Here is a 56,425-nt window from a genome sequence, read left to right as displayed (position 1 = left end):
TTTCCGGGGGCGAAATTTCGGTCTCGGTCAACGTGTCGATGGAATTTCTGATTTCCGACTAGGATGTGTCGCTGGTTCGGGCCATCAGGGATTGCCGCTGCTGGCCCGACTGATCAAAATTATCTGGTGAAAGCCAGGCATTGAAAGCAGAGCGGATGCGCGGCCATTCTGTATCGAGGATCGAGTACCAGGCCGTATCGCGGTTGCGCCCCTTATAATGGGTGGCCTGCCGAAAGATGCCCTCGAAGGTAAAGCCCAGCCTTTGGGCCGCGCTGCAGGACGGGGCATTCAGCGCGTCACATTTCCATTCATAACGGCGATAACCCAGTTCATCGAACACGCGGCGCATCATCAAGTACATCGTCTCGGTGGATTTCGGGCTGCGCTGCAGCAGCGGTGAGAAATGGATGTGCCCAACCTCGACCACACCGGCCGCAGGTTCTATCCGCAGGAACGAGGCCATGCCAATCGGGGTGCCATCACCGTCTAGTACTGTGTGGAACATGGGATCGGCATCCATACAGGACGCGCGGGTCCAGGCGGCGAAATCTTCTTCGCTGTCGAATGGGCCATAGGGCAGATAAGTCCAGTTCCGCCCATCAGTGTCATTGGCAAACGCCCGGTACAGACCGGGCGCATGCCTGTTCACATCAAGGGGCACGACCGAGCAATAGTGACCTTCCATCGGCGTATAAGGCGGCGTCGGGCGCGGAAAACTGCCCGAAACCGGCCGGCCGATGGGCTGGCCTAGATCGTTGGTATCGTGCCTAGCCATTTGTCAGGCCGTTGCCTTGGCCAGCGCCTGATCCAGATCGGCAATCAGATCGTTGGCGTCTTCGATGCCGATGGACACCCGAACAACGCCGGGACCGGCGCCTGCGGCCTCTTGCTGTTCCGGGGTCAGCTGACGGTGGGTGGTCGAGGCCGAATGAATGATCAACGACCGCGCGTCGCCCAGGTTGGCCACATGGCTGAAGATCTCCAGCGCGTTCACCAGTTTGACACAGGCGTCATAGCCGCCCTTGACCGCGAAGGTGAACAGCGCACCGGCCCCTTTGGGGTAATGCGTCTTGACCCGGTCGTGATAGGGCGACGACGGCAAGCCCGCATAGGTCACATATTCCACGCGGTCATCGGCCTCTAGCCAGGCTGCGATCTTTTGCGCGTTCTCTACATGACGCTCCATTCGCAAAGACAGGGTCTCGATTCCCATCAGCGTGTAATGCGCCGCCTGTGGGTTCATCGTCATGCCCAGATCACGCAGGCCGATGGCGATGCCGTGGAATGTGAAGGCCAGCGGACCGAATGTCTCGTGGAATTTCAGCCCGTGATAGGCCGGTTCCGGCTGGCTGAGCGAGGAAAATTTGTCATTCGCGGACCAGTCGAACTTGCCCGAATCCACGATACAGCCGCCGGTGACAGTGCCGTTGCCGGTCAGGTATTTGGTGGTTGAATGCACAACCAGCGTCGCGCCGTGCTCAATCGGGCGGCACAGATAGGGTGTGGCCGAGGTGTTGTCGACGATCAGCGGAATGCCGGCGCCATCTGTCACATCCGCCAGTGCGCGTATATCGGTGACATAGCCGCCAGGGTTGGCGATGGATTCGCAGAACACCGCTCGTGTATTTTCGTCGATCGCGTCCTTCACAGCATCCAGATCGTCAGTATCCACAAACTTGGCAGACCAGCCGAACCGTTTGATCGTCTGGCTAAACTGAGTGATCGTGCCGCCATACAGCCGGGTCGAGGCCACCACGTTGCAGCCAGGTCCCATCAGCGGGAACAGTGCCATGATTTGGGCGGCATGACCGGACGAGCAGCAAACTGCTCCAACGCCACCCTCAAGCGTTGCCACGCGTTCCTGCAGAACCGCCACGGTGGGATTGGTCAGGCGGGAATAGATAAAGCCGACTTCCTGCAGGTTGAACAGAGCCGCCGCGTGGTCTGCATCGCGAAACACATATGCCGTTGTTTGATAAATCGGCGTCTGACGGGCACCTGTTGCCGGATCAGGGCGCGCGCCTGCGTGAATTTGAAGCGTGTCGAAACCGTAGGTGGGGCCGTCAGACATGGTGGAAATCTCCTGTTGGACTATGTGTTGCAGAATCTCTAGGCGATTGGACGCGTGCGCACAACATTGCTGTCAGCGCATCCATAGACCTTTGCTTTTGATCTTGTTGCGAATGACCTGCTCGCGCTGAGGCAGGTTTTCGCGATCGAACATCTCGCGTATTTTGTGCCCTTTGCGCTGGAGCACCAGTTTCTTTATTGGGTCATAGCCCTTGAGCACTTTCTTGAACTTGTTGGGCGCAACCACAGTTTCCAGAACCTCGATCACATGGTCGCTTTCGCGTGCATACAGCAGAGGAAACAGACGGTAGTGGCACGTGACCGACCCGTCCAGCAGGCCAGTGGGCAGTGCGTCGCGGCCGCCGCCAAGGGCATGGATAACCAGCGGCAATGCGACCTGATCCAGCCATGGGTCCAGTGTTTGGCCCGCGAGTTCCGGGATATCCTCATCCCGGATGGTGCAGGCATATTCCAGGAACCGTTCGCCGAACTGGCGTGGGCATCTGTAAAAGAAATAACCCGCATTGAAATACAGGTAGCGCCGCCAGTATTCGGCTGGTTGGGCCTTGTCCAAGGAGCTGTCGAAATCCAGTTCGAACCGCTCATACAGGGCGCGCCAGATACCGTCATACCCCGGACCATACAGGGTCGGGCGCGGCCATGTCCCCTCAACTTTCAGCGAGGCACCGGGGCGGTCAAAATCGAAGGGCACACTATTCAGGTCTCCGGTGACAAGCGTATCGCTGTCGAAAAAGACAAACGGTTCCCCCTTGGGCAAGGACAAGAGCGCCTCGATCTTGTTTCCATAGGGATAGCTTCCACCGAAAGCCCGGTTTTCAAACGGTAGAATTTCGGCCCCAAGCTGGTGTAACGCTTTCAGGACATCCTCATCCTGAATGCTGGGGTCCTGTGACCATCGGGCCCCCGGTTGAGGAACGGCTACAAACAGGCGGCCAGCGAAATCGGGACAGCTGTGTCGTAACGAGGCTGCAAACAGCAGTGCCTCGTATTGCAGCCGGTTGTTTTGGCCGATGACCACGATATTGAATTTATTGTTTGCGGTCTGCATCGGGCGTCTCTCGGGTTCGTGGCGTTGGGCCAGCACTGCTCGAATTTTGGTTGGGCGTACACTAGGTAGAGACGTGGCACAAAACCAGATGTGATCATAGATCATGCATCTGAATTTTGAATTCAGGACTTGCGCAACCATCTAGAGACCAGACCCAACAGGAGAAGCCGCATGAGAGTTAACGCAGATTTCACAAAACGTGTTGCTGTGCATTTCGACCGGAATGACTGGATTGCGTCACCTGCCGCAGGGGTCGAGCGCAAGATGTTGGACCGGATCGGGGAAGAGGTCGCCCGCGCCACCACGATTGTCCGCTTTGCCCCAGGAAGCGCCTTTGCCGCCCATACGCATGATGGAGGAGAGGAGTATCTGGTGCTGGATGGGGTGTTCCAGGACGAGACAGGTGATTTCCCCGCAGGCAGCTATGTGCGCAACCCTCCGACCACGTCACACACGCCATCGGCAAAAGAGGGTGCTACGATTCTGGTCAAGCTGCACCAGTTTGACCCCGACGACAGGACGGAAATTCGTCGGTCGATAACCAGCGATAAGACCCTTCAGCTTTTTAAGGACGCACGCGAGGATGTGCGCGTATTGAACATCTCGCCCGGCGAGAGGCTGGATCTGGATGCAACCGACGGGCTGGAGCTGTTTGTCATCGAAGGATCAGTACAAGAATCTGACGAAGAGTTTTCGGTCTGGGATTGGTTGAGATTGCCGCCCGATACGCGCTCCACTGCTTTGGCAGGACCAGAGGGCGCGCGAATTTGGATCAAATCCGGGCACCTGTCACAGATGATCTGAGCGATTCCAGCCTAAAAAACGTGCAGTTTTCGGCGAAAAATCGAGTTTTTTGGCTCGGTTGTGAAATTTTTGACCATTTGGCAAAATTTACCATTTGATAAAAAATTAGATTGTGCCAAGCTGAAGCCATAACAACATATCTACAGGGAGTAGAGCGATGGCACAGGGCCAGATGGTCCCCGGCATAGTCTCCGGGAGGCTTTCCAGCGATGAGCTGACCTCGAATTTCACGGATCTGCATCCACCACTTGCCCCGCATGAGGCCGCAGTGGCCGCGGATCGGTGCTATTTCTGCTATGACGCGCCGTGTGTGACGGCCTGTCCGACCGACATCGATATTCCGTTGTTCATGCGCCAAATCCAGGCCGGACAACCCGAAGCGGCGGGTGAGACCATCCTTGCCCAGAACATTCTGGGGGGCATGTGCGCCCGCGTATGCCCGACCGAAACTCTGTGTGAGGAAGTCTGCGTACGCGAAACCGCCGAGGGCGCGCCAGTCGAGATCGGGCGCTTGCAGCGCTATGCGACCGACAGCGTTATGGCCTCGGGCGATCATCCGTTCCAGCGCGCTGCAGTCACCGGCAAAACGGTGGCCGTGATCGGGGCAGGGCCCGCAGGTCTGGCCTGTGCGCATCGGCTGGCGATGCTGGGGCATGATGTGGTCATTCACGAAAGCCGCCCAAAACCCGGCGGTCTGAATGAATATGGAATTGCCGCCTATAAATCGACCAATGATTTCGCTCAGGCTGAGATCGATTGGTTGCTGAGGATCGGCGGCATCACCATCGAGACCGGATCGGTGCTGGGCGAGGGCCTGTCGCTGGATGGCCTTGTTGACAACTATGATGCGGTTTTCCTGTCCATCGGTCTGACAGGTGTGAATGCATTGCGGGCGGGCGGCGAGGATCTGACCGGCGTGCGCGACGCGGTCGACTTTATCTCGGATGTACGTCAGGCGGCCGATCTGGCTGAGCTGCCCGTTGGGCGGAATGTCGTCGTCATCGGAGGCGGCATGACCGCGGTTGACGCAGCTGTAAAGTCGAAATTGCTGGGCGCGGAAAACGTCACCATCGCCTACCGGCGCGGACGCGAGGCGATGGGTGCCAGCCGCTATGAGCAGGATCTGGCCGCATCGCACGGCGTCAGGATCATGACCAATGTTCAGCCCGTAGCCGTACACGGCAACGGGGCAGCCGCCGAGATCGAATTGGAGTATACTGCCAGCCATGACGGTCAGTTGAAGGGCACCGGCGAGAAAACCCGCCTGCCTGCCGATCAGGTGCTGAAGGCAATAGGTCAGACGCTGGAAGGAGCGCCCGAAGGGCTGACGTTGGACGGGAACAAGATCGCCGTCACGGGCGCCGGGCGCACATCGGTACAAGCGGTCTGGGCCGGAGGCGACTGCGCCGCAGGCGGGGATGACCTGACCGTGACCGCAGTGGCCGAGGGGCGCGATGCCGCGATGGATATCCACGCAAGTCTGATTGCGTGAAACTCAATGATCAAGATGCCTGCAAGCATCAGGGAGGCCGGATAAATGGCTGATTTGAAATCGAACTTTCTGGGAATTGAAAGCCCCAACCCATATTGGCTGGCATCTGCGCCGCCGACGGACAAGGAATATAACGTCCGCCGTGCCTTTGAGGCCGGATGGGGGGGGGTCGTGTGGAAAACACTCGGGTCCGAAGGTCCACCGGTCGTCAATGTTAATGGCCCGCGGTATGGGGCGATCTACGGCGCAGACCGTCGGTTGTTGGGTCTGAACAACATCGAGCTGATTACAGACCGCCCATTAGAGGTAAACCTTGAAGAAATGGCGCGGGTTAAGTCTGATTATCCAGATCGCGCCCTGATCGCCTCGATCATGGTGCCGTGCGAGGAAGAAGCCTGGAAGGCTATCCTGCCGCGTGTTGCCGAAACCGGTGCCGACGGGATCGAACTGAACTTTGGCTGTCCACACGGAATGAGCGAGCGCGGGATGGGGGCGGCCGTAGGGCAGGTGCCGGAATATATCGAGATGGTGACGCGCTGGTGCAAGAAATACTATGACCGACCGGTCATCGTGAAACTGACGCCGAATATCACTGATATCCGCAAGCCGGCAGAAGCCGCAAAGAATGGTGGTGCGGATGCGGTATCGCTGATCAACACGATTAACTCGATTACCAGTGTCAATCTGGATAGCTTCAGCCCTGAACCCTCGATTGACGGCAAAGGCAGCCACGGCGGCTATTGTGGCCCTGCGGTGAAACCGATTGCCCTGTCGATGGTGTCCGAGATTTCGCGTGGACAGGCAACGAACGGAATGCCGATCTCGGGTATTGGCGGTGTGACTACCTGGCGCGATGCAGCAGAGTTTATGGCATTGGGTTGCGGCAATGTTCAGGTCTGCACGGCGGCGATGACCTATGGGTTCAAGATCATTGACGAACTGACGGCGGGTCTGTCGAAATGGATGGATGAAAAAGGGTATCAGGACGTCTCGGAAATTGTCGGTCTTGCGGTTCCGAACGTGACCGACTGGCAATATCTGAACCTGAATTATGTCGCCAAAGCCAAGATTGATCAGGATCAGTGCATCAAGTGTGGTCGTTGCTATGCCGCCTGCGAAGACACCAGCCACCAGGCCATTTCAATGTCCGAAGAGCGCGTGTTCGAGGTTATGGATGACGAATGTGTGGCCTGTAACCTGTGCGTGGATGTGTGCCCGGTCGAGGGATGTATTTCCATGGTGCCGATGGACGCTGGCGAAATCGACCCGCGCACGGGACAGGAAGTGCAGCCCGAATATAGCAACTGGACAACCCATCCCAACAATCCAATGGCGAAAGCCGCCGAGTAGTCCAAGAAAATTCGTCGAATCTTCTTAGAACAGGATGTCGATGGGGGGCGTTGTGGCAGTTTGCGACATATTGGGTGGCGGTGCGGATCAGATGATATCCGCGCCTCCTCACTTAGTCTTGGAACGCCTTATGTCCCACTTCTCGCTCTACCCACCCAACGAAAGCCTTACCACGGCACCTGTGTGTGGACAGGGAAGAAAAGAGTAGCGTCATCCTAGGCTCAGGGTGAGCGGGTTCCGGCTAACGAAAACCTAAGGCGCCAGCAATTTGCGGTAGAGCGTGTCGATAAACGGTTCAGCACCTTCATACGGGTCTTCGTCGCCAAGAATGGCCCGAACCTGGACATCGAAATCCGCATAATGCTGTGTCAAAGCCCAGATGGAGAAAATAAGATGGTAGGGATGGAGGCGCGCGATTTTACCCTGTTCCATCCAGGCCGTAAGGATTGCGGTCTTCTCATCCATCAAAGTTTTGAGATCATTGGACAATGCATCGTGTATGCGTGGTGCACCCTGGACCAGTTCATTGGCAAACAGACGGCTTTCGCGCGGAAGTTCCCGGCTCATTTGCAGTTTGCGATGGATATAAGCGCGTATCTCTTCCAAAGGGTCCCCGTCGGCGTCGAGATCATGGAGGGGGGCCAGCCAAATCTCGAGAAGGCCAGATAGAAGGGCCGTGTGAATCGCTTCTTTTGAGGGGAAATAGTACAGAAGATTCGGCTTGCTCAACCCGGCCTCGGCAGCAATCTGGTCGACGGTGGCACCGCGGAAACCGTAGGCAGAAAACACGTTCAAAGCGGCTTCTAGAATTGCAGCGCGGTTTTTTTTCTGAATTCGTGTTGGTGCGCGGTCTTTGGACATGTCTTTGCCTGTCTGATTTTTGGGCTCGCAAGTGCGGAATGTGCCAAAAATTCCCACCGAGCTCTGCTATTTCTTGACTGATGTCGAACCCGTGATAGCGTGAGTTTGACCAGATGGTCAAATCAAGACACCAAAAGCGAGCAAATCGCAAGCAACAGGGAAGACTAGGATGGCAGCTCCGGCGCAGAACCTCAGGATCAATGGCGACAGGTTGTGGGACAGCCTGATGGAGATGGCCAAGATTGGCCCGGGTGTTGCGGGGGGCAATAATCGTCAGACCCTGACGGATGAAGATGCGGCAGGCCGCGCGCTGTTTCAGAAATGGTGCAAAGAGGCCGGGTGCACCATGGGGCTGGACCAAATGGGCAATATGTTTGCGCATCGAGAGGGCACGGACCCCGAGGCATTGCCGGTCTATGTGGGTTCACATCTGGATACGCAGCCGACAGGCGGCAAATATGACGGTGTTCTGGGTGTATTGGGCGGGTTGGAAATCATCCGCACGCTCAATGATTTGGGGATCAAGACCAAACATCCAATCGTCGCGACCAACTGGACGAATGAAGAAGGCACGCGCTATGCACCTGCGATGCTGTCCTCGGGGGTTTTTGCCGGGATGCATACGCAGGATTGGGCTTATGACCGTGAGGATGCCGAAGCTAAGAAGTTCGGAGATGAGCTGAGCCGCATTGGCTGGCGCGGTGACGAAGAGGTTGGCGCCCGAAAGATGCACGCCTTTTTTGAGCTGCATATCGAACAGGGCCCCATTCTTGAGGCCGAGGGGAAGGATATCGGCGTTGTCACCCATGGTCAGGGTCTCAGCTGGACCCAGATTACAGTTACCGGAAAGGACGCCCATACCGGGTCTACGCCGATGCCGATGCGCAAGAATGCCGGATTGGCGATGGCGCGTATCCTTGAAAAGGTTGACGAGATTGCTTGGTCCCATGCGCCCCACGCGGTGGGTGCGGCGGGGCATATTGATGTGTTTCCGAATTCGCGTAACGTGATCCCGGGGAAAGTTGTGTTTACTGTCGATCTCCGTTCGCCCGATCTGGACGTGATCACCGATATGGAAAATCGTCTGCGCGTAGCGGCCGAAGATATCGTGGATGAGATGGGCCTACAGATCGAGTTTGAGAAGGTCGGCGGATTTGATCCGGTGCAATTTGATGAAGGCTGCGTGGCAGCCGTGCGCGATGCGGCTGAACGGTTGGGTTATTCTCATACAGATATCATTTCGGGCGCCGGTCATGATGCCTGCTGGATCAACCGGGTTGCACCAACAGCGATGGTGATGTGCCCTTGTGTGGATGGGCTAAGCCATAACGAAGCTGAAGAAATCAGCAAGGATTGGGCTGCCGCCGGGGCGGATGTTCTGTTTCATGCGGTCGTAGAGACGGCTGGAATTGTGGAATAGGGGGCTCTGCCCCGTCGCCCGTTGGGCGACTCCCCCCGAGGTATTTGTAGCCAGATGAAGCAAGCGGCGCAGACCGCATCAGGGAGATTGATATGAGCACTGTTATCAAGAACGGGACCGTCGTAACCGCGGATTTGTCTTACCATGCGGATGTGAGGGTCGAGCATGGGGTGATCACCGAGATTGGGCCGGGCCTGAAAGGTGACACGGAACTGGATGCGACAGGCTGCTATGTGATGCCTGGCGGGATCGACCCGCATACGCATTTGGAAATGCCGTTCATGGGCACCTATTCCAGCGATGATTTTGAGAGCGGAACCCGGGCGGCATTGGCCGGAGGAACCACGATGGTGGTTGATTTCGCTCTGCCCAACCCAGGTGAAAGCCTGTTGGATGCGCTCAAGCGCTGGGATAACAAGTCGACACGTGCAAATTGCGACTATTCTTTCCACATGGCGGTGACCTGGTGGGGCGAGCAGGTGTTTGATGACCTCAAGACGGTGATCGAGACACGCGGTATCAACACGTTCAAGCATTTCATGGCCTATAAGGGCGCGTTGATGGTCAATGACGATGAAATGTATGCTTCGTTCAAGCGTCTTGCCGAGCTGGGTGGAACGGCCATGGTGCATGCCGAGAATGGCGATGTTGTTGCCGAGCTCAGCGCCAAGCTGTTGGCCGAAGGCAATACAGGCCCCGAGGCACATGCCTATTCCCGTCCGCCGCAGGTCGAGGGCGAAGCGACCAACCGCGCGATCATGATCGCGGATATGGCCGGAGTGCCGCTGTATGTGGTGCACACATCGTGCGAAGAGGCGCATGAGGCCATTCGGCGTGCCAAGATGCAGGGCAAGCGGGTGTGGGGGGAACCTTTGATCCAGCATCTGACCTTGGATGAGAGCGAGTATTTCAACCAGGATTGGGACCACGCTGCGCGGCGGGTTATGAGCCCTCCGTTCCGAAACAAGCAGCATCAGGATAGCCTGTGGAACGGATTACAATCTGGTTCGTTGAGTGTCGTGGCCACCGACCATTGCGCCTTTACGACGGATCAGAAACGCTTTGGCGTGGGGGATTTCACCAAGATCCCGAACGGTACCGGAGGGTTGGAAGACCGGATGCCGATGCTGTGGACTCATGGGGTGAACACTGGTCGGCTGACGCCAAATGAATTTGTGGCAGTCACTTCAACAAACATCTCCAAGATATTGAATTGTTATCCAAAAAAAGGCGCAATTCTTGTAGGTGCCGATGCCGATTTGGTGGTGTGGGATCCTGAGAAAGGCAAGACGATCAGCGCGAAATCGCAGCAATCTTCGATCGACTACAACGTGTTTGAGGGCAAAGAGGTCAAAGGCTTGCCGCGCTTTACTCTGACCCGTGGGCAGGTTGCAGTGCATGACGGAGAGATCAGGACTCAGGAAGGCCATGGCCAATTTGTTGAACGCGAGGCCAATACAACTGTCAACAAGGCGCTGAGTACTTGGAAAGAGCTGACAGCGCCGCGACCGGTGGTACGCACGGGTATTCCAGCAACCGGTGTATGACAGAATATGTGGCAGATATCACGTCTTATTACGGTTTAAGTTCAAGGGGATGGAATGAATATTGAAACCGCTGCACCGCCTGTAATCGAGGCGCGGCAACTGGATCTGACCTTTCAGACCAATGACGGGCCGGTCCACGCTCTGAAGGATGTGAACCTGACCATCGAAAAGGGAGAATTCGTCAGCTTCATCGGACCCTCCGGCTGTGGTAAGACCACCTTTTTGCGGTGCATCGCTGCGTTGGAAACACCGACTGGCGGGACATTGACCGTCAACGGTATGACCCCGGATGAGGCGCGGCGGAATCGGGCCTATGGCTATGTATTTCAGGCCGCGGGTCTGTACCCTTGGCGCACCATTTCCAAGAACATCAAGCTCCCGCTTGAAATCATGGGGTTTACAGCTGCCGAGCAGGAAGAACGCGTAAACAAGGTTTTGGAACTTGTTGATCTTGAAGGGTTTGGCGGAAAGTTTCCTTGGCAGTTATCGGGTGGAATGCAGCAACGGGCCAGCATTGCACGGGCGCTGGCCTTTGATGCAGATATCCTGCTTATGGACGAACCTTTTGGCGCGTTGGATGAGATTGTCCGCGATCACCTGAACGAACAGCTTCTGGCACTTTGGGCGCGGACTGAAAAGACCATTGGGTTTGTCACCCATTCCATCCCTGAGGCCGTCTATCTGAGCACCAAGATCGTTGTAATGAGCCCTCGGCCCGGACGGATCACTGACGTGATCGACAGTCCGTTGCCGAAAGAGCGGCCGCTCGATATTCGCGACACGCCGGAATTCATCGAAGTTGCCCATAGGGTGCGAGAAGGGTTGCGCGCGGGGCATTCGGATGAATAGCAGCGGGTTCAAGGCATTCTGGGCTGTATTGACGGTACTGGCCGTCATAGTAGCCTTTTGGTACGCCGCTTGTATTCCGATGAATATCAAAGGCGTTCTGACCGAACAGGAACGGGCCGGCGCCACAGTTCAGCCACCCTCGGCAAAAGATCGTCGCGATCTGTCCGAATTCAGCCTGGTTCTGGACAATAGCTTTGCCATTCCAGCCACGTGGGAACAGGATCGTCCACGGTTGCCCGCTCCGCATCAGGTGGCCGTTGAGATATGGAAGACAACGGTCCAGAAGAAAATCACCTCAAAGCGCTCGCTGGTTTATCACGGCTGGGTGACGCTGAGTGCGACGATACTGGGTTTTGCCATTGGCACCGGCCTGGGAATTCTGCTGGCTGTTGGGATCGTACATAGCCGGGTCATGGACCTGTCGGTCATGCCCTGGGCGATAGTCAGCCAGACCATCCCGATCATCGCTCTGGCCCCGATGATCATTGTGGTCCTTTATTCTGTTGGCGTGCAGGGGATCATCCCCAAGGCAGTCATATCGGCCTATCTCAGCTTTTTTCCTGTCGTGGTGGGCATGGTCAAAGGTTTGCGCAGCCCGGATGCGATGCAACTGGATTTGCTGCGTACCTATAGCGCGAGCCACGCGCAGGGGTTCTGGAAACTGCGTTTGCCGGCCTCGATGCCGTATCTGTTCACATCGCTGAAGATAGGCATTGCGGCTTCATTGGTAGGGGCCATCGTGGGGGAATTGCCCACCGGGGCAGTTGCGGGACTGGGCGCGCGCCTGCTGGCAGGCAGCTATTATGGTCAGACCGTGCAAATCTGGTCGGCCCTGTTTGCGGCGGCGATTCTGGCGGCCTGTCTTGTGGGGCTTCTGGGGCTGATTGAAAAGTCGGTCCTGAAACGGATGGGGATTGCGCAATGATACCAATTCTGGGCGCACTCGGTGTGTGGCTGTTAGGATGGTGGTTGAACAGCCGCTTGGCCAGCGGGCCCTATGCTGATACGCGGATGGTCCGGTTTCTGGCTCCGCTGATCTTTGGTCTGACTATCATCATCATCTGGGAGCTTTTGGTGCGTGGCCTTGAGGTGTCTTTGGTCATTCTGCCCGCTCCATCGGTTATCTGGATTCGGTTCTGGGACAGTTTGCCCACGCTTTGGATGGATTTCGTGCAAACCATCATTAAGGGCGCGCTAAGTGGTTACATCATCGGCTGTGGAGCCGCCTTCCTGATGGCGATTGCAGTGGACCGATGGGATTTTCTGCGCCTTGGGCTTTTGCCCGTGGGCAACTTCGTGGCTGCTCTGCCGATTGTTGGCACCGCGCCGATTCTGGTCATGTGGTTCGGGTTCGACTGGCATTCCAAAGCGGCGGTGGTTGTCGTGATGGTCTTTTTCCCAATGCTGGTGAACACCGTCGCCGGGCTGCGCGAGGCGACAGCAATGCAGCGCGACCTGATGGAGACCTATGCCGCCACCTATTGGCAAAGCTTTCTGAAGCTGCGCTTGCCTGCCGCGATGCCATTTGTTTTCAATGGTCTCAAGATATCCACCACCCTTGCATTGATCGGCGCTATCGTGGCCGAGTTCTTTGGCTCACCGACGCTTGGCATGGGGTTTCGGATATCAACCAGCGTGGGGCAGCTCTCACTGGATATGGTCTGGGCCGAGATCGTAGTGGCGGCTTTGGCCGGGACATCGTTTTATGGTCTGGTGGCCATGATCGAAAAGGCGGTGACCTTCTGGCACCCATCGCAGCGCGGATAAAAATTCAACAGACCCCAAAAACGAAAAATGGGGCGCCAACTGAAACTAGGAGATGTGAAGATGAAAAAGATACTCAGCGGGGCGGTTGCCGCCTTTAGCCTGGCCGCCAGTGCAGCCTGGTCGGCGGATGAGGTGACATTGCAGTTGAAATGGGTCACGCAAGCTCAGTTCGCAGGTTATTACGTGGCCAAAGACAAAGGGTTCTACGAAGAAGAAGGTCTTGATGTCACCATTCTGCCAGGCGGCCCGGACATAGCGCCGACACAGGTCATTGCCGGTGGCGGCGCTGACGTGACGGTCGAGTGGATGCCAGCTGCGTTGGCCGCGCGCGAAAAGGGCCTGCCGCTGGTGAATATTGCCCAGCCTTTCAAAAGCTCGGGTATGATGCTGACCTGCTGGAAAGATGCCGGTATTTCCGCACCAGAAGACCTTAAGAACCGGACACTGGGCGTCTGGTTCTTTGGCAACGAATTCCCCTTCATGAGCTGGATGAGCCAGCTGGGCATTGATACCGGTGGCAAGAGCGAAAATGGCGTCGAGGTTTTGAAGCAGGGCTTTAATGTCGACCCGCTGCTGCAGCGTCAGGCTGATTGCATCAGCACCATGACCTATAACGAATACTGGCAGGTCATAGATTCCGGCGTCAGCCCCGACGAACTGGTCACATTCAAATACGAAGATCAGGGCGTCGCGACGCTGGAAGACGGCCTGTACGTTCTTGAAGAGAACCTGAGCGACGCGGCATTTGTCGACAAGATGGAACGTTTCGTGCGGGCTTCGATGAAGGGGTGGAAATATGCCGAAGAGAACCCAGATGAAGCGGCCGATATCGTGCTTGAAAATGACGCGACTGGCGCCCAAACCGAAGCGCATCAGAAACGTATGATGGGTGAGATTGCCAAGCTGACTGCGGGCTCAAACGGATCGCTTGATCCGGCGGATTTTGAGCGCACTGTAGGGACGCTGCTTGCCGGTGGTTCTGATCCCGTTATCACCAAACAACCCGAAGGTGCCTGGACGCATCAGATTTCGGATGCAGCACTGAACTGAGTCAGGTTCACGATGGAATATGGCGCGGTCCCAAACGGGGCCGCGTTTTTTGTTGGAAGCGTCGAAAATGTGACTGCACTTGTAGGGCGTTTGTCATAGTAATTACCTGTAAATTATAGCAAACTGTTCAACATGGAGGATATTAGGTAGATAATGCAAGATTTTACAACAGAATTCAGGTCGGCGCTTGCTTTGATCCTTCATTGGGATCCGGAGCTGTGGGCGATTGTTCTGTTGTCCCTGAAAGTCTCTGTTTTTGCCGTTCTGATTTCTGCCGTTATCGGGATGCCCATGGGCGCGGCTTTGGCCGTTGCGCGTTTTCCAGGGCGGCGGATTCTGATCGTCTTGATGAATGCCTTGATGGGCTTGCCCCCGGTTGTGGTTGGTTTGCTAGTCTATCTGATGCTGTCGCGTTCCGGCCCGTTGGGGGTCCTTGAATTGCTCTACACACCGACGGCGATGATTATTGCTCAGGTCGTTCTGGTGACCCCGATCGTTGCCGCACTGACACGTCAAGTGGTCGAAATGCTGGCCGAGGAATATTCCGAGCAACTCCGCTCACTCGGCCTGTCGCGGATGGCATCGATTCCGGTGCTATTGTGGGATGCGCGGCTGTCTCTTGTTACGGCATTGCTGGCGGGGTTTGGCCGTGCGATTGCCGAAGTTGGAGCGGTTATTATCGTTGGCGGCAATATCAACCACGTCACGCGGGTGATGACGACGACGATCGCCCTTGAAACGTCCAAGGGTAATTTGGCCTTGGCGCTTGCGCTTGGGGCGATCCTGATTGCCATAGCCATCGCAGTAAACGCCATGGTCAGCACGCTTAGCCTGCGGGCCGAGAAGGAAGGGTTGCGCCATGCGTGATCTGGTGCCCGAGATGGTGAAATGTCTTTCTGTTCACAGTTTACAGATTTCCCGCAAGGGAAAGACACTGCTTCAAGTGCCAGAGCTATCCCTGATGGGGCTGGGACCAACTTTGATCCTTGGGCCGAACGGAGCGGGCAAGAGCCTGCTTTTGCGCTGTTTGCACGGGCTTATCGTCCCGGATAGCGGCAGGGTTCAGCAGGACGGGATTGCCCTGAATGCGTATCACAAATCACGACAGGCGATGGTGTTTCAAAGACCGGTTCTGTTGCGCCGGTCCGTGTCAGCCAATCTTGATTTTGTGCTAAAGCGTCAGGGCATGTCCCGTGCAACTCGCAAATCCCGGATCGACGAATTGCTGGCCGAAGGTGGGCTAGAGGGTAAGGCGCGCCAGTCCGCCAGATCGCTGTCCGGGGGCGAAGCGCAACGGTTGGCCATCCTGCGCGCGCTGGCGCTGGACCCGGAAACTTTGTTCCTGGACGAACCAACCAGTTCGCTTGATCCCGGTGCTACGCAGATGATCGAACGGATGATCTTGCGCGCTTCGAACCGAGGGGTGCGCATTGTCATGGTATCCCACGATATCGGTCAGGCACGCCGTCTGGCAGCGGATATCGTCATGATGCAGGCCGGACACGTGGTCGAACACGGTGCTGCCAAACAAGTGCTGGATGCCCCGACAAGTGACGCCGCGCGCCGGTTTGTTGCCGGTGGTCTGGTAACCTAATCAGAATATGGAGTTCAAATGATCCGCGAATTCGTCGGGGCTGCAGTAATAGCGCTTGGCCTGAACACTACAGCCGCATTGGCCGAAACGCCATTTATTGTAGTCCAATCAACCACGTCGACGCAGAATTCGGGCTTGTTCGACCATATCCTGCCAGGCTTTGAAGCCGAAAGCGGGATTGATGTCCGCGTGGTGGCTGTTGGTACAGGGCAGGCGATCCGCAATGCGATCAACGGTGACGGGGACGTCTTGCTGGTTCACGCCAAACCTGCCGAAGAGAAGTTTGTGGCAGATGGTTGGGGTGTTGAGCGGTCGGACGTGATGTACAATGATTTTGTCCTTGTAGGGCCAAAATCCGATCCCGCCAAAGTGAAAGGTGGGACTGACATTATCGCGGCGCTGACCGCCGTGGCTAAGGCGAAGGCGCCCTTCGCCTCGCGCGGGGATGACAGTGGGACGCATAAGGCAGAATTGGGCCATTGGGCCTCGTCCGGTATCGACCCGACCGACGCTTCGGGCACTTGGTACCGGGAAACTGGATCCGGGATGGGGGCGACACTGAACGTGGCTAGTGGGATGGGTGCTTATGCGCTGACGGATCGCGCGACTTGGCAGAGCTTTGGCAACAAGGGAAACCTTGAGGTCATGGTTGATGGCGATCCACTCCTGTTCAATCAATATGGGATTATTCTTGTGAACCCTGACAAGCATCCCAAAGTGCGGGCGGCCTCGGGGCAGCGCTTTATTGACTGGTTGACCGGGCCCGAAGGGCAGGCGGCCATCGCATCTTACACGCTGGACGGCCAGCAGCTGTTCTTTCCCAACGCCCAATAGGGTCAGCCGCTGGCTCCATTGTGATGGATGGTTCCCAGATCCGACAAGTCATACCCGCCGAATTCTTCTGCCCGGGTGGCAAAGCGGTCGGATTGCACAAAGCCGAGCAACCGAAGCATCGGGCCATCGAAATAGGCGCGCCTCCAGATAGCAAGGTCCAGGCGTTCGGTATGGGTCGGGGCAAAGCCCAGATTGTACAGCCCTGCTAGCGCACCCAGGCCGAATCCGGCATCGGCTTTATTGTCATGCAGGGCTATGGCCAGCTCTTCTTCGGTACGTGCGCAGGTCGGCAGGGTATCCAGATCGTCTCGGTTCAGGCCGTGCGCCTGCAGTTGCGTGTCGAACAACCGTTGACTGGCGGCACTGTCCTGACGAAGAAGAATGCGACGGCCCCTGAGGTCAGAAAAGTCCGATATCCCAGTCACACCGGGGGCCATCAGTAGCCCACGCTGGCGTTTTGCTAGTTCGAACAGAATGACGGGTGCCTCTCCCAGATGGTCCTGCAGAGATTGCGTGTTGAATCCGTCTGTCTCGTGGATATGCAGCGCCGCAGCCTGCGCTGATCGTTCTTTCAGACGATTCAAGCCGTCAAATGAGCCGTCATAATAAGTTGCCAGGCCCGACCCGCTTTCCCGCAGAGCCCAATCCAACAGCGGATCATGACTGCCCGCCACGATCGGCGGCAGCGACGGTTCTGCGACCTGCGGTCCGCTACGTGATGCGTTCAGCCAGGCAATGACTTCAGCCCTTGGAAACAAGAGTTTGCCCATGGCACGGACACAGGGGACCTCGCCGGATGAGGCAAGGTCATAGGCTTTACGCTCGCCAATGCGCAGCAGGTCCGCCAGTTCTTTGGTGGTCAGGTATTCTGACATTCAGTCGAGGCGCACGGCCGAACCCGCGCTGACATTCGCCGCGCTGAATCCGAATTGGCCTAAGGCAAACGGCGCAGCGACGGCAATTACAGCCATCGTGGCAACTGCGGCTAGAAAGGCTTTCATATTTACCTCCGGTTCAGTTTTCCGGTGCCGTGACGCGGCGCAGAAAGGCGATCAAATCTTTGCGGTCATCCGCTTGTGTAATCCGTTGCATGGGCATCTTCGATCCCGGAATGTAATGGTCTGGTCCTTGGTCGAAAAGGGCATTTATCGTCTCGTCATTCCAAATGATATCAGAGTCTTGCAGCGTGTCCGAGTAGAAATATCCCGGTAAGCTGCCCGCCCGGCGACCAAACACACCAGAGAGCGTAGGTCCAGCACGTCTGTGCCCGTCCGCCGTCAGACTGTGACAGATCGAGCATTTGCGCACGAATTGGCGTTCGCCATTATTCATCTGGTCAGGGTTCTTCAGAAAACTTGGTTCAGTCGCGGCCATCTGTTGTTGGTCGCCAAGGTCAGATACCGGCCAGCTATACATCGCCTCATCTATACCACCTGCATAGATGTTTTTACCATCGGTTGAGAAGGCCAGCGCCCAGACCGGGCCGCGCAATGTGGCCCGGAAATCCTGTGCGATGCGCCAGTCGATGGTATCGACCAACATGATATGACCCTCACCATCCCCCACCGCCAGCAAGCTGCGGTCCGGGCTGAGAGCCAGCGCAAGGATTGGACGGCGGTCCAGGGTGAAATCATGCTCGTCGCCTGTAGTCAGATCACGAATGCGCGTGACGCCATCGACGGCCCCATAGGCAATCCAGTTTTCATGGGGGTTCAGGACCAGTTCGTTGATGCCGAACCCGTTATCAACCAGTCGCAGTTTTTCCTGACCGGTTGCGACATCCCAAAGACGAACCGCCCCATCAACCCCGCCGGTATACAGCGCATCTCCGTTTGGTGTGAACACAACAGCATTCACACCGCTGCCTGTGGGCCCCAATATCCTTGGCTTTGACCCGTCAAGCGGCCAAACCCCTATCGTGCCGTCCCAACTGGCAGTGGCGATGTGGGAGTTTGAAACAGCAATATCGACGATCTTGCCCTTGTGCCGCCCGAGGATTTGGCCATCCGGCCACCGGCGCAGGGTAAAGTCGTCACCAGCAGAATAGATCGCTGTGTCGCCAAAGGCGACGCTGTTCACGGCAGCCTCGTGCCCTTCAAGCCATTGCGGCGTGCGGTCTGACCACAGGCCGACGGAGTTGTCGAAGCTGGCCGTCGCAATCCGGCCGTCCCGCGCGGAGGCAATCCCCATGATCGGACCGCCATGACCTTTGAGTGTAAAGAACTCGGCCATTGCGGGCAGGGGGGTCAATACCAGTGCAAGGATTAGACCGCGCATCTATTCCGCAGGCGAGGCCACTGCCTTATTGGCCTCTTTTTCCTGGACCTCTTCCAGCCAAAGCGAGTGGTGCTCACGCGCCCATTGTTCCTCGACCTCGCCGGTGCCCATCGCGTCGAAAGCGCCCTCCATGCCCACCGAGCCCAGGTAGATATGCGCGATGATGATGGCGATGAAGACATAGGCGACCATCACGTGCCAAACCTGCGCATATTGCATCTCTTCTTGGGGGGACATCTGCACCGGAAGGTTCAGACCCAACATCTGCGGTATGCTGGTGGCATTTGCGATTGAGAAGGTCTTAGCAAACAGCGGCATCTCAAACGGGAACAGCAGAGACAGGCCCGACAGGCTGATCGATACGCCCAGCAGGATACAGGCCCAGAAGATGATCTTTTGACCCGCGTTGAATTTTTTGGCCGGAGGATGGCTGCCTTTCGTGAACAACCCGCCGCCGGCGGCCAGCCATTTCAGGTCGGTGCGGTTGGGGATGTTGTGGGCGATCCAGTTCACAGTGACCATGATCAAACCCAGCATGAAGGCCCAGGCGAGGTTGTTATGCAGCCATTTGCAGCCCTGCGCTATGGCCGCAAAGCCTTCTTTCCCGAAGATTGGGATCAGAAAGTCTCGACCATAAAGGGTCAGCAAACCGGTCAGGCCAAGGATCAGGAAAGAGCCCGCGAACAGCCAATGTCCGAACCGCTCAAAGCCCGAGAAACGCGTAACTGTGCGTCCCGTCTTTTCACCATCAATGCGGATTTTACCCCGGATCAAGAAGAACAGCAGCAGAATGCCAAGCATCCCGGCCAGAATATACGTGCCGTAATCGCGCAATGGGCCTGTTCGGAAATTCAACCACCACATGCCACCGTCCTGTATCAAGACGCTGGCCGCAGGACCGTTCGACGAAACGGTCACATCCGCGGAGCCATACCGCAAAGCGCGATAGACGTCGCTGTCAGACGCCACGCCACGTGTGCCCAACTGGCCCATCAGACCTTCGGCGTTGCCCTGACCGGTGTTACCTGAGCGATAACCGTTATCGACCGTCTCGCCACGCTGCCGGGCCAAGATATCCTCGAGCGTGGTCGCACCACCCGTCGAATTGCGATCCGGAGCATCCTGAGCAAGGGCAGGAACAGTCAAAACAATGAGACAGAACAGAAGTCGCAGGAAAGTCATATGAACCTCGTGACGCGGTCATTGGCGTAGGCCCTTTTCTGGGCGGGCAAAGATTTTTCGTCGAAAAATCTTAGTGCTCCCCGGCACACGGTTTGCGCGCCGGGGAAGGTTTGGCCAAGGATCAGCCGTCTTTTTGGTCGTAGGCTGTGCCCCACCCCCAGGCGCCAGACCCGAAACCGCGCGCCACGACGCGTTCGCGGTAGATGGCCGACACCACATCGCCGTCACCGGCAAGCAGGGCCTTGGTGGAACACATCTCGGCGCAGATGGGCAGTTTGCCTTCTGCGATCCGGTTGCGACCGTATTTGGCGAACTCTGCGGTCGAATGCGTTTCCTCGGGGCCACCGGCGCAGAAGGTACATTTGTCCATCTTGCCACGTGATCCGAAGTTGCCTGCCTGTGGGTATTGCGGCGCGCCGAACGGGCACGCATAGAAGCAATAGCCGCAGCCAATGCACAGGTCCTTGGAGTGCAGGACGACCCCTTCTTCGTTCTGATAGAAGCAGTCAACCGGGCACACCGCCATACAGGGCGCATCCGAGCAATGCATACAGGCAACCGATATCGAGCGTTCGCCCGGGTCGCCGTCATTGATCGTCACCACTCTGCGGCGGTTGATGCCCCAGGGCACCTCGTGCTCGTTCTTACACGCGGTTACGCAGGCGTTGCATTCGATGCAGCGTTCAGCGTCGCAGAGAAACTTTGCTCTAGCCATTGTCGTCCTCCTTACGCTGCTGAGATCTTGCAGAGAGTCGCTTTGGTCTCCTGCATCTGGGTTACTGAATCATAGCCATAGGTCTGGGCGGTGTTCGAACTTTCTCCCAGCACATAGGGATCAGCGCCTGAGGGGTATTTGTCCCGCAGATCCTGACCCTGGAAATGGCCGCCAAAGTGGAATGGCATAAAGGCCACGCCGGCACCGACCCTGTTGGTCAGCATCGCCATCACCTTGACCTTGCCGCCCTCAGGCCCTTCGACCCAGACCTGAGCCCCGTCGCGAATGCCCAGGTTGTTGGCATCACGGGGGTTGATCTCGACGAACATGTCCTGTTGCAGTTCGGCCAGCCACGGGTTCGACCGGGATTCCTCACCTCCGCCCTCATACTCGACCAAACGACCTGACGTCAGGATTATCGGGTAATCCTTTGAAAAATCGTTCTTCTGGATCGAGGCATACAGGGTTGGCAGGCGATAGGACTGACGATCCTCATAGGTCGGATAGTCTTCTACCAGATCGCGCCGGTTGGTATAGAGCGGCTCGCGATGCAGTGGGATCGGGTCCGGGAAAGTCCAGACCACGGTGCGGGCCTTGGCGTTGCCAAAGGGCGCACAGCCATGTGCAATCGCAACCCGCTGGATGCCGCCCGACAGGTCGGTTTTCCAGTTGGTCTTTGGCCCCGCAACGGCGTCAATGGCCGCACGTTCTTCGGCCGTCAGATCGCCGTCCCAACCAAGATCCATCAGCATCTGCATCGTGAATTCGGGATAACCGTCCTGAATTTCCGATCCAACGCTATAGACCCCTTCGGCCAGAAGGTTGTCACCATCACGTTCCACGCCAAAGCGCGCGCGGAAGGTCAGGCCACCTTCGGCCACCGGTTTGGACATGTCATAGAGGTTTGGTGTCCCCGTATGACCCATCTCTGGCGTTCCCCAGCACGGCCAGGGCAGACCGTAGTATTCGCCGTCGTTTGGTCCACCAATAGCTTGCAGCGTGGTTCTGTCGAACGTGTGCTGATTGGCCATGTGGCTTTTCAAACGCTCTGGCGACTGGCCGGTATAGCCGATGGTCCAGAGGCCCGAGTTGAACTCACGCGTGATGCTTTCAACATTCGGGGTTTCGGCATCCTCCATCTCGATATTGCGGAAGAACCGATCCGCCCAGCCGAATTTGTTGGCGAACTTGGCCATGATGACCTCGTCCGGCAGGCTTTCGAACAGCGGATCCACCACCTTGTCGCGCCACTGCAACGACCGGTTCGAGGCCGTGACCGAGCCACGGGTTTCGAACTGCGTACAGGCCGGCAGTAGGTAAACGCCATCGGTCCGATCATGCAGAACGGCGGAAACGGTGGGATACGGGTCGATCACGACCAGCATGTCCAGCTTTTCCATCGCCGTCTTCATTTCCGGCCCACGGGTTTGCGAGTTCGGAGCGTGCCCCCACAGAACCATGGCGCGGACATTGTTGTCCTGATCCATGTTGGCGGGGTCTTCCAGAACACCGTCGATCCAACGAGAGACCGGGATGCCGCGCTCGTTCTGCAGCGGTTTATCCTTGCCCTCCTTGTCCTTGATCGAGGCGAACTGGCCGGACAGCCATTCAGGGTCTTCACCCCAAACGCGCGCCCAATGGCCCCATGCCCCTGCGGACAGGCCATAATAGCCGGGCAGGGTATGGGACAGAACACCAAGGTCCGTCGCACCCTGCACGTTGTCGTGGCCACGGAAGATGTTGGTGCCACCGCCCGACGTTCCCATGTTGCCCAAAGCCAGCTGCAACACGCAATAGGCGCGTGTGTTGTTGTTGCCATTGGTATGCTGGGTGCCGCCCATGCACCAGATCACCGTGCCAGGACGGTTGTTGGCCATGGTGCGCGCCACGCGCTTAAGCTGCGATCCGGGTACGCCGGTCACACGCTCGGTTTCTTCCGGGTTCCAGTTGGCGACCTCTTCACGGATCTGATCCATGCCCCAGACACGGGTGCGGATGAACTCCTTATCCTCCCAGCCGTTGTCGAAGATGTGCCAGAGGATACCCCAGATCAGTGCGACGTCAGAGCCGGGGCGGAAGCGGACATATTCATCCGCATGCGCGGCGGTGCGCGTAAAGCGCGGGTCGCAAACGATCAGCGGCGCGTTATTCTGTTCTTTTGCGCGCAGAACATGCAGCAGAGAGACAGGGTGTGCCTCAGCCGGGTTGCCACCGATGATGAAGATAGCCTTGGAGTTGTGGATGTCGTTATAGCTGTTGGTCATGGCGCCGTAGCCCCATGTATTCGCAACACCAGCAACAGTGGTCGAGTGGCAGATACGGGCCTGATGGTCCACGTTGTTCGTGCCCCAATAGGCGGCGAACTTGCGGAACAGATAGGCCTGTTCGTTGTTATGTTTCGCGGAACCAAGCCAGTACACACTGTCCGGTCCGGATTCTTCGCGGATGTTCATCATGCCGTCGCCGATCTCGTTGATCGCCTCTTCCCAGCTGATGCGCTTCCACTCGCCGCCTTCCTTTTTCATCGGATATTTCAGGCGGCGTTCACCATGGGCGTGCTCACGGACCGAGGCCCCCTTGGCGCAGTGCGCACCCAGGTTGAAAGGGCTGTCCCAGCCGGGTTCTTGCCCGATCCAGACGCCGTTCTGCACCTCGGCCACTACGGTACAGCCGACCGAGCAATGCGTGCATATGGATTTGATGTTTTCAACGGCTTGATTGGCCGCTGACTGGGCACTGGCTGGCGTCACGGTTCCACCCGTGGCGCTGATCGCGGCCAACCCGCCGATCGTCAGGCCCGATCCGCGCAGGAATGCGCGGCGATCGACGGTTTTCTCGCCGACCTGGGACAGGATACTTGTCCGCTGGGAGCGTCTCGCAACCCCGTTGGTCTTTTTCCTAAGCATTTCTTTCCTCCCTTGCTGGCCATGTTTTCCATGGCTGGCTTGGTCCTGTTGGTGCCGACGTCAGGGCCAATCGCAACCGTCAGTCGGGTGGTGACAACGTCCGGGGTTCAGAACCGGGCGCTGTCCAGATATGCGCGCGTATGCGCGGTGTCCTGAATGCGGGTTTCATCCGTCGGTAGCTCGGCTGCTTCGGCTTGTCCGCTCAGGCTGGCGGCGGCGACTGCAGCGGGCGCTGCGGTTCCGGCCAGTTTCAAGAAGTCACGGCGCGTGGCGCCTTCTTCCTTGGTTTTGCTCATGGGATCCTCCTTTCCCAATTGCGATCTAGCGCCTTTTGGGGCGCTGGCGAATGGCGGGATCATCCCGCCGTCATTCGAAAGGCTTCACGCTCGATTTCCATGAAAACCCGACCGGCGGTGCCGACCGAGGCATAGAAAACCGAGTTTTCCGCAGCTTCCAAATCTGAATAGAAATGTGCGGCCCAGGGGCCGATGTGTTTGTTCCAGAACGCTTTTTGATCTTCCAATGAGGCGGGCGCGCCAAAGCGACCGACGATCATGCCCGCCATCATCTCCATCAACGAGGCGATATTGTCTTCGGGTTCAAACACGTTCTGCGCCCGTGTGATCTGACGAACCGCCATGTCGTTGCGCAGTTGCGCCAGCGGTTTTTCGTTCAGGAAACCAGTCAGGTAGAAACTGGCATAGGGCAGCAGTTCTCCGCGTCCTAGCCCGATGAACAGGGCATTGAATTCGCGTTCGGCAGCCGCGGGTTTGGTCACCTTGGCGACCCGCGACATGGCCTTGATAGCCTGACCCAGATCGGTTTCATTGCCGGTCAGACCAGTAACCTGAGAAAGCAGCATCTGATCCGGAGGCGCCGCAAGCAGCAGCCCAAGGAAGTTATAGAAATCCGCGCGCAGACGATCCTCGGCTGAGACGTCCAGGTTTTGCGCGTTGCTTGCGGTCATACGGTTATCCTTCGTATTCAAACTTCATGCGGCGTGGGGCAGGCGTAAGCTCTGCCTCTTCCGGGTCGTCGATTTCAGAAATCATTACAGGTTCTGCCGAGTGTACCTCGGGCGTTTCGGGCAACTCAGGCTCAGGCTCTGGTGTTGGGTCTTCAACCTCAGGCGCTGCGTCTTCCTCTTCGGTCTGAGCGGCCAAAGCCTCGATATGGGCCAGCATTCCCTTGCCGACCTGATAGGCGGTCTGGATATTTTCGATCACGCAGGCGGCGTCGGTATAGTCCTCGCCGTAATCCACCAGCCCATCGACATTGGCCAGAACCGGGTTTAGGCGCCAGAGCTGCCGAAGGGCGCGGCGGCGCAATCGGTCAGGCACTGCCTTGGCCATAAAACCCGAGACGTCGTCACCAACTTGCAACTGATCAGGGTCGGGCAAATTGAATTCCGCCAGAATTTCAGCGTCAGTCTTTTCTTCCAGCTCGCCCCGCTGTTCAGCGAAAGCCTGTTCTTGTGCTGCTACAACCTCAGCTTTGGCCTCAGCCTGAACGGCGGCCTTGCGGCGCGACCAGAAATCGCGGGTTTCGGTCATTGCACGATCCTCCGCGGGGCGCGGAAAACATCCGAGTCCTGCCGGATGCGTACATCCCCTTTGCCGTCCTCAACCAGATCGGTGCGTTTCTTATCACGGCGGCGCTTGACGAAGACTTCGTTGCGATGATGCTCCATTGCGAAATCACGTACCCAAGCGATCAGCCCATCAGTCATTGGGATTTTCTCGACAAGCTCTTCGCCGGTATCGGCGTAGTCCTGTCCTTCGAAGGGTGAGGCGGTCACCAGCACAGCGTCCATCGGTTGTGTTCCATCCAGCGCATCGCGCAGGACCAGATAGATCGAGGGTTGCCCGTCCGACAGGTTGACCATGTAGGCTTCGGCCTCATCTGACCACAGGGTCAGGGGCAGGGTGGCCGCGTGGTATTCGACCGCTTCACCCTCGCGCCGCATCTCCAACCAATCGGCCGGTCCAGCGCCGGGCAGCACGGCGACGGCGCGCCAGTTCCATTGCGCCCAGCGTGTAACCCCGGGTGTTTTGCGCACGACGACGCCGATTGGCATTTCAATCTGGCTGGCGGCCTTGGCCACTAAGTCCTCCCTGGAAAGCTCTCCCCTGCCTTCCTCAGGGTCTACTATGGTACACAAAGTAGCTTCCTGCCAAGTCCTTGGGTGGTCGAATATGCACCCTTCACCGATTGTTTACGGTCCTCGCGGCTCTTATCGGGCTTTGTTCCGGCGATCCGGCCCCCACGGGCATTGCTACTTTCTTCAGAGGTTCTAAGCTGACCTTGGACTGGGGAGGACATCCGGGGGAGGTTATGGGTACGAGATTGCTGCTATGTGACTGTGCGGGAACGCAAACCATTGACGCTGAGAAGCTATCGTCAGCTTGCGATGTCGCCTGCTCCAGAATTCACACCGCATTATGTACGAAAGAACTGGAATCCGCCGCCAAGCCGCTGCAAGAGGGCAACGTCGTAATTGCCTGTATGCAAGAGCAGGATGTTTTCCTGGCATTGGCCGATGAGTTAGGTGTCGAAGTGCCAGGGTTTGTCGATCTTCGCGATCGTGCCGGGTGGTCTGATCAAGGGCAGGATGCTGCCCCCAAAATGGCCGCGCTGGCTGCTGAGGCGGTGTTGCCTCAGCCGATCACACCCAGTGTCGATGTGGTCAGCGAAGGGACGTGTTTCATAGTCGGGCCCGGCGCAGTAAGTTTGGAGTTGGCTGAACGCCTCTCGGACATATTGGCCGTGACAGTTTTGACCACTGATGACACCGAGCCCATGTCGCGCCGCTTTGATGTGATACGCGGGCGCGTTCGTTTGGTGACCGGTGCGCTGGGCGGGTTTTCGATAAAGCTGGATGCGTTGCAGCAGCTTGAACCCGGAGGACGCGGGGCCTTTGGTTGGACCGAACCACGCGACGGGGCGAACTCCTCATGCGATATAGTTGTGGATCTAACGGGCGGCATGCCTCTGGTGCAGGCCCCGTCCAAGCGCGAAGGGTATTTGCGGGCAGATCCCAAAGATGCGGTGGCCGTGGAGCGTCTGTCGTTCGAGGCCATGCAACTGGTCGGGACATTTGAAAAACCTCTCTATGTCCGGCTGGAAGAATCTCTATGTGCGCATTCCCGTGCCGAACAGGTCGGGTGTACGAATTGTCTGGATATCTGCCCGACCGGGGCGATCACCCCTGCGGGCGAGCATGTAGCCATCGACCCTATGGTTTGCGCGGGATGCGGAGAATGCGCGGCGGTTTGCCCATCTACCGCGATAACTTACGAGGATCCGCCCGTTTCTGCGCTGCTGTCACGGATGCACATTCTGTCGCGAACCTACCGGCGTGCAGGCGGGCAAGCACCCCGACTGTTGGTGCATGACGCGCATGGGGCCGAAATGATCCGTCTGTCCGCCCGTTTCGGACGCGGGATTCCAGCGGATGTGATCCCGCTAGAACTGAACGTGATCTCGGGCTTTGGCCATGCCGAGATGCTGGCCGCGCTGGCGCATGGGTTTGCGCGGGTTGATGTGCTGCTGGCCCCAACAACCGAAAGGGATGCCTTGGACCGCGAACTGGCGCTGGCGCAGGCTATCGCTGGGACTGCAGGGATGGCACTGATCGACCAGGCTGATCCCGATGCGCTGTCCGACCTGCTATATGCGCAGGACGTGCCGCCCCCCTTGGCCGACCCGGTTCTGCCGCTGGGAAATCGCAGGCAGATTACGCGACTGGCCGCACAGGCGCTGAACCCGCAGGCCGCAGCCCCGTTGCCCTTGCCCGAGAATGCACCCTATGGGGCCATCGCGGTGGATACGGATGCCTGTACATTGTGCCTCAGCTGCGTGTCCCTTTGTCCGTCAGGCGCTTTGGCCGACAACCCGGATATGCCGCAGTTGAATTTCCAGCAGGACGCCTGTCTGCAATGTGGTCTGTGCCGGACAATCTGTCCCGAGAATGCAATAACTCTGGTTCCGCAACTGGATTTAGGTGATGCGGCCCTGTCTCAGGACGTGTTGAACGAAGAAGACCCTTTTGCATGTGTGGAATGCGGTGCCCTCTTTGGTGTCAAATCGACCGTCGAACGTATCATGGAAAAGCTGTCTGGTACGCATCCGATGTTTGCGACATCCGAGCAGGCGCGCATGATCCAGATGTGTGACAACTGTCGTGTGAACGCGCAGTTCCAGCACAAGGACAACCCGTTTCAGTCAAACCCGAAACCCAAAGTCGTCACGACCGAGGACTATTTCTCGAAAAGAAAGGATCATTGAAGCTGTAGCGGCGCGCCCAGATCTGCTGCCTTGATGGCCGAGACAAAGGCCATAATCGCCTCTAACTCCTCCAGCGTCATCTCGACCGGGTGGATTGGAGGGGGACGCAGAGGATCGAAGGGTGGGGTTATGTCCTCAATCTGCGTGAAAGCGGGATGAGGGTTCAGGGCAAAGAAGGCCTCGAACCGTTCGGACCAGTCCGGCATAGCCCGCAGCACGGCGAAAGAGGGGGTGGAGCCAAGCCCGTTCATTTGGTTCTCTGGACCGATCACATGGCACCGCCCGCAATGGGTCATCGACATTTCCGCACCCAGGACAGCGTCGCCTTCGATCTTCGGACCCTCTGTTGCGGCTTCGACAGTGAAACTGGCCGAATAGGACGGGCCGCTATCGGGGCTAAAGCTTTCAACGGTGCGTTTGCCGATGTCAGAAAGCAGCCACTCCCGAAACCGAATCTGCCTTGGGTCGTCCACAATGCGCAGGTGATAGGTGACGCCATGACGCTCGAATACCGGATCACCTGGCGGTGAACCGCCCAAAGCCATAGCGCCGGAATCGTCTGCAACGACGCGTATCCCGGTCTTGAGAGAAAAACGCGGAAGAATATGTTGCAACAGACCAGAGTCTGTAACCTCATCCGGGGCGGCAAGCCCCAGCGCCTCTTGCGACCAAGAGGGGGTAGCAGAGAGCAGCAAGCTCAGGCAAAAGAAGGTAACCCGCATAAAGGCAGCTTATCGGCCTGCGCCCGAATGCGTCAAATGAACGAAAAAAAGACGGAGACACATGCAATGAAACGTATCCCAACGACCGGGCAAACCAAAAGGGTAATGGCATGAGTGTTCGTGACGCGGTTCTGGCGAACCTGAAGAAAATCACCGATCCGGTTTCAGGCCAGGATATCGTCAGCGCCGGAGTTGTCCGCGCGTTGAATGTCGATGGCGATACAGTGCGGTTTGTGCTTGAGATTGATCCGAAACAGGCAGAGCGGATGGAGCCGGTGCGCGCCGCCGCCGAGCAGGCTGCGCAGTTAGTGGAGGGGGTCGACAAGGTTTCCGCCATGATGACCGCGCATTCCGAAAAGGCCCCGCCCGAGCTTAAGCCCAAGCCGAAACCGTCGGAGACCGGGCCGCAGGCGGTTCCGGGCGTGGATCGGATCATCGCTGTGGCCTCCGGTAAGGGCGGCGTTGGCAAATCTACCGTATCCGCAAATCTGGCCTGTGCTCTGGCAGCGGAAGGGCGTCGTGTTGGTCTGTTGGACGCGGATGTCTATGGCCCCTCACAGCCCCGGATGCTGGGTGTGTCGGGCCGTCCGGCCAGCCCAGATGGCAAGACGATCCTGCCGCTGCGCAATCACGGCGTCACGATGATGTCGATGGGGCTGATGACCAACGAAGGTCAGGCGGTCGTCTGGCGCGGCCCGATGTTGATGGGGGCGCTGCAGCAGATGATGGGGCAGGTGCAATGGGGCGCATTGGATGTTTTGATTGTCGACCTACCGCCGGGCACCGGCGATGTGCAACTGACGCTCAGCCAGAAGTTCAAGGTGGACGGGGCCATCGTGGTGTCGACCCCGCAGGACGTGGCCCTGATCGACGCGCGCAAAGGGATCGATATGTTCAATCAGCTCAAGACGCCGATTATTGGGATGATCGAGAATATGTCGACCCATATCTGTTCCAACTGCGGGCATGAGGAACATGTGTTCGGACATGGAGGCGTCGCCGCTGAGGCCGAGGCGCTGGGCATTCCGCTGCTTGGTGAGATTCCGCTGCATCTGGATATCCGGGTTGCGGCGGATGGGGGAGCGCCCATCGTTGTCAGCAAGCCGGACAGTGCACAGGCCGAAGCTTTCCGCAAGATTGCCCGCGACATGATCACCAAGGGCAATGCATGACCCAGCCGGTCTTTCCTCCGTTGCTGACTGGACATGCCGTTCAGGGCGGGGAAGACCCGTTCGAACGCGCCCAGGCGATGGCAGCGCTGGGCTGTGATGCGGGAACGGTGGTCTACAACATTCAGGCAAACCGTTTGCGCGTTGCCATTGTATTTGCACCTGAGGTTTCATTGCAGGACGCCATGGTGATGTTGCCGCTTTGCGGAGTTGGGTTTCAGAATGCGCTGGGCGCTCTGGCCCCGCCCGAGGTTGCCGTTCATCTGGACTGGGGCGGCCCTATCTGTGTGAATGGTGCGACCTGCGGCAAGTTTCAGGTTGCTGCGTCGACTTCAGACCCTCAGATTGAGCCTGACTGGTTGATTGTCGGCTGGGAGCTGGCCTTGCTACAGACCAGCACCGCGCCAGGCCAGACCCCGGATATCACAGCGCTCTACGATGAAGGGTGTGCCGAGGTCCAGCCTGTCCAACTGATCGAAAGCTGGTCGCGCCATATGCTGACATGGCTCAACCGCTGGCAAGAAGACGGCAACGCGCCGTTGCACAGCGAATGGTTGGGTTTGTTGCGTGGTGTTGGCGAACCCTTTGGCGAGATCGGGGTCTTTTTGGGCACTGATGAACGGTTTGGTATGCTTATCCGCAATGGTGCGGACACCCGCCTGCACCCGCTGACTAACTTACTGGAGAACGGATAATGAAATTGGCCCGTGCGATCCATTTCGATGAAAGCGACATGAATGTGTTTCATTCTCCGGCGAGAACGGGTGAGTGGTGCATTTCCGGCGGGTTCGAGTTTTCGAATTGGGGCGAAGGCGATTTGGAGGGTAAAGCCCGCCAGGCCTTTGCGAATGGTTGGTTAGGGGTTGAGACATTCGGCCGGGTGACCTTTGTAGCGGTGACGCAGGTTGAACAGGCCGAGATCGACCAGATTGCCCGGAATTTGGCGGAACATTTCGTGCAATTCTACGGAGCCCCATCGGTCGAGGCCGCCATGGGTGTTGCGCAGGAAGAGATCGCGCATATGGCAGAGCTATGCGATGATCACGCCGCCAATACCTTGCTGACGGTCGCCCGTGAGCTGTCTGAAACCGGGGTGCTTGAGGCGTTTCGCATCATCACACCGCAGAAAACCCAGCTTGAGGCGCTGGCCGTCCACGGATCGCTGGACGAATAGGGCTTAAAGAAGATCGGCAAACCCGCCGAACTGACCGCGTTTGAAGATCAGACCTTTGCCGGTGCGGTACATGGCCTGTTCTACTTCACCCACGATGATCAGATGATCCCCTGCCTCGTGCCGGGCATGAAGCTGGCAGTCGAACCGTGCCAGACAATCCGCCAGACGAGGGCGACCACGGTGATCTGCGGCCCAGTTGGCATGTGAAAAATCCGCACCCTCGCGCGCGAATTTTAGGGCCTGTTCCTGCTGTTCCTCAGCCATCACATGGATCGAATAGTGATCGCAGTCTTTGAAAGCGTCGAACCGGTTTGAATCCTTCGCCAGGCACCACAGCACCAGCGGAGGCGTCAGCGAGACCGAGGAAAACGAATTGACCGTGATTGCGCGGGGCCCCAGCGATGTTTCGGTGGTGACAACGGTGACGCCGGTTCCAAAACACCCCAATGCCTCGCGAAACGCGGTGCTGTTGTCCGGGGTTGGGGTGAAGGTGCGGTCCGTCATCTCACGCTCATTCTGTGGCCGCGCCTCAGGTGCCATGGCAAGCCGGGATTGTCCATGAAAAGCTGCGCTTGAGGTGCATATTTCGCCCTCAGTTCAGGTCCTCAAGCAGACGACCATGCCGGCGGGTTGCTTCGATGACCTCGCCAAACGTATTCATCCCGCGCGCTTGCAGCATTGGAAGCATCCGAACCAGCGCCTCGGCGGTGGCAACTGCATCACCCAATGCCGTATGGCGCAGCTCATGCGGAATTGTAATGTCCAGCCGTTCGCACAGCGCGTCCAAAGTGTGCGTGTCGCTGGCGCCGAACAGGACCGCAGATAGCAGGACCGTATCCAGTACGGGATGCGTCCACTCAACTTTCATACGGTCGGCGTGGCGTCGCAGAAACGCCATATCAAAAGGTGCATTATGCGCCACGATTACGGCATTTCGCGCGAATTCGTGAAAGATACGCCCGGCTTCGGCGATTTCCGGCGCGCCTTCGACCATTCGATCCGTGATCTTGTGAACCTTGGTCGAGGCGGCAGGGATCGGCATGACCGGGTTCACCAGCATATCCAACCTTTCGCCTTCGACCATCCGTCCATTTACCACACGGACTGCGCCGATCTGGACGATCTCGTCTTTGTGCGGCAGCAGGCCTGTGGTTTCGGTGTCGAAGACAACAAAACAAAGCTCGCGCAGAGGCAATGTCTCGAATGATTGGTCGGTGGATGTGTTCAGCAAACCAAAGTCATAGACTAGAGGTCTGGCAGCCTCAGGCGCTATATTGGCGGCGCTGTCATCTAGGATTAGCATATAGCCGGAAGTTTCCCCCAGCGGTTTCATGCGGGCTGAATAGGTCTGCGCCCCATCAATGCTGGTCAGCGAACAGGATGCCTCCATCCCGGTCTTGGCCAGTTTGGCATAGGCTTTCTGCAGCGCGTCTGGCTGGAAGTAATCGAACAGTGGCGCATTCAGGCGTGGATGCGAAATCTGTGCCAGAACCTCGGCCGCCTGTCCGTCATACAAAACGAGCCTGTGAGAGGGGCTAGCCAGCAATATGGCTACAGGAATTTCAGTCAAAAGCGCCCTAAGCCTTTGCTGTTCCACAGCCAGATGCTCGGTTTCAGCAGCGACAGCCTCTGCCACGCCCATGGTCTTGTCGGACAGTTGGTTGGCCAGACCGGCAGCCGCAGGGGCCAGGTCGCCAAGATACCGCGCGGCTTGCAGATCGAGGTCGCGGCTGACACCGGCATGCGCTCGTGCGCGCAGTTCAGCGGAAAGCCTTTCGATCGGCTTGGCGACATTATCGTCGAACAATAGCCAGACAGCGGCGATCAGGGCCAGCAGACCGAACCCGATGACGATCTCTGCAAAGATGAACGCGTCGAAAAGGGTCGGATCCGCCGCCCGCCTGTAGCTGACCCAAAGCGCAACCGAGCTGACGGCAACCCCGCCGACCGCCAGCAGGCAGAAGAACAGGAAAATCCGCAGGCGCAGGCTTAATCGGGTCAGCATGTTACACTCCGCAAGTGGCCTCGATGATCGGATCGTTGGTAGAACCTGTTACCCAATCGGCGTTCAGCAACTGGCCGTTGTCACCAAACTCTGCCCCATCCGCCAGATTGGCGCGTTGGTTCTTGTCGCAATCCACAGCGACCGGCAATTTTGAAACCGGTGCCCAACGGCCAAAGAAATACAGTTCAACGAGGCGCTGTTCAGGCACTTGGTCATTGGTGCGCACAGATAGGGTGTCGATTGCGGCAAAACGATCAACAAAGGGCATCGCATAGGTCCAGGGACGGTACAAAGCGCGGCTTTCGACCTCTTGAATGATGATCAGACCATCTGGAAGCGTATCGCGCGTGCGGTCAAACCATGAATACTCGCTGTTGATCGTCATCCCGATCATACCAATGCCGGCCGCGACTGGTGCGGACCAACGAGGCAGGCGTCCGCCCGTCAGTTTGTTGATTACCATCACGATGCCGGCTAGCGCGACGCCTGCAAATATGGTGCCGATCAGTTCAAAGAACATGAATACTCTCCAAGGTTCCTGAGGGTTTAGCCCAGCATACCTTTACCGTGGCCGACCGCCGATTGCATTGTTTTTACCACGACAAAGGCATCTCGCAGATGACTTCGCTCAAAGTCCGAAAGATCGGATGGGGGCAGGAAATTGTCCGGATTCTTGTTGCCTTTCACCAGACGGGCCTGATGGTCCAGCCGCGTTTCGGCGATCAGATCGTAAGCGTCCAGCAGGTCGCGGGTACCTGAGGGGCTGAGGACGCCTGCCGCCCCAGCTGCTTTCAGGCGGGCACGTGTATTGGCCTGGGACAGTTGCCCCTGAAGGCTGTATATCCGGGCCAGGTCAACCACAGGCACAACGCCATTATGCTTTAGATCCAGCGTGTTGCGATGTTCACCCGAGCGTACCGTGGCAAACCCGCGTAACAGGCCCAGCGGCGGCGTGTGCTTTAACGAGTTCGAGATCATATGCGCCACAAAGATTGAATTCGCTTGGGCCGCGGCCAGCGTTTCGGACTGCAGGTCATCGAACAGGTGAAATGCGCCGCCAATGGGGCGCAGGTCGAACATGACTGAGGCCAGCATCTGCGCCTCGGGGTTTGGTTTGGCGATCCACCCGCGAAAATAATCACGCCAGACACTTACCGGTTGGCACCAGCGTGGATTTGTCGCCATCATGTCGCCCGGACAATAAAAGTACCCACATTTATCCAGCCCGTCCGACACGATTTTTGCCAGTGCCTGGAAATATGGCATGTCGTCATCGGTTACTTTGTCATCCAGCATCAAGCAGTTGTCCTGATCCGACACCCCGGTTTGTTCCTGTCGTCCCTGCGATCCGCAGGCCAGCCATAGGTAAGGCACAGGTGGTGGTCCAAGCTGTTTTTCCGCCATTGCCAGCAAACGTCTGGTGGCTGTGTCGGCGATATCGGTAATCAGGCGTGTAACGATCTCGTGGCGATTTCCGGCAGCGACAAGCTGGACCAGAAGCCGGGGAATCTCTTCGGTCACTTCTGCCATCTGCTGCGCGGTTTGCGCATTTGCTATCCGGCGCACCAACTCGGCGGAATTGACCGCCTGATAGTGGGTCAGGTCTGTCTGGGTGACAATTCCGACCAGACGCCCAGCTTCGGATACCGGAATATGGCCGATGCCGCGCTCCATCATGATGTGAAGAACATCCGATCCGATATCAGACGGCGACAGCGTCACCGGGTTTGCCGTCATTATTGCCGATACAGGGGTATCCACAGACATCCCATCGGCAACGTATTTGCCCGAGATATCTCGTAAGGTGGCGATCCCCAAAAGAATGTCCCCCTTGGTGATGCAGAGAGAGGAAATATGTCTGTCCCTCATCATCTGCGCCGCTTCGCGAACTGTGGTATTAGGGGGGCAGGTTGCGGGGTTATGTGCCATCAGAACGTCGATAGCGCTGGTTGCAAGGCTTTGGGGGCTGGAGCGTTCCGTGCGGGTCCGATCAAAGAATTTGGCGACGATTTCATGTTCGTCAATGAGGTCTCGGATCAGGTTGGGCGGGATCACCAGAAAAACCGAGTTTGCGTGTGCCTGCGCTTTGGTCGCGGCTTTACCGTCTTTCAGTAAACCGCGTTCCCCGAAAGAATTGCGCAGTCCCAGATGAGAGACAATCGCGCCGTTCCTGTCAGTGATTTCAACCTGTCCTTCGTAAATGACGAATACGCCGGGCAGGGGCGCGCCCAGTTGATACACCGGGGATCCTTCTTCGACCTCCCAAACTTCGATCTGATCAGACAGCGTTGCCAGATCATCGGCGGGCAGGGCGTCATAAGGGTGAACGGATTTCAGAAACCGCGTGATCTCGGCTTTGGGCAGGGGCATCGGATACTCCTCGGTTTCTATTCGAAAAATCCCGCCCGGTGGAATGCCGGGCGGGAGTAGTCAGTCGAAAGACACGGCCTTTGGCAAGGTGCGCAGGGGCCGCATCTCTACTCAGTGATCCTGAGCGGCACCCGCGCCACGGGGAATGCGGACGCTTTCGACCAGATCCTTGATCTCTTGCGGGGTTTCTTTGGTCATGCCAGCCACCACATAGGCGACAGTGAAGTTGACCAATGCACCGATCGCGCCGAACGAAGTCGACTTGATCGTACCCAACAGAGGATCAGCATCCGTGAACGAGTTGGTATCCGGAATGAACAACCAGCCCTTGTGCAGGAAGATGTAGACCAGGGTCACAGTCAGACCAGCCAGCATACCAGCAACCGCACCGGTGTTGTTGATGCGGGTCGAGAAGATCCCCATCATCAGCGCCGGGAAGATCGAGGCAGCTGCCAGACCAAACGCCAGGGCAACGGTCTGCGCTGCAAAACCCGGAGGGTTCAGGCCCAGATATGTCGCCACAACAATGGCCACGCCCATTGCGATCCGCGCCGACAGAAGCTCGGATTTTTCCGAAATCTGCGGGTTGATCGCGCCTTTGATCAGGTCGTGTGACACCGCGGACGAGATCGCCAGCAACAGGCCCGCAGCGGTCGACAGAGCAGCCGCAAGACCACCGGCAGCGACCAGACCGATCACCCAACCCGGCAGGTTGGCAATCTCGGGGTTGGCCAGAACCAGGATGTCACGGTTGAACTTGGTCAGCTCGTTTCCGACCCAGCCCTTCTCTTCCGCAAGCACCTGCATGTCGGCATTCTTGTCGTTATAGTACTGGATCTTGCCGTCGCCGTTCTTGTCTTCCCAGTCCAGCAGGCCGGTTTTCTTCCATGTGGCCATCCAGTCATAACGGGCGTCGTTGTCGATATCTTCGACGGATACGGCGCCACCTTCGATGCCGCCATTTGGCCACATCATGTCACTGATGTTTAGACGGGCCATTGCGCCAACCGCAGGGGCGGTCAGGTACAGCAGTGCGATGAACACCAGCGCCCAACCGGCAGACCAGCGGGCATCAGCCACTTTCGGCACGGTGAAGAAACGCATGATAACGTGCGGCAGACCGGCCGTACCGATCATCAGCGACAGCGTGAACAGCACCATGTTCAGCGTGTCCGAGTGGTGGGCGGTGTATTCGTTAAAGCCCAACTCGGTCACGATCGCATCCAGCTTGGTCAGCAGCGGTTCACCGCTGGCGGTATCACCAAACAGACCCAGAGCCGGAACCGGATTGCCAGTCAGTTGCAGGGAAATAAAGATGGCTGGGATTGTGTAGGCGGTGATCAGCACGCAGTACTGAGCGACCTGTGTGTAGGTCACGCCCTTCATCCCCCCAAACACCGCGTAGGCGAACACAACGGTTGCACCAATTAACAACCCGGTGGTGTTTGACACTTCAAGGAAGCGGCCAAAAGCTACGCCAACGCCGGTCATCTGGCCGATCACGTAGGTCACAGACGCTACGATCAGACAGATCACCGCCACGATACGCGCGGTCTGGCTGTAAAAGCGGTCGCCGATGAACTCTGACACGGTGAACTTGCCGAACTTACGCAGGTAAGGGGCAAGAAGCAGCGCCAGCAGCACATAACCACCGGTCCAACCCATCAGGAAGGATGAGTTGTCATAGCCGGTAAAGGCGATGAGGCCCGCCATCGAGATGAACGAGGCCGCAGACATCCAGTCTGCCGCTGTCGCCATACCATTGGTGACCGGGTGAACGCCGCGACCGGCGGCGTAGAATTCTGATGTGGACCCAGCACGGGCCCAGATCGCGATGCCGATGTAAAGCGCAAAGGACGCGCCCACAAACAGCAGGTTGATGGTAAACTGGTCCATAGGGCCTTACTCCTCCTCAACGCCGTATTCAGCGTCTAGCTTGTTCATCCGCCAGGCGTAGTTGAAGATCAGCAGCAGAAAGACCAAGATGGATCCCTGCTGAGCGAACCAAAAGCCGAGATCGGTTCCGCCGACGGAAATGCCGGACAGAAGTGGACGCAGCAAAATGCCGAATCCAAACGACACCAGCGCCCAGATTACCAGGCTGATGTAGATAAGACGCAGGTTGGCCTGCCAATAGCCCTTATCGGCTTCGGCAGTCTGCGCGGAGTGTGTTGATTGATCCGCCATCGCGGGTTCCTCCTTCGCTTTCTCTTTGAGCGGCCCGTTGTCCTAACCCTCCAGCGCGCGGGGCCACTTTTCGATATGCTTGATGCCAGGTGGCATCAGGCAAGACTTCTCTGGTCCGCCAGAGCGGGTCCTTTGAAGTTTTCCTTTAGGAATTAGGCCCTTATTGAGGGCGGGCCATATTCCCCTAGTTCATTGTGTCGCTGACGATCCGTTCCAGATTGCCGGCGATGTCTTCGATATTGCCCATTGCGTTCAGACCTTTCAGAACGCCGTGGTCTTGGTAATAAGTGATCAGCGGCGCGGTCTGCGCGTGATAGGCAGCCAGCCGTGAGGCGACGGTTTCAGCATTGTCATCTGCGCGGCGCTTGAACTCGGTCTTGCCGCATTTGTCGCATTTGCCTTCGACTGCGGGCGTTTTGAACCGATCATGGAACCCTTCGCCACATCCGGCACATGTGTAACGGCCGGAAATACGGATCACCATTTCAGCGTCTTCAACCTCAAGACTGATGGCTGCGTTGATCTTCTGACCGGTCTCTGACAGCAGCGCGTCCAGCGCCTGTGCCTGAACCGTGGTGCGGGGGAAGCCGTCCAGAATGACGCCCTTGGCGCAGTCCGGTTCGGCCAGACGATCCCGCAGGATTGCAATTACGATATCGTCACTGACCAGATCACCTGCCTCCATGACAGCTTTGGCGGCTTTTCCGGCTTCGGTTCCCGCGGCAACTGCCGCCCGTAACAGGTCACCCGTGCTGAGTTGGACAAGCCCGAACTTGTCTTCGAGCATACGGGCCTGTGTACCCTTCCCGGCGCCCGGGGGGCCGAGAAGGATCAGTACGGTGGGTGTAGTGATCGTGGCAGCGTCCATCACATCCTCACTTGCTTGCGCGGTTTTCGATCAAGTTGTCGACCACGGACGGATCAGCCAGGGTCGATGTGTCACCGAGCGATCCAAAATCATTCTCGGCGATCTTACGCAGGATACGGCGCATGATCTTGCCCGAGCGGGTTTTTGGCAGGCCAGGAGCCCATTGGATCACATCCGGGCTGGCAATCGGTCCGATCTCGGTCCGAACCCAGGTGCGCAGCTCTTTCACAAGCTCGTCCGAGGGTTCGCGATCATTCATCAAGGTGACATAGCAATAGATGCCTTGCCCTTTGATATTATGGGGATAGCCCACAACCGCGGCCTCGGCCACGGCGGCATGTGCCACCAGAGCGCTCTCGACCTCGGCCGTACCCATCCGGTGGCCAGAAACGTTGATCACATCGTCCACACGTCCGGTGATCCAGTAATCGCCATCTTCGTCACGACGACAGCCGTCACCGGTGAAGTAATATCCTTTGTAATCCGAGAAGTAGGTCTTCTCGAACCGTTCATGATCGCCCCAGACCGTGCGCATCTGACCCGGCCAGCTGTCCTTGATGCACAACACGCCTTCGACTCCGTTGCCTTCGATCTCGACCCCGGATTGCGGGTCCAGAACCACGGGCTGAATGCCAAAGAACGGCTTCATGGCCGAGCCGGGCTTCATCGCGTGGGCACCGGGCAGGGGGGTCATCAGGTGACCGCCGGTTTCGGTTTGCCACCAGGTGTCCACGATCGGGCAGCGCCCACCGCCGACAACGTCATTGTACCAGTTCCACGCTTCCGGGTTGATCGGCTCACCCACAGTGCCCAGCGTGCGCAGATCGCTCAGATCGCATTTCTCGACCCATTCATTGCCTTGCCCCATCAGGGCGCGCAAGGCGGTAGGGGCCGTGTAGAATTGATTGACCTTGTGCTTTTCACAGACCTGCCAAAAGCGGGATGCATCCGGATAGGTCGGAACACCTTCGAACATCAGCGTGGTCGCGCCATTGGCCAGCGGTCCATAGACGATATAGCTGTGGCCGGTCACCCAGCCGACATCGGCGGTACACCAATAGACGTCGCCTTCATGGTAATCGAAGGTGATCTCATGCGTCATTGCCGCATAGACCAGATATCCGCCGGTCGTGTGCACGACACCCTTCGGCTGACCGGTCGAACCGGAGGTATACAGAATGAACAGAGGGTCTTCGGCGTCCATTTCCGCAGGCGCGCAATAGTCATCCGCCTCGAGCGCCATTTCGTTATAGTCGTAGTCGCGCCCGTCGATCCATGTGGTCTGGCCGTTGGTACGCTTGACAACCAAGCATTTCACCGTGTCCTTGCAGTGCAGCAGGGCCGCGTCTGCGTTTGACTTCAACGGTGTCTTACGGCCGCCGCGAGGGGCCTCATCAGCTGTAATCAGAACCTTGGCGTCGCATCCGTTGACGCGTGCAGCCAGGGCATCGGGGGAAAACCCTGCAAAAACAATAGAGTGGATTGCGCCGATACGTGCGCACGCCAACATCGCATATGCAGCCTCGGGGATCATCGGAAGATAAATGACCACACGGTCGCCTTTGCGCACGCCCATGGAAACCAGGATATTTGCCATCCGGCAGGTACGGCGGTGCAGTTCGGCATAGGTGATGTGTTGGGCGGGTTCATTCGGGTCATCAGGTTCCCAGATGATCGCAGTCTGATCGCCGCGTGTATTCAGATGACGATCCAGGCAGTTGGCTGAAACGTTCAGAGTGCCATCCGCATACCAGTTGATCCCGACCGAGCCCAAATCATAGCTGACGTCTTTCACTTGGGTATAGGGTTTGATCCAGTCAACGCGTTTGCCTTGTTCGCCCCAGAATGCAACGGGGTCGTTTATAGAAGCCGTGTACATTTCGCCGTATTTCTTGGCATCGACATGCGCACGCGCAGAAATTTCTGCGGATGGCGGATAAACTTTGGCATCTGCCTGAGCAGCGGTTGTCATTCTGAGGTTCCTCCCTCTGGACTTAAATTCACTGGGACAATCTTGCCCGCTGAACAGGCAATGTCGACCTGTTTCCTCCCGATGCAGGATAATACGGAGATCAGAAAACAAAGAAATAAATTACAGAAATAGCAGGGTTTATTTGTTAATAAATTTCATTCCCTCTGGGGGATTTGTAAAGGAAATCGTAAGATAGTAAAAAAACATATTTAAAACAGCAATATAGATGTTAACCACATTTCAACTGTTTTCAAAGTGCTCGCCCGTGAAATTTACACATTTCATATACACCTTATGATTGTTAGCGCTGGCGGGCGGATTGCAGATTTTGGTGGGTGGTCTGGCAGGGGTTGGCACATATCGATGTTGGCGCTAGCTTTACGCGCAAGCGACCCAAAAAAGGGGGCGCATCAATGGGAGAAATCACTATGACTAAAATGTTGAGCGGTGCCGCCGTCGCCGCCCTGACTGTTGCATTCGTTACCGAAGCTGCAGCAACAGAATGGAATGCTTCGGTCTGGGGCAAACGCCGGGCCTTTACCGAACATGTCGAGAAACTGGCTGAACTGGTCAGCGAAAAAACCGGTGGCGAATTCACGATCAATGTCAGCTATGGCGGGCTGTCAAAGCCGAAAGAGAATCTGGACGGGATTGAGATCGGTGCATTCGAGATGGCGCAGTTCTGCGCAGGCTATCACCGCGACAAAAATCGGGCGATCACTGTACTTGAACTGCCGTTCCTGGGTGTGAACAATTTGGAAGAAGAGGTGGCCGTCAGCCACGCTGTATATGATCATCCCGCCGTTAAGGATGAGATGGCTCAGTGGAATGCCCGGATCATCATGACGTCGCCAATGCCCCAGTATAATATCGTTGGAACCGGTGATCCGCGCTCAACGCTTGCCGATTTTGACGGCATGCGTGTACGTGCGACTGGCGGGCTGGGCAAGGCGTTTGAGGCCGTTGGCGGTGTTCCAACATCGGTGCCCGCGACCGAGGCGTTTAATGCGATGGAATCTGGTGTTGTTGATACAGTGGCCTTTGCTCAGCACGCACATTTGTCTTTCGGCACTATCAACGAAGCCGACTGGTGGACGGCCAACCTGAACCCCGGCACTGTAAACTGTCCGGTTGTGGTCAATATCGACGCCTACGAAGCTCTGCCTGCGGAACATCGTGAAGCGCTTAACAGTTCTGTCGACGAGGCCATTGCCCATTATCTCGCCAATTACGGCGGTCTGCTGGAGCAGTGGGATGGTGTGTTGACCGAAAAAGGCGTGCAGAAAGTTCAGATCGACGAGGCCGTGCTGGAGGAATTCCGCACCAAGGCTGCTGATCCGATCCGCGAGCAATGGATCGCTGACATGTCCGCGCAGGGTCTGCCTGCGCAGGATCTATATGATCTTGTTCAACTGACGCTGAAACAACAGCGTGGCGGGAACTGATCACGCGTTCCGGGTACCCAGCGCGGTACCCGGACACTGATTCCAATACAGAAAGGGCCAGCGGAATGGCAGGACAGGCGACGGTGCTTGCGGATGATAGCCGTCTGAGCAGGCTGGACCAGCTGCTGTTAAGGGCCGAGCGTACGCTTGCACTGATCAGCGGAATTGCCGTGTTCGGGTTAATGGTGCTGGCAGTTGTCTCGGTGAGCGGGCGCAACGCCTATAACGCGCCATTGCCGGGCTATGTCGATTGGATCGAGCAAGCCATGCCTTTGATTGCGTTTCTAGGTATCTCTTACGTACAACGCGATGGGGGCCATATCCGGATGGATATTGTCATTTCGCGGCTACACGGACGGGCTTTGTGGCTGTTCGAGTTGATTTCGGTCGTTCTCATCCTGGTGCTCATGTTGGCATTGGTCTGGGGCAGCTGGTCCCATTTCGACAGATCATTCGACTTTGGCGCACCTCTGTGGAGCCGGGACAGCTCGATCGACATTGGCATCCCGCTCTGGCCTGCCAAGTTACTGGCACCTATTGCGTTTTCGGTACTTTGCTTGCGGCTTGTGCTGCAAATCTGGGGTTATGGACGGGCCTTTGTGCTGGGCCTACAAAACCCAGTTGCGGTGCCGATGATACAGGACGCTGCTGCGCAGGCTGCCGCTGAAGCCGAACAATTCGAAGGGCAGGACTAGTAAATGGACTCGATTGAGATTGGCCTCTGGGTCACCGGTGGTCTGCTGGTTCTGGTTATCACCGGAATGCGTGTGGCTTTTGCCGCGGCTTTGGCGGGGCTGATCGGTCTGGTTTGGATATTCTGGGCCAAATTCGGATATGATCCTGACCGATTTGGCAAGGCGCTGACCGTTGCGGTAAAAACCGCAGGGCAAGTGCCGCATTCCAAGGTTGCAGCCCATACGCTCAGCCTGATCCCGACCTTTATCCTGATCGGTTACCTTGCCTACTACGCAGGCCTGACGCGCGCGCTGTTCGAGGCGGCCAAGCGCTGGGTGGCATGGGTTCCGGGTGGGCTTGCGGTCGCAACCGTGTTCGCCACCGCTGGTTTTGCTGCGGTCTCGGGGGCATCGGTCGCGACATCTGCGGTATTTGCCCGGATCGCGATCCCGGAAATGCTGAAGGTAGGGTACAACAAACAATTTGCGGCGGGCGTTGTCGCCGCAGGCGGCACGTTAGCCTCGCTGATCCCACCTTCTGCGATCCTTGTGATTTATGCGATCATCGTAGAGCAGGATGTGGGCAAGCTGTTGCTCGCCGGGTTCATACCGGGAGCCTTTTCGGCGGTTATTTACGGGTTGCTGATCGTCGGTATCGCGGTGGTGTTCAAGAATGTCGGCCCACCGGTCACTGGCTTTACCTGGAAACAGCGTTTTGCTTCTTTGCCTGGCGCTCTGCCGATTGTGGCGGTGATCCTGATCATCATCTGTTTTGTCTATAACCCCTTTGGTGAGAAAGCCTGGGGCACACCAACCGAGGGCGGCGCAATAGGTGCCTTCATCGTATTCTGTTTCGCCTTGTTCCACGGCATGAGATGGGCAGAGTTGAAATCCGCACTGCTCGAGACAGCCAAATTGACCGCAATGATCTTTTCGATCATCTGGGGTGTGCTGATCTATGTCAGGTTCCTGGGATTCGCCGATTTGCCGAACGCGTTTTCCGATTGGATCACATCGCTGACCATGTCACCCATGCTGATCCTGATCTGCATCCTGCTGGCCTATGCGGTGCTCGGCATGTTCATGGATGCCATCGGGATGCTGCTGCTGACTCTGCCGGTTGTCTATCCGGCAGTTATGGCGCTGAACGGGGGCGAGGCCGTCACCGCTGCGGAAAGTACGTTTGGGATGTCCGGTCCGATGTGCGCCATCTGGTTTGGTATTTTGGTAGTGAAAATGGCCGAGTTCTGCCTGATCACGCCACCGATCGGTTTGAATTGCTTTGTCGTTGCCGGCGTCCGCCCTGATCTGAGCGTTCAGGACGTGTTCAAGGGCGTGACGCCGTTTTTCATCGCCGACGCCGTGACGATTGCGCTGCTGGTCGCCTTTCCGGGCATCGTTCTGTACCTGCCTTCGCTGGCCGGGTAATTGGCATCTGGCGAAGTCAATCTTTGGTGATACCTGCCCCCGGCTGGCGCACGGGGGCAGGGTATCTCTATTTCGCTCGCATCAGCATTCCGTACAGATCGCGCGGGTCGTCAGGGTCTGCCAGCATGTCCAGGGGTTCGTAGTAATCTGTGCCCCGGACTGCGGACTGGATGTAGCGCAGGGCTGAAAAATCCTCGATCGCGAAGCCTACGCTGTCAAACAACGTGATCTGACGATCATCTTTACGACCCTCGGCCTGACCCGTCATGACCTGCCACAACTCGGTGACGGGATGATCGTCTTCAAGGGCCTGAATCTCGCCCTCAATACGGGTTTGTTCCGGGTATTCGACGAATATTTCAGAGCGTAGCAGGATATCTCTGTGCAGTTCGGTTTTGCCAGGACAGTCGCCGCCGATCGCGTTGATGTGGACGCCTGGGCCGACCAAGTTATCGGTCAGGATCGTGGCATTTTTCTTGTCCGCTGTGCAGGTCGTGATGATATGCGCGCCTTCGATGGCGTCCTCAGGGGATTTGCATTTCACGACCGAGAGGCCAGAGCCCGCCAAGTTGGCCGCACATTTTTCGGTGGCAGCCGCGTCGGTATCGTACAAGCGAACAGTATCAATCCCGCACATGGCCTTGAAGGCGAGGCACTGAAATTCGGATTGCGCGCCATTCCCGATCATTGCCATGGTCGAGGCCGATTTGGGCGCAAGATAACTGCCGACCAGGGCAGAGGTAGCTGCGGTGCGCAATGCAGTCAGCATGGTCATTTCGGTCAGCAGGGTCGGATAGCCTGTGTAGACGTCTGCCAGCAGTCCAAATGCGGTAACGGTCTGTAGGCCCTCGGAGGTGTTCTTGGGGTGGCCGTTGACGTATTTAAACCCATAGGCCTCACCGTCTGAGGTTGGCATCAGTTCAATCACCCCATGCGGCGAGTGGGCAGGGATACGGGGTGTTTTGTCAAAGCTTTCCCACCGTTTGAAATCAGCTTCGATCTGCGCCGCAATATCGGTGATCATCCGTTCGACGCCGATGTGATGGACCAGTCTCATCATATTGTCGACAGACACAAACGGCACGAGGGCCTTTTCAGATGGTTGCATTAGGGGCTCCTATCGACGGGACAGGTGGATGCCCGCAATCATGCAGCGCACGGATCCACCGGCAGTTTCAATGGTGGGAATCGAAAGCGGCAGAGGTGTCGCGCTGGCTTCGATTGTAGCGATTTGTTCCGGGGTCAGGGCGGCAAGTGCCCGGCTGGACAGCGCCAGCACGAGACCATTCAGGCCGCTTAGTTCGATGGCGTTGCCAGCAAATTCAGCGATCTGATCATGGGTCAGGTTAATGACCGTGCGACCGGATTCTTCCAGCCTGGCTTTCACCGTCGCGCGGCGTTCGGGGTCCGCGATCATATCAAGACAGATCAGCGCGTATTTGGAGCCGATGCCCATCAGAACATTCGTGTGATAGACATCACGTCCTGCGGCATCATGCGCCTCGAATGCGATGGGCTCATAGTTGAAATGGGTGCAGAAACGCTCCAACAGAACGGGGTCGGCGCGGTTGGATTTGACCGTGTAGGCCACGCGGCCAATGTGGTCCAGAACCATCGCTCCAGTGCCTTCCAGCGCCAGTCTGTCCTGTTCAAGCCCGGAATAATCGATCACGTCCTGAACACGATACTCCTGTTTCAACATTTCTATGACGTCGGCGCGACGTTCGCGCCTGCGCGACGGCACAAACATCGGATAGATAGCCACATGCCCGCCGGGATGGGTCGAGAACCAGTTGTTCGGAAATACGCTGTCTGGTGTGTCGAGGTCTCCGAAATCGTCGAAGACATGAACCTTAACACCCGCATCGCGCAGCAGCGCCACCGCCTGATCATGTTCATCGCGTGCTTGGACAGACGTGGCCGCTGCTGAGCGGTTGGCCAAGGTCTGGAACGCATTGTCGTCGCGTGTCTCGGGGTTCGAAGCAAACGCATGGGGCCGGATCATCACAACGGCTGGTGGGGCTTGTAGAGATTGCATCAGAAGCTCCGGGTAGGGCGGTCAAAGATGCGGCGACCCAGCAATGAGGCGGCCAGATCGACCATCAACTTTGCAGTGCGGCCGCGTTCGTCCAGAAACGGGTTCAATTCTACCAGATCCAGCGAGCAGACAAGACCGCTTTCGTGTAGCAGTTCCATCACTAGATGGGCCTCGCGTTCGGTCGCGCCACCTGGAACTGTTGTGCCAACTGCAGGAGCAATGGACGGATCAAGGAAATCCACATCCAGCGAAACATGAAGGATGCCATCCGCTGCCCGGACCCGCTCCAGAAAGGCCATCAGCGGTGCTTTGATGCCGTTTTCGTCGATGCTTCGCATATCGGCCAGCATTGCGCGATCCTGTTCCAGCCGAGCCCGTTCGGCTGGGTCGACCGAGCGCAGACCGATCATGCCGACCCGGTCGGTCGGAACTGGCGATGAAACCGGTGGGAAGTCGTCAAATCCGGGCTGTCCGGTGAAATAGGCTACGGGTGTCCCGTGCAGGTTGCCGCTATCGGTGCTCTCGGGTGTGTGGAAATCGCTATGCGCGTCCAGCCAGAGAACGAACAGTGGGCGTTCGATCCGCTCGGCGTGCTGTGCCATGCCCAAAACCGTGCCCATCGAAAGTGCATGATCGCCGCCCATGAAAATTGGCAGGCCTTGTGGGGCGACATCCTGCGCAACACGGCTGAGAGCCTTGGTCCAGCCGACACACTCGGGCAGCGCGAAGAGATGCGAATGTTCGGACATATCCGGAATGTCAGGTGTGATATCGCCGAGATCCCGTAGGTGAAGGCCGAGATCGGAAAGAGCTGATTGAAGCCCCGCAACCCGATAGGCATCGGGGCCCATCCGGCAGCCTTGTCGACGCTTGCCCGAATCCATCGGGGCGCCAACCAGAATTACGTTGTTTGTATCCATATGGAATACTACTCCGGCAATGTGGCTTGCGGATAGGGATCAAAATGCTCAAAATGGAACCTCAAGTGACATAACGGAAGTATTGAATGGACGATTTGGATGGCAAGCTTCTCAGCGCTCTGCACCGGGATGCCCGTGCTTCACTCTCGGAACTGGCTGAAACACTGGGGGTCACACGCACAACAGTGCGCAGCCGTCTGCAACGTTTGAAGCAATCCGGCGAGATTGTGGGCTTTACGGTTCTGACACGGCAGGATGTGGCGCAAAGCCCGGTCAGAGGGTTGATGATGCTGGAAATCGAAGGGCGCGGCACCGAGCGCACCATGGCCCAAATTGCCGCCATGCCACAGGTGCGGGCTGTCCATTCGACAAATGGCGGTTGGGACTTGATTGCCGAGATTGGGACCGAGACCCTGGCCGAACTGGATGAAATCCTGTTTCGCATCCGCAGGATCGAGGGGATTACGCGATCCGAAACCAACTTACTTCTTTCTACTCGGAAAGGCCGCGTCTGATTGCTGTAGTGCTTTGAGCAGCAATGAATATGTGTAAAAGTTACGATGCGTTCGCCACCCGCGCAAAGGCAGCTGCAAACCTGAAACAGGGAAATCACATGACTGATCAGGATACAGGCAAAGAACTCTGGGCCATCCGACTTGCCGAAAGAGTATCCGGTTTTCTCGAACGACCCCTGGTCAGAATCGCCATTCCCGTAATTGTCATGCTGGTCGCCCTGACCGTGCTGCATGAACTGTCTGCACATGTGAAATGGTCATCCGTTCAGACGGATGTGGCGAGCACCTCTTGGACGCTGTTGTTCATCGCCCTGTGCTGGACCGCTTTTAGCTTTGTTTCCCTGTCTTTATACGACGTCTTTGCAGTCCAGAGCGTTGCCGACGGTGAGGTCCCTTTGCCGGTTGCGGGCATGGCCGGGGCCTGTGGTTATGCGGTGTCAAACTGCCTTGGGTTTTCCTACATCACGGGCACGGCGATCCGGTATCGGATCTACGCCTCTTTGGGGCTGGATCTGGGGCGTGTCGCTGGGGTTATTGCGACCTCGTGGATCGCTTTCTGGTCTGGCATGACCTTGCTGTTGGGGGCTTTGCTGACCTTTCATCCCGACGGGATATCGAAGGTTTTACCAATCAGCGATACGGTCGAGACGGTCATAGGATTGGGCCTTTTGATCGCTCTGGCAACGCTGTTCATTTGGCTGTCGAAAGGCGGGCGCAGGCTGGCCTATGGCGGGGTAGGGTTTAACCTTCCCGGCGGCAAATTGGCCGGGTTTCTGACGCTGGCGGCGTTGGGTGATGTGTATGGTGCTTCGATGGTTCTGTATGTGCTGCTGCCGACAGACCTTGGAATCGGATACCCGTATTTCTTCACCATCTATATTGGCGCGATTGCGGTCGGCATCCTCAGCCATGCACCAGGCGGAATTGGCGCATTCGAGGCGACTATGATCGCGGGACTTGGCGCGTCCGGCCGGTCGGATGTCATTGCCGCGCTGCTGCTGTACCGCCTGGTCTATACGTTTCTTCCCTTCGTCATCGTCACACTCTCGATCGCTGTGGCATCGGCATTGACCCATCGTCGACATATTACTGGTGCAGCCACTTGGGTTTATCGAGTGATCCGTCCGATCGTGCCCATGGTGGCCGCAGGCGTGGCCGCAGTGGCCGGTGTGATACTTCTGGTCTCCGGCGCGTTGCCTGCAAGCAGCGGTAACCTGGGTGTGCTACGGGATTTCCTGCCCCTGTCCTTTGTCGAAGCGTCCCACCTGGCCGGAAGCGCGGTAGGGGTCTTGCTAATCCTTGTGTCACGGGGGCTGTTTCGCAAGCTTTACCGGGCTTGGGTTGTGGCCATGCTGTTGATGCTAGCCGGTTTTGTCGCTTCGCTGACCAAAGGGCTGGATACGCACGAAGCGCTCAGCATGGTGGGTAGCATCGTTCTGCTGGCGATGTTCCGGGATGCGTTCTATCGGGTTAGCGGCGCGTCGATCTTCAGGTTGAACATACCCTGGCTGGTCAGCGTTCTTGCATTGCTTGCCGTGATCTTTTGGGTGGGTCTGTTTGCTTATTCCCATGTCGAATATCAAAATGCCCTGTGGTGGGAGTTTGCCTGGAACGGCGACGCCTCGCGTTTCCTACGATCCAGCCTTGTGGTTGCGGTCATCCTTGGGGTGGTTGCCGTTAGCTCACTGTTCGGGCGCGAGATTCCTGTTCCAGTCCGCACAGAAATCCCCGAAGTAGTCGAGCGTCTGGTGATGGAAAGCGAAGACACAGAATCCCAGATATCTTTGACCGGGGACAAACAATTCCTGATCGCGCCGGATGAAACCGCTTTTCTGGCCTATGCCGATACCGGCAACGCGCTAGTCACCAAAGGTGAGCCAGTAGGGGATGAAACCGCCGGTAAACAGCTGATATGGCAGCTGCGCGAGATGGCGGACCGTGAGGGTAAACTTTGTGCCTTCTACAGCGTTTCCACCAAATACCTGCCGACCTTTCTAGACCTTGGCCTGTCGATCCTGAAAATTGGCGAAGTAGCGCGGGTGCCGCTGAAAGATTTTTCGCTGGACGGAAAATCCCGCAAGCGGTTCCGTCAGGCCAAGAACCGGGCCGAACGCGAAGGGTATGTTTTCGAGATTATTCCAAAACAGGAACTAACCCTGATCCTGCCCGAGTTGCGCAAGATTTCGGATGACTGGCTGGCACAAAAAGCTGGGGCCGAGAAAGGTTTTGCGCTTGGCGGATTTGATGAAACCTATCTGTCCTATTTCGACCACGCGGTGCTGCGGAATGGCGAAACAGGTGAGATCGTCGCGTTTGCTAACCTGTTTCAGGGCGGGCAAAAATCAGAACTGTCGCTGGATCTGATGCGGTATGAACCAGATAGCCCAAGTTTTGTTATGGACGCGCTGTTTGCCGAGATGATGTCATGGGGGGCCGAGCAGGGGTTCCACTGGTTCTCGCTGGGGGCGGCACCGTTTTCCGGGATCGAAAACCGGCAACTGGCATCGCTGTGGAACCGCATTGGCGGCTTTGTCTATGAACATGGCGAACAGTTTTATCACTTCGAGGGGCTGCGCTCGTTCAAGCAGAAATTCGAACCAGAATGGAGCCCGAACTATTTGGCCAGCCCCGGAGGACTGGCCGCGCCGCGTATTCTGTACGAGGTCAACATTCTGATTTCGGGCGGTTTGCGCGGTCTGACGAAATAGCGCTCAGTTCAGGCTCGCTTGGGTCGGAGCCTGTTGCAGCAGGTCTCCCCAATCGGTGCGATAGGCCATTTCGGCCAGCACGGTTTCCGGCAGGAACTCCTGATTTTGCCGGATTTGCCAACCACCGCCTAAACCTTTGTAGACTGCAACCAGATTGCTCGAAACCTGCTGGCGGGCTTCGATCAGGTTGGCCTGTGATCGCAGCAATGCGGTTTGCGTGTTCAGAACGCGGGAATAGCTGGCGATGCCATCCCGGTATTGGTTCACCGCTATCTCGGCAGCTTTGCGCGATGCGGTGACGCTGTTTTGGTAGAATGTCACCTGTTTGCGTGATTGCGTATAGGCGACCATAGCACTTTCGACCTCGGAATAGGCGGTCAGGACGGTGTTTTGATAGTTGGCGATCAATGCCTGATAAGCTGCGTCCTGGGCGCGGACATTATTCTTGATCCGCCCATAATTCAGCACATTCCAGACCACTCCGGCACTGGCCAGCCCAGTATTGCTGGCGGATGAAAACAGGTCCCGACTGCCCGAGGCCTGCAGGCCGATCGAACCGGACAGGATGAACTGGGGATACAGGTCAGCAATCGCGATCCCAACTTGCGCAGACTGTGTGGCAGCGGCCAGTTCTGCGGCGCGTACATCCGGGCGTCGGCGCAGCAATTCCGCTGGTACTCCAACCGCGACGTTGGATCGGGCCGAAGGGATACGACCGGAATTACCCAGCAACCCGGCCATGCGCGAGGGTGTTGTTCCCAGTAAAACAGCCAAAGCATTCTTGGTCTGTTGAAGATCGCTTTCAATTTCCGGCACCAGCGCCATGGTATTGTTCAGCAGGGCGGTGGCCTCTTGCACATCCAATTCAGTGGTGACGCCGTTGTTGAAACGCAGTTGCGTCAGATCAACCGATTCCTGTTGCAGCTTGATATTCTCTCGTGCCACGAACAGAGTTTCTTGCAGCGCGCGGAAGCTTACATATAACGCTGCTACATCGCCGGTCAGCGTGACCAAAGCGTCATCGTAATTAGCGACCTGAAGTGCCAGATTGGATCGTGCGGCCTGCACACCCCGGCGTTGCTGTCCCCACACATCCAGTTCCCATTGGGCGTCGAAGCCAACCTGCGAGGTCGAGAATTCGGTATCCAGAGGGATGATCCGATTGATATCGGAAATCGGCCCGATATTATCGCTGATCTGGCGCCGCTCGATCGAACCTCCGATGGCCTGCGATTGGGGGTAAAGCTCACCAAAGGCAATCCCAAGCTGTGCGCGGGCCTGTAATACGCGCGCACCGGCCACCTGTAGCGCCAGGTTCTGGGCATAGGCTTCGGCGATCAACCGGTTCAAAGTGGCGTCGTTGAAGGTCTCCCACCATTTTGCCACAGGGGCACTACGCGAGGTGAGGCCGCTGGGACCGACTGAGGGGTTGTTTACCTCGATCCATTCCTTCACGACAGGAGAGTTCGGTCGCACAAAATCAGGACCGACAGGTGCGCATCCCACCAGCAGCGCGGCACACAGGGCTGTGCCCATCAAACTGCGGTTTAGCCTGGCCCGTGTCATACAGCGTGTCCTTAAATGTCCAGTGGTCGGATGAAGTTTGCGAAGGAATAGAGGCGGATATTGATGCGCCGCAGGAACTCAAAGCTTTTGCCCTGGCCGGTATAGATTGCCACCGCGGCATGTCCACCGGCGGGAAAGACGTGGCCATCTGGAATATCGACCGAAATCTGCACGGCAATATGTCCAGGAATTTTTGGCAGTTCAAATCCGGGCAGGCGGCCTGATGGCAGATATTGACCCTGGCGGGTTGCCCACCAGATTGCCTCGACTTTGCCGGTCAGGATTTCTCCGGGATATAAGTCCAGCGCGACCTCAACCTGTTGCCCGGGTTTCACAAATTTCAAGTTCTGCTGCCGGTAAGTGGCGAGAATATAGGGGTTTTCCTTGGTCACAAAGCTGGCGATTGCGCCCAATCGGATATCACCGACAACCAGACCCGGGCGTGCCTGTTGTGAAACGATCATACCATCTTCGGGCGCGTAGATCGTAGTATTGTCCAGAAAGTACCGGGCCTTTTCCAACTGAGCCTGAGCTTGAACGATTCCGGTATTGACCCCGTCGATCTGCGAATCCAGCGCCAGCTTTGCCTTTTCCAGATTGGCTTCGGCCTCTTTTATCTTGGCCTGATCTTCCGTGACCTGCTCGTTCCAGCGATCCAGCTCATCCTCTCGGGCACCACCCGCAGGGACAAGGTTTTCATACCGTGCCTGCTGGGTCAGTGCATATGCCAGTTGCGCGTTTGCTCGCTCGACGGCTTCACCCGCGACGATCACATCCTGTTCCAGAATTTTGGCGTTCTGCTGGGCTGCAACCAACTGTGCGGATGCCTCTTCGAATTCAAGCGCAAAGACGGTGTCGTCGAACCGATACAGCGGATCCCCTTTCTTCACCTCTGTATTCGGCTCGACCAGAACCTCGGAAAGGATGGTTGGTTCAGTCAGGCGCGGTACGATCTGTATGGTTGAGCGGACCACGTGGCTGTCGATCGAAAATGGCTGGAAGAACCGCAGCGCAACCATAAAGATCAATAACAGATGAGCACCCACCCAGAAGGAAACGATGCCCCAGGCGATGCTGAACTTAAGCCATTGTAGTTTGAAGAAGATCAGCCAGACAAAAATGATGTAGAAAAGCGTAATGCCAAGAGCGACAAACATATTGTGGGACTTCCTTTAGCCTTAGCTTTTTTGTGTTTCGTCCGGGTCCAATGGATCGCGATATTCTTCGGTCAGATCACCGCCTAACCGTTTGATGTCCTTCCGTATCGCATCGCGTTCATCATCAGGCATACGGCGGATATCGACAGTGGCTGCATCGTGGAAAGCCCACATAAAGGCGTGAATCCAGGGAACGACGGCCAGAAACCCCATCCAGCCCATGATCTTGACTGCCTCGGCATGGGGATGGTTGCGTTTGATTGCGATGCGGCCGGGCAGTCCCATTATGAACAGAAACAGCGCCATTACAGCGGCCAGCAGCAGTATAAGTGCGATAAATGTCAGATAGTCATAATAGCCTAGCGGCTGCCCCAGTAATCCCATTCCGATGCCTCCATGAGGGAAGGTTTATCCATCCTCAGTTGTTGGTGTCCAGTTCGTCAATCAATTTGTAGCTTGTTGGCGGGTCAGCGCAGATACCTGGGCCACATTCCAACAAGGTCGACCCCGCATTCAGCGCGGCCAGCCCTAGCATCACAAAGAACGCGGTTTTGGCCAGCGTACTGCCCCCGAACCGTGGTTGATCGACGGTTGTGTCCTGATATTGACGGTCGAAAAGCAGCATGATTGCCGTGCCCAGCAGGATCAGAAAAAAGCAGATCGCGGCCCATGTGTAGTAGTGATACCCAAAAACAGGCGAACCATAGTGGCCGGTACCCGGTACGATATGCAGCAAGATCTGGCGAACGGAAACGCTGATCCCAAACAGTGCCGCAAGCAACATCAACGCATAATGCTGCGGCCGGGCTCCGTATAGCAGGTTCAGGCCCAAACCAACGCCCACCGCTACGAACCCGACCCGTTGCAATAAGCAAAGCGGGCAGGGCAGTTCGTTCAGCGCCAGCTGGTATCCGAAGGCCAGCACAAGAACGAGGCTGACCGCCAGGGTTCCCAACGCGTTCAGGGTGCGGGAAAGCTCGGGTGTCATTGTGGCCTCCTACAGCTGAATGGTCAGTTGGCTGGTGGCATGAAACTTCAGCCAATAAACACTTAGGGCCATGGTGATGAAGAACACAACATTGGCCGCTTTGGTTTTTCTATAATAATTCAGCCCCATAGTGGCTGTGAGTAACGCAAATAAAAGCGCGATCATGGCCCGGATCTCCCCCTTGCCGTGCACTGATTGCAATATGTTGCGATACTGTCAGGGCCGGTCGCCTATGACAAGAACCACGTTTGGAATTACGCGTTTAATGCGAATCTCCGGTGGTTCGGCAGCTGTATACGACCCGCGTTCCCCATTCCTTGCATTTACGTGCAAGCCCACTTGGAAGAGGTTGATCTGTAAAGAAAACGTCAACTTCGGACATTGAGGCAATACGGGCAGGGGCCGAGCGCTGAAATTTCGAATGATCGGCAACCAGAAAGCTGTGTCTGGCCTGTGCAATGATAGTCTGGCTGACACGGACTTCTTGGAAATCGAAATCCAGAAGATCACCATCGGCGTCCAGTGCGGAACACCCGATTACCGCATAATCGAACTTGAATTGTTCAATCGTTGAATTGGTCAGGTTGCCGATCAGACCACCGTCCGACCGGCGCAGAACACCGCCGGCGACGACGATCTGGCAGTTCGTGTTTTCCACCAGGATACGCGCGACATTCATGTTATTTGTCACCACCATAAGATCTTTGTGGTTTAGCAACTGATGCGCGACAGCCTCGGTCGATGTACCGATGTTCAAAAAAAGCGATGCACCATCCGGTATGTTGGCAGCGCAAACCTGTGCGATACGGGTCTTGATTTCAGCATTCAGGGCGCGCCGGTCCTCGTAACCGATATTCGAAACGCCGGATCGCAGGACCGCGCCGCCATGAACCCGGTCCAGCTTGCCCAATTCCGCAAGCTCGGAAAGATCGCGCCGGATCGTTTGGACCGTGACACCAAACTGCAACGCCAGATCCTCGACCATGACGCGACCATTCTGCTTGGCGATTTCTATGATGTCTGACTGGCGGAACGAAAGAGACAAGGGAAGCTCCGGTTATTGGGTTCTTTCGTTTTTGTTCCTTTTTTCGCAATATTGCAACCGGCAGAAATCAAACATCGTTTGGACAACAACAAAAAATCGCTAGTCTTGTTCGTTACGCGAAAAAAAACGAAAATCCACATTGACGAACCGAGTATCGAACGGGTTAATTGCCGCACGTTTTCAGCAAAAGGACTGACCTGCAAATGGCACAGCAGACTGGCCAGGTTACTGACCTATTCATCATCGGTGGCGGTATTAACGGATGCGGGATCGCGCGTGATGCGGCCGGGCGGGGATTGTCGGTGACATTGGCCGAGATGAACGACTTGGCATCGGCCACGTCCTCGGCCTCGACCAAACTGTTCCACGGCGGCCTACGGTATCTGGAATATTTTGAGTTCAGGTTGGTCCGCGAGGCGCTGATTGAGCGGGAAACGCTGCTGCGGGCAATGCCTCATATCAGTTGGCCGATGCGCTTTGTGCTTCCCTACCACGATGGGATGCGATTTGACTCGGACACTCCGACCTCACGGCTGCTGAGTACAGTGATGCCTTGGATGCGTGGTCGTCGTCCAGCCTGGCTGATCCGTCTTGGCCTGTTCATGTACGATCACCTTGGAGGGCGGAAAATTCTACCCGGGACCTCTGCGCTGAATTTGCGTTCCGCGCCAGAAGGTGTCCCGCTGCAAAACAGGTTCGAAACCGCGTATGAGTATTCCGACTGCTGGATCGAAGATTCCCGTCTGGTTGTTCTGAATGCCCGTGATGCCGAGGCCCGTGGCGCCAATATTCTGGTTCGGACCGAAGTTCTTTCAGCCGAGCGGGTGGATGATGTTTGGCATGTGACGATCCGCGATAACCAAAATGACGATACCCGTATCGTCCTGGCAAAGATGTTGATCAATGCCGGTGGGCCCTGGGTTGGCGATATCATCCAGGAAAAAATCCATGTGAACTCGCGCGAGGGGGTTCGGTTGGTCCGCGGCAGCCATATCGTAACCCACAGGTTATTCAACCATGACAAATGCTATTTCTTCCAAGGTGAAGACGGACGCATCATCTTTGCCATTCCCTATGAGAGAGATTTCACCCTTATTGGAACAACTGATCAGGATCACCCAGACCCATCGGTTCCTCCAGTCTGTACCGAGTCTGAACAGGAATATCTGTGTGCATTTGCGTCAAAATATTTTGAGCAGCCTGTGACCCGCGAAGACATCGTCTGGACCTATTCCGGTGTGCGCCCTCTGTATGACGATGGGGCCAGCAGCGCAACGGCCGCGACCAGAGACTATACTCTGAAGGTCAATGGGCTTGGCGGTGCTCCGGTTTTGAATGTTTTCGGCGGCAAGATTACGACCTATCGCAGATTGGCCGAAAGTGCGGTTGAGAAAATCGCT

55 protein-coding genes (2 of these 55 only partly in view) are annotated in these 56,425 nt (G+C 57.1%); 23 read left to right on the top strand and 32 right to left on the bottom strand.

Annotated elements, in window-relative coordinates; translation table 11 throughout:
* Positions 1 to 62, top strand: partial view of an SIMPL domain-containing protein gene (locus tag AC2FJW_RS02260; RefSeq protein ID WP_496749101.1) — the 3' portion only. Its footprint begins 634 nt before the window's first position; 62 of the gene's 696 nt are visible here — the last part of the coding sequence; its start codon lies beyond the left edge, outside the window; its stop codon occupies positions 60 to 62.
* Here AC2FJW_RS02260 and AC2FJW_RS02255 read toward each other — a convergent pair.
* From AC2FJW_RS02255 to AC2FJW_RS02245, 3 genes are all read right to left on the bottom strand, one after another.
* Complete coding sequence (locus AC2FJW_RS02255; RefSeq protein WP_496749100.1) at positions 59 to 775, bottom strand: GNAT family N-acetyltransferase; 717 nt, start codon at positions 773 to 775, stop codon at positions 59 to 61. The genes AC2FJW_RS02260 and AC2FJW_RS02255 overlap by 4 nt on opposite strands.
* Before the next feature lie 3 nt (positions 776 to 778).
* Positions 779 to 2,071, bottom strand: a complete 1,293-nt coding sequence (locus tag AC2FJW_RS02250; protein ID WP_271946534.1) for an O-acetylhomoserine aminocarboxypropyltransferase/cysteine synthase family protein — start codon at positions 2,069 to 2,071, stop codon at positions 779 to 781.
* A 72-nt stretch (positions 2,072 to 2,143) separates the two neighbouring features.
* On the bottom strand, positions 2,144 to 3,139 hold the full coding sequence (locus tag AC2FJW_RS02245) for a GT-B fold glycosyltransferase domain-containing protein (RefSeq protein ID WP_496687626.1): 996 nt from the start codon (positions 3,137 to 3,139) through the stop codon (positions 2,144 to 2,146).
* 171 nt (positions 3,140 to 3,310) lie between these two features.
* Between AC2FJW_RS02245 and AC2FJW_RS02240 the strand changes: the two genes are divergently transcribed.
* The 3 genes from AC2FJW_RS02240 (at position 3,311) to preA (ending at position 6,785) form a co-directional block, all read left to right on the top strand.
* Positions 3,311 to 3,943 carry a cupin domain-containing protein gene (locus AC2FJW_RS02240; protein WP_496749099.1) on the top strand — a complete coding sequence of 211 codons (633 nt, stop codon included), beginning with the start codon at positions 3,311 to 3,313 and terminating at the stop codon, positions 3,941 to 3,943.
* Between the two features lie 157 nt (positions 3,944 to 4,100).
* Entirely contained in the window at positions 4,101 to 5,435 is a 1,335-nt protein-coding gene (locus tag AC2FJW_RS02235) for an NAD(P)-dependent oxidoreductase (protein ID WP_496749098.1), read from the top strand.
* Between the two features lie 45 nt (positions 5,436 to 5,480).
* Entirely contained in the window at positions 5,481 to 6,785 is a 1,305-nt protein-coding gene (preA, locus tag AC2FJW_RS02230) for an NAD-dependent dihydropyrimidine dehydrogenase subunit PreA (RefSeq protein WP_496695114.1), read from the top strand.
* Positions 6,786 to 7,037: 252 nt separating this feature from the next.
* On the opposite strand, the gene AC2FJW_RS02225 is transcribed toward preA, so the two are convergent.
* Complete coding sequence (locus tag AC2FJW_RS02225) at positions 7,038 to 7,646, bottom strand: TetR family transcriptional regulator C-terminal domain-containing protein (RefSeq protein ID WP_142634388.1); 609 nt, start codon at positions 7,644 to 7,646, stop codon at positions 7,038 to 7,040.
* Positions 7,647 to 7,815: 169 nt separating this feature from the next.
* Here AC2FJW_RS02225 and AC2FJW_RS02220 point away from each other — a divergent pair, with 169 nt between their 5' ends.
* The 9 genes from AC2FJW_RS02220 to AC2FJW_RS02180 all read left to right on the top strand — a co-directional run bounded on the left by AC2FJW_RS02220 (position 7,816) and on the right by AC2FJW_RS02180 (position 16,707).
* Positions 7,816 to 9,066, top strand: coding sequence for a Zn-dependent hydrolase (locus tag AC2FJW_RS02220; protein WP_142634386.1), 1,251 nt, complete (start codon positions 7,816 to 7,818; stop codon positions 9,064 to 9,066).
* Between the two features lie 92 nt (positions 9,067 to 9,158).
* Entirely contained in the window at positions 9,159 to 10,613 is a 1,455-nt protein-coding gene (gene hydA, locus AC2FJW_RS02215; protein WP_496749097.1) for a dihydropyrimidinase, read from the top strand.
* A 54-nt stretch (positions 10,614 to 10,667) separates the two neighbouring features.
* Complete coding sequence (locus AC2FJW_RS02210) at positions 10,668 to 11,462, top strand: ABC transporter ATP-binding protein (protein WP_281972254.1); 795 nt, start codon at positions 10,668 to 10,670, stop codon at positions 11,460 to 11,462.
* A complete protein-coding gene (locus AC2FJW_RS02205; RefSeq protein ID WP_142634380.1) occupies positions 11,455 to 12,387 on the top strand; it encodes an ABC transporter permease in 933 nt (310 codons plus the stop codon). Before AC2FJW_RS02210 ends, AC2FJW_RS02205 begins: the two co-directional genes overlap by 8 nt.
* Complete coding sequence (locus tag AC2FJW_RS02200; protein WP_142634378.1) at positions 12,384 to 13,229, top strand: ABC transporter permease; 846 nt, start codon at positions 12,384 to 12,386, stop codon at positions 13,227 to 13,229. The genes AC2FJW_RS02205 and AC2FJW_RS02200 overlap by 4 nt, the downstream gene beginning before the upstream one ends.
* A 60-nt stretch (positions 13,230 to 13,289) precedes the next feature.
* Positions 13,290 to 14,279: an ABC transporter substrate-binding protein gene (locus AC2FJW_RS02195; protein WP_271946556.1), complete on the top strand. Its 990-nt coding sequence runs from the start codon at positions 13,290 to 13,292 to the stop codon at positions 14,277 to 14,279.
* Positions 14,280 to 14,432: 153 nt separating this feature from the next.
* A complete protein-coding gene (locus AC2FJW_RS02190; RefSeq protein ID WP_281994749.1) occupies positions 14,433 to 15,146 on the top strand; it encodes an ABC transporter permease in 714 nt (237 codons plus the stop codon).
* On the top strand, positions 15,139 to 15,873 hold the full coding sequence (locus AC2FJW_RS02185) for an ATP-binding cassette domain-containing protein (RefSeq protein ID WP_496749096.1): 735 nt from the start codon (positions 15,139 to 15,141) through the stop codon (positions 15,871 to 15,873). Before AC2FJW_RS02190 ends, AC2FJW_RS02185 begins: the two co-directional genes overlap by 8 nt.
* An 18-nt stretch (positions 15,874 to 15,891) precedes the next feature.
* Positions 15,892 to 16,707, top strand: coding sequence for an ABC transporter substrate-binding protein (locus AC2FJW_RS02180; RefSeq protein WP_496749095.1), 816 nt, complete (start codon positions 15,892 to 15,894; stop codon positions 16,705 to 16,707).
* Between the two features lie 2 nt (positions 16,708 to 16,709).
* On the opposite strand, the gene AC2FJW_RS02175 is transcribed toward AC2FJW_RS02180, so the two are convergent.
* From AC2FJW_RS02175 to AC2FJW_RS02130, 10 genes are all read right to left on the bottom strand, one after another.
* Positions 16,710 to 17,582: a substrate-binding domain-containing protein gene (locus AC2FJW_RS02175; RefSeq protein ID WP_142634368.1), complete on the bottom strand. Its 873-nt coding sequence runs from the start codon at positions 17,580 to 17,582 to the stop codon at positions 16,710 to 16,712.
* On the bottom strand, positions 17,583 to 17,708 hold the full coding sequence (locus AC2FJW_RS02170; RefSeq protein ID WP_281286232.1) for a hypothetical protein: 126 nt from the start codon (positions 17,706 to 17,708) through the stop codon (positions 17,583 to 17,585).
* Positions 17,709 to 17,721: 13 nt separating this feature from the next.
* Entirely contained in the window at positions 17,722 to 18,984 is a 1,263-nt protein-coding gene (locus AC2FJW_RS02165) for a c-type cytochrome (protein ID WP_496749094.1), read from the bottom strand.
* A complete protein-coding gene (locus AC2FJW_RS02160) occupies positions 18,985 to 20,166 on the bottom strand; it encodes a formate dehydrogenase subunit gamma (RefSeq protein ID WP_496749093.1) in 1,182 nt (393 codons plus the stop codon).
* Positions 20,167 to 20,287: 121 nt separating this feature from the next.
* Positions 20,288 to 20,881, bottom strand: coding sequence for a formate dehydrogenase FDH3 subunit beta (fdh3B, locus tag AC2FJW_RS02155; protein WP_085821701.1), 594 nt, complete (start codon positions 20,879 to 20,881; stop codon positions 20,288 to 20,290).
* An 11-nt stretch (positions 20,882 to 20,892) separates the two neighbouring features.
* Positions 20,893 to 23,787 (bottom strand): formate dehydrogenase subunit alpha, encoded by a 2,895-nt coding sequence (locus AC2FJW_RS02150; protein ID WP_496693276.1) that lies wholly within the window; start codon positions 23,785 to 23,787, stop codon positions 20,893 to 20,895.
* A gap of 107 nt (positions 23,788 to 23,894) precedes the next feature.
* Complete coding sequence (locus AC2FJW_RS02145) at positions 23,895 to 24,083, bottom strand: ubiquinol-cytochrome c reductase iron-sulfur subunit N-terminal domain-containing protein (protein WP_281994743.1); 189 nt, start codon at positions 24,081 to 24,083, stop codon at positions 23,895 to 23,897.
* A 59-nt stretch (positions 24,084 to 24,142) separates the two neighbouring features.
* Positions 24,143 to 24,754 carry a TorD/DmsD family molecular chaperone gene (locus AC2FJW_RS02140; RefSeq protein WP_496749092.1) on the bottom strand — a complete coding sequence of 204 codons (612 nt, stop codon included), beginning with the start codon at positions 24,752 to 24,754 and terminating at the stop codon, positions 24,143 to 24,145.
* A 4-nt stretch (positions 24,755 to 24,758) separates the two neighbouring features.
* Positions 24,759 to 25,340, bottom strand: coding sequence for a DUF3306 domain-containing protein (locus AC2FJW_RS02135; protein WP_496695132.1), 582 nt, complete (start codon positions 25,338 to 25,340; stop codon positions 24,759 to 24,761).
* Entirely contained in the window at positions 25,337 to 25,891 is a 555-nt protein-coding gene (locus AC2FJW_RS02130; RefSeq protein WP_496749091.1) for a DUF3305 domain-containing protein, read from the bottom strand. The genes AC2FJW_RS02135 and AC2FJW_RS02130 overlap by 4 nt, the downstream gene beginning before the upstream one ends.
* 230 nt (positions 25,892 to 26,121) lie before the next feature.
* Here AC2FJW_RS02130 and AC2FJW_RS02125 point away from each other — a divergent pair, with 230 nt between their 5' ends.
* On the top strand, positions 26,122 to 28,074 hold the full coding sequence (locus AC2FJW_RS02125) for a 4Fe-4S binding protein (RefSeq protein ID WP_496695134.1): 1,953 nt from the start codon (positions 26,122 to 26,124) through the stop codon (positions 28,072 to 28,074).
* Here AC2FJW_RS02125 and AC2FJW_RS02120 read toward each other — a convergent pair.
* Positions 28,068 to 28,796: a hypothetical protein gene (locus AC2FJW_RS02120; protein ID WP_496695135.1), complete on the bottom strand. Its 729-nt coding sequence runs from the start codon at positions 28,794 to 28,796 to the stop codon at positions 28,068 to 28,070. The two genes, AC2FJW_RS02125 and AC2FJW_RS02120, sit on opposite strands and share 7 nt — an antisense overlap.
* Before the next feature lie 110 nt (positions 28,797 to 28,906).
* On the opposite strand from AC2FJW_RS02120, the gene AC2FJW_RS02115 reads away from it, so the two are divergent.
* The 3 genes from AC2FJW_RS02115 to AC2FJW_RS02105 are packed head-to-tail and all read left to right on the top strand — an operon-like array spanning position 28,907 to position 31,139.
* On the top strand, positions 28,907 to 29,968 hold the full coding sequence (locus tag AC2FJW_RS02115; protein WP_496749090.1) for an Mrp/NBP35 family ATP-binding protein: 1,062 nt from the start codon (positions 28,907 to 28,909) through the stop codon (positions 29,966 to 29,968).
* The gene (locus tag AC2FJW_RS02110) at positions 29,965 to 30,660 is read left to right on the top strand and encodes a biotin/lipoate--protein ligase family protein (RefSeq protein ID WP_496749089.1); all 696 of its coding nucleotides are present in this window, start codon (positions 29,965 to 29,967) and stop codon (positions 30,658 to 30,660) included. Before AC2FJW_RS02115 ends, AC2FJW_RS02110 begins: the two co-directional genes overlap by 4 nt.
* Entirely contained in the window at positions 30,660 to 31,139 is a 480-nt protein-coding gene (locus AC2FJW_RS02105; RefSeq protein WP_496749088.1) for a DUF6505 family protein, read from the top strand. The genes AC2FJW_RS02110 and AC2FJW_RS02105 overlap by 1 nt, the downstream gene beginning before the upstream one ends.
* Positions 31,140 to 31,142: 3 nt before the next feature.
* Here AC2FJW_RS02105 and AC2FJW_RS02100 read toward each other — a convergent pair whose 3' ends face one another.
* The 8 genes from AC2FJW_RS02100 to acs form a co-directional block, all read right to left on the bottom strand.
* Positions 31,143 to 31,643, bottom strand: a complete 501-nt coding sequence (locus AC2FJW_RS02100; RefSeq protein ID WP_496749087.1) for a flavin reductase family protein — start codon at positions 31,641 to 31,643, stop codon at positions 31,143 to 31,145.
* Between the two features lie 88 nt (positions 31,644 to 31,731).
* Positions 31,732 to 33,144: a 3'-5' exonuclease gene (locus AC2FJW_RS02095; protein ID WP_496749086.1), complete on the bottom strand. Its 1,413-nt coding sequence runs from the start codon at positions 33,142 to 33,144 to the stop codon at positions 31,732 to 31,734.
* Position 33,145: 1 nt separating this feature from the next.
* On the bottom strand, positions 33,146 to 33,664 hold the full coding sequence (locus AC2FJW_RS02090) for a hypothetical protein (protein ID WP_496749085.1): 519 nt from the start codon (positions 33,662 to 33,664) through the stop codon (positions 33,146 to 33,148).
* A 26-nt stretch (positions 33,665 to 33,690) separates the two neighbouring features.
* Positions 33,691 to 35,514, bottom strand: coding sequence for a DUF294 nucleotidyltransferase-like domain-containing protein (locus AC2FJW_RS02085; protein WP_496749084.1), 1,824 nt, complete (start codon positions 35,512 to 35,514; stop codon positions 33,691 to 33,693).
* A 111-nt stretch (positions 35,515 to 35,625) separates the two neighbouring features.
* The gene (locus AC2FJW_RS02080) at positions 35,626 to 37,410 is read right to left on the bottom strand and encodes a sodium:solute symporter family protein (protein WP_496749083.1); all 1,785 of its coding nucleotides are present in this window, start codon (positions 37,408 to 37,410) and stop codon (positions 35,626 to 35,628) included.
* A 6-nt stretch (positions 37,411 to 37,416) separates the two neighbouring features.
* Entirely contained in the window at positions 37,417 to 37,701 is a 285-nt protein-coding gene (locus tag AC2FJW_RS02075) for a DUF4212 domain-containing protein (protein WP_142634329.1), read from the bottom strand.
* A 184-nt stretch (positions 37,702 to 37,885) separates the two neighbouring features.
* A complete protein-coding gene (locus tag AC2FJW_RS02070; protein ID WP_496749082.1) occupies positions 37,886 to 38,569 on the bottom strand; it encodes an adenylate kinase in 684 nt (227 codons plus the stop codon).
* A gap of 7 nt (positions 38,570 to 38,576) precedes the next feature.
* Positions 38,577 to 40,541: an acetate--CoA ligase gene (gene acs / locus AC2FJW_RS02065; RefSeq protein WP_496749081.1), complete on the bottom strand. Its 1,965-nt coding sequence runs from the start codon at positions 40,539 to 40,541 to the stop codon at positions 38,577 to 38,579.
* 428 nt (positions 40,542 to 40,969) lie between these two features.
* Here acs and AC2FJW_RS02060 point away from each other — a divergent pair, with 428 nt between their 5' ends.
* The 3 genes from AC2FJW_RS02060 to AC2FJW_RS02050 all read left to right on the top strand — a co-directional run bounded on the left by AC2FJW_RS02060 (position 40,970) and on the right by AC2FJW_RS02050 (position 44,088).
* On the top strand, positions 40,970 to 41,986 hold the full coding sequence (locus tag AC2FJW_RS02060) for a C4-dicarboxylate TRAP transporter substrate-binding protein (RefSeq protein ID WP_496695146.1): 1,017 nt from the start codon (positions 40,970 to 40,972) through the stop codon (positions 41,984 to 41,986).
* A gap of 65 nt (positions 41,987 to 42,051) precedes the next feature.
* Positions 42,052 to 42,681, top strand: coding sequence for a TRAP transporter small permease subunit (locus AC2FJW_RS02055; protein WP_142634321.1), 630 nt, complete (start codon positions 42,052 to 42,054; stop codon positions 42,679 to 42,681).
* A gap of 3 nt (positions 42,682 to 42,684) precedes the next feature.
* The gene (locus tag AC2FJW_RS02050; RefSeq protein ID WP_496690699.1) at positions 42,685 to 44,088 is read left to right on the top strand and encodes a TRAP transporter large permease; all 1,404 of its coding nucleotides are present in this window, start codon (positions 42,685 to 42,687) and stop codon (positions 44,086 to 44,088) included.
* 67 nt (positions 44,089 to 44,155) lie between these two features.
* Here the strand turns inward: AC2FJW_RS02050 and ocd are convergent, their stop codons facing one another.
* Genes ocd through rocF form a run of 3 tightly spaced genes read right to left on the bottom strand, consistent with a single transcriptional unit; the run spans position 44,156 to position 47,046 of the window.
* Positions 44,156 to 45,196, bottom strand: coding sequence for an ornithine cyclodeaminase (gene ocd / locus AC2FJW_RS02045; RefSeq protein ID WP_142634317.1), 1,041 nt, complete (start codon positions 45,194 to 45,196; stop codon positions 44,156 to 44,158).
* Between the two features lie 9 nt (positions 45,197 to 45,205).
* Complete coding sequence (gene ctlX, locus AC2FJW_RS02040; RefSeq protein ID WP_496749080.1) at positions 45,206 to 46,126, bottom strand: citrulline utilization hydrolase CtlX; 921 nt, start codon at positions 46,124 to 46,126, stop codon at positions 45,206 to 45,208.
* A complete protein-coding gene (gene rocF, locus AC2FJW_RS02035; RefSeq protein ID WP_282027450.1) occupies positions 46,126 to 47,046 on the bottom strand; it encodes an arginase in 921 nt (306 codons plus the stop codon). The genes ctlX and rocF overlap by 1 nt, the downstream gene beginning before the upstream one ends.
* Before the next feature lie 86 nt (positions 47,047 to 47,132).
* On the opposite strand from rocF, the gene AC2FJW_RS02030 reads away from it, so the two are divergent.
* Both AC2FJW_RS02030 and mprF read left to right on the top strand, forming a co-directional pair.
* Complete coding sequence (locus AC2FJW_RS02030; RefSeq protein ID WP_142634311.1) at positions 47,133 to 47,561, top strand: Lrp/AsnC family transcriptional regulator; 429 nt, start codon at positions 47,133 to 47,135, stop codon at positions 47,559 to 47,561.
* A 98-nt stretch (positions 47,562 to 47,659) separates the two neighbouring features.
* Positions 47,660 to 50,269, top strand: a complete 2,610-nt coding sequence (gene mprF / locus AC2FJW_RS02025; protein WP_496749079.1) for a bifunctional lysylphosphatidylglycerol flippase/synthetase MprF — start codon at positions 47,660 to 47,662, stop codon at positions 50,267 to 50,269.
* A gap of 3 nt (positions 50,270 to 50,272) precedes the next feature.
* Here the strand turns inward: mprF and AC2FJW_RS02020 are convergent, their stop codons facing one another.
* From AC2FJW_RS02020 to AC2FJW_RS01995, 6 genes are all read right to left on the bottom strand, one after another.
* Entirely contained in the window at positions 50,273 to 51,835 is a 1,563-nt protein-coding gene (locus AC2FJW_RS02020) for an efflux transporter outer membrane subunit (RefSeq protein WP_496749078.1), read from the bottom strand.
* An 11-nt stretch (positions 51,836 to 51,846) separates the two neighbouring features.
* On the bottom strand, positions 51,847 to 52,992 hold the full coding sequence (locus AC2FJW_RS02015; protein ID WP_142634305.1) for an HlyD family secretion protein: 1,146 nt from the start codon (positions 52,990 to 52,992) through the stop codon (positions 51,847 to 51,849).
* A 21-nt stretch (positions 52,993 to 53,013) separates the two neighbouring features.
* Positions 53,014 to 53,376 (bottom strand): DUF3302 domain-containing protein, encoded by a 363-nt coding sequence (locus AC2FJW_RS02010; protein ID WP_142634304.1) that lies wholly within the window; start codon positions 53,374 to 53,376, stop codon positions 53,014 to 53,016.
* Positions 53,377 to 53,410: 34 nt separating this feature from the next.
* Positions 53,411 to 53,980 (bottom strand): disulfide bond formation protein B, encoded by a 570-nt coding sequence (locus tag AC2FJW_RS02005; protein ID WP_496749077.1) that lies wholly within the window; start codon positions 53,978 to 53,980, stop codon positions 53,411 to 53,413.
* Between the two features lie 9 nt (positions 53,981 to 53,989).
* Positions 53,990 to 54,145 carry a DUF5993 family protein gene (locus AC2FJW_RS02000; RefSeq protein WP_271946630.1) on the bottom strand — a complete coding sequence of 52 codons (156 nt, stop codon included), beginning with the start codon at positions 54,143 to 54,145 and terminating at the stop codon, positions 53,990 to 53,992.
* Positions 54,146 to 54,242: 97 nt separating this feature from the next.
* The gene (locus tag AC2FJW_RS01995; protein ID WP_496695160.1) at positions 54,243 to 55,025 is read right to left on the bottom strand and encodes a DeoR/GlpR family DNA-binding transcription regulator; all 783 of its coding nucleotides are present in this window, start codon (positions 55,023 to 55,025) and stop codon (positions 54,243 to 54,245) included.
* A gap of 203 nt (positions 55,026 to 55,228) precedes the next feature.
* Between AC2FJW_RS01995 and glpD the strand changes: the two genes are divergently transcribed.
* Positions 55,229 to 56,425: the 5' portion of a glycerol-3-phosphate dehydrogenase gene (gene glpD / locus AC2FJW_RS01990; RefSeq protein WP_496749076.1), read on the top strand. Its footprint extends 381 nt past the window's final position; the window shows 1,197 of its 1,578 coding nt (coding positions 1-1,197); its start codon is at positions 55,229 to 55,231; its stop codon lies off the right edge, out of view.

Source organism: Ruegeria sp. CDSA020, from assembly GCF_059612345.1.
The sequence above is the reverse complement of the archived record's forward strand: the minus strand, read 5'-3'. Positions and strand labels throughout refer to the sequence as shown.

Bases quoted from the DNA above. Each gene is read 5' to 3' on its own strand.
- mprF (WP_496749079.1), top strand. From the start codon at position 47,660: ATGACTGATCAGGATACAGGCAAAGAACTCTGGGCCATCCGACTTGCC.
- AC2FJW_RS02235 (WP_496749098.1), top strand. From the start codon at position 4,101: ATGGCACAGGGCCAGATGGTCCCCGGCATAGTCTCCGGGAGGCTTTCC.
- AC2FJW_RS02185 (WP_496749096.1), top strand. From the start codon at position 15,139: ATGCGTGATCTGGTGCCCGAGATGGTGAAATGTCTTTCTGTTCACAGT.
- AC2FJW_RS02135 (WP_496695132.1), bottom strand. From the start codon at position 25,340: ATGACCGAAACCCGCGATTTCTGGTCGCGCCGCAAGGCCGCCGTTCAG.
- AC2FJW_RS02240 (WP_496749099.1), top strand. From the start codon at position 3,311: ATGAGAGTTAACGCAGATTTCACAAAACGTGTTGCTGTGCATTTCGAC.
- AC2FJW_RS02125 (WP_496695134.1), top strand. From the start codon at position 26,122: ATGGGTACGAGATTGCTGCTATGTGACTGTGCGGGAACGCAAACCATT.
- AC2FJW_RS02050 (WP_496690699.1), top strand. From the start codon at position 42,685: ATGGACTCGATTGAGATTGGCCTCTGGGTCACCGGTGGTCTGCTGGTT.
- preA (WP_496695114.1), top strand. From the start codon at position 5,481: ATGGCTGATTTGAAATCGAACTTTCTGGGAATTGAAAGCCCCAACCCA.
- AC2FJW_RS02110 (WP_496749089.1), top strand. From the start codon at position 29,965: ATGACCCAGCCGGTCTTTCCTCCGTTGCTGACTGGACATGCCGTTCAG.
- AC2FJW_RS02015 (WP_142634305.1), bottom strand. From the start codon at position 52,992: ATGTTTGTCGCTCTTGGCATTACGCTTTTCTACATCATTTTTGTCTGG.
- AC2FJW_RS02105 (WP_496749088.1), top strand. From the start codon at position 30,660: ATGAAATTGGCCCGTGCGATCCATTTCGATGAAAGCGACATGAATGTG.
- AC2FJW_RS02000 (WP_271946630.1), bottom strand. From the start codon at position 54,145: ATGATCGCGCTTTTATTTGCGTTACTCACAGCCACTATGGGGCTGAAT.
- AC2FJW_RS02175 (WP_142634368.1), bottom strand. From the start codon at position 17,582: ATGTCAGAATACCTGACCACCAAAGAACTGGCGGACCTGCTGCGCATT.
- AC2FJW_RS02210 (WP_281972254.1), top strand. From the start codon at position 10,668: ATGAATATTGAAACCGCTGCACCGCCTGTAATCGAGGCGCGGCAACTG.
- AC2FJW_RS02200 (WP_142634378.1), top strand. From the start codon at position 12,384: ATGATACCAATTCTGGGCGCACTCGGTGTGTGGCTGTTAGGATGGTGG.
- AC2FJW_RS02070 (WP_496749082.1), bottom strand. From the start codon at position 38,569: ATGGACGCTGCCACGATCACTACACCCACCGTACTGATCCTTCTCGGC.
- ctlX (WP_496749080.1), bottom strand. From the start codon at position 46,126: ATGCAATCTCTACAAGCCCCACCAGCCGTTGTGATGATCCGGCCCCAT.
- AC2FJW_RS02245 (WP_496687626.1), bottom strand. From the start codon at position 3,139: ATGCAGACCGCAAACAATAAATTCAATATCGTGGTCATCGGCCAAAAC.
- AC2FJW_RS02115 (WP_496749090.1), top strand. From the start codon at position 28,907: ATGAGTGTTCGTGACGCGGTTCTGGCGAACCTGAAGAAAATCACCGAT.
- acs (WP_496749081.1), bottom strand. From the start codon at position 40,541: ATGACAACCGCTGCTCAGGCAGATGCCAAAGTTTATCCGCCATCCGCA.
- AC2FJW_RS02075 (WP_142634329.1), bottom strand. From the start codon at position 37,701: ATGGCGGATCAATCAACACACTCCGCGCAGACTGCCGAAGCCGATAAG.
- AC2FJW_RS02005 (WP_496749077.1), bottom strand. From the start codon at position 53,980: ATGACACCCGAGCTTTCCCGCACCCTGAACGCGTTGGGAACCCTGGCG.
- AC2FJW_RS02100 (WP_496749087.1), bottom strand. From the start codon at position 31,643: ATGACGGACCGCACCTTCACCCCAACCCCGGACAACAGCACCGCGTTT.
- AC2FJW_RS02170 (WP_281286232.1), bottom strand. From the start codon at position 17,708: ATGAAAGCCTTTCTAGCCGCAGTTGCCACGATGGCTGTAATTGCCGTC.
- AC2FJW_RS02220 (WP_142634386.1), top strand. From the start codon at position 7,816: ATGGCAGCTCCGGCGCAGAACCTCAGGATCAATGGCGACAGGTTGTGG.
- AC2FJW_RS02010 (WP_142634304.1), bottom strand. From the start codon at position 53,376: ATGGGATTACTGGGGCAGCCGCTAGGCTATTATGACTATCTGACATTT.
- AC2FJW_RS02120 (WP_496695135.1), bottom strand. From the start codon at position 28,796: ATGCGGGTTACCTTCTTTTGCCTGAGCTTGCTGCTCTCTGCTACCCCC.
- AC2FJW_RS02020 (WP_496749078.1), bottom strand. From the start codon at position 51,835: ATGACACGGGCCAGGCTAAACCGCAGTTTGATGGGCACAGCCCTGTGT.
- rocF (WP_282027450.1), bottom strand. From the start codon at position 47,046: ATGGATACAAACAACGTAATTCTGGTTGGCGCCCCGATGGATTCGGGC.
- AC2FJW_RS02140 (WP_496749092.1), bottom strand. From the start codon at position 24,754: ATGACCGCAAGCAACGCGCAAAACCTGGACGTCTCAGCCGAGGATCGT.
- AC2FJW_RS02080 (WP_496749083.1), bottom strand. From the start codon at position 37,410: ATGGACCAGTTTACCATCAACCTGCTGTTTGTGGGCGCGTCCTTTGCG.
- AC2FJW_RS02250 (WP_271946534.1), bottom strand. From the start codon at position 2,071: ATGTCTGACGGCCCCACCTACGGTTTCGACACGCTTCAAATTCACGCA.
- AC2FJW_RS02085 (WP_496749084.1), bottom strand. From the start codon at position 35,514: ATGCCCCTGCCCAAAGCCGAGATCACGCGGTTTCTGAAATCCGTTCAC.
- AC2FJW_RS02095 (WP_496749086.1), bottom strand. From the start codon at position 33,144: ATGCTGACCCGATTAAGCCTGCGCCTGCGGATTTTCCTGTTCTTCTGC.
- AC2FJW_RS02060 (WP_496695146.1), top strand. From the start codon at position 40,970: ATGACTAAAATGTTGAGCGGTGCCGCCGTCGCCGCCCTGACTGTTGCA.
- AC2FJW_RS02190 (WP_281994749.1), top strand. From the start codon at position 14,433: ATGCAAGATTTTACAACAGAATTCAGGTCGGCGCTTGCTTTGATCCTT.
- AC2FJW_RS02195 (WP_271946556.1), top strand. From the start codon at position 13,290: ATGAAAAAGATACTCAGCGGGGCGGTTGCCGCCTTTAGCCTGGCCGCC.
- AC2FJW_RS02145 (WP_281994743.1), bottom strand. From the start codon at position 24,083: ATGAGCAAAACCAAGGAAGAAGGCGCCACGCGCCGTGACTTCTTGAAA.
- AC2FJW_RS02150 (WP_496693276.1), bottom strand. From the start codon at position 23,787: ATGCTTAGGAAAAAGACCAACGGGGTTGCGAGACGCTCCCAGCGGACA.
- AC2FJW_RS02225 (WP_142634388.1), bottom strand. From the start codon at position 7,646: ATGTCCAAAGACCGCGCACCAACACGAATTCAGAAAAAAAACCGCGCT.
- AC2FJW_RS02090 (WP_496749085.1), bottom strand. From the start codon at position 33,664: ATGTTCTTTGAACTGATCGGCACCATATTTGCAGGCGTCGCGCTAGCC.
- ocd (WP_142634317.1), bottom strand. From the start codon at position 45,196: ATGCAACCATCTGAAAAGGCCCTCGTGCCGTTTGTGTCTGTCGACAAT.
- AC2FJW_RS02255 (WP_496749100.1), bottom strand. From the start codon at position 775: ATGGCTAGGCACGATACCAACGATCTAGGCCAGCCCATCGGCCGGCCG.
- AC2FJW_RS02160 (WP_496749093.1), bottom strand. From the start codon at position 20,166: ATGACTTTCCTGCGACTTCTGTTCTGTCTCATTGTTTTGACTGTTCCT.
- AC2FJW_RS02205 (WP_142634380.1), top strand. From the start codon at position 11,455: ATGAATAGCAGCGGGTTCAAGGCATTCTGGGCTGTATTGACGGTACTG.
- AC2FJW_RS02165 (WP_496749094.1), bottom strand. From the start codon at position 18,984: ATGCGCGGTCTAATCCTTGCACTGGTATTGACCCCCCTGCCCGCAATG.
- AC2FJW_RS02030 (WP_142634311.1), top strand. From the start codon at position 47,133: ATGGACGATTTGGATGGCAAGCTTCTCAGCGCTCTGCACCGGGATGCC.
- hydA (WP_496749097.1), top strand. From the start codon at position 9,159: ATGAGCACTGTTATCAAGAACGGGACCGTCGTAACCGCGGATTTGTCT.
- fdh3B (WP_085821701.1), bottom strand. From the start codon at position 20,881: ATGGCTAGAGCAAAGTTTCTCTGCGACGCTGAACGCTGCATCGAATGC.
- AC2FJW_RS02180 (WP_496749095.1), top strand. From the start codon at position 15,892: ATGATCCGCGAATTCGTCGGGGCTGCAGTAATAGCGCTTGGCCTGAAC.
- AC2FJW_RS02055 (WP_142634321.1), top strand. From the start codon at position 42,052: ATGGCAGGACAGGCGACGGTGCTTGCGGATGATAGCCGTCTGAGCAGG.